The sequence below is a fragment of the Mycolicibacterium wolinskyi genome (assembly GCF_002101965.1).
GTDB classification, from domain to species: domain Bacteria; phylum Actinomycetota; class Actinomycetes; order Mycobacteriales; family Mycobacteriaceae; genus Mycobacterium; species Mycobacterium wolinskyi.
The window spans coordinates 632,284-687,390 of sequence record NZ_LQQA01000033.1 but is presented as its reverse complement, the minus strand read 5'-3'; the positions used below and the strand labels follow the sequence as shown (position 1 = coordinate 687,390).

The 55,107-nt window shown below is 67.5% G+C and carries 61 protein-coding genes (2 of these 61 cut by a window edge); 25 read left to right on the top strand and 36 right to left on the bottom strand.

Translation table 11 applies throughout. The features are described from left to right. The 4 genes in view from AWC31_RS33510 to AWC31_RS33495 are tightly spaced (at most 7 nt apart) and all read right to left on the bottom strand, a layout consistent with a single transcriptional unit that may run on beyond the window. A protein-coding gene (locus AWC31_RS33510) for a DUF58 domain-containing protein (protein ID WP_085149708.1) crosses the window boundary here: on the bottom strand, positions 1-416 show its beginning. It extends 838 nt beyond the left edge of the window; only the first 416 of its 1,254 coding nucleotides appear in the window; its start codon is at positions 414-416; the stop codon falls past the left edge of the window. Between the two features lie 7 nt (positions 417-423). Then, complete coding sequence (locus tag AWC31_RS33505; RefSeq protein WP_085149706.1) at positions 424-1,407, bottom strand: AAA family ATPase; 984 nt, start codon at positions 1,405-1,407, stop codon at positions 424-426. Beyond that, positions 1,404-1,895 (bottom strand): hypothetical protein, encoded by a 492-nt coding sequence (locus AWC31_RS33500; protein WP_067852842.1) that lies wholly within the window; start codon positions 1,893-1,895, stop codon positions 1,404-1,406. Before AWC31_RS33500 ends, AWC31_RS33505 begins: the two co-directional genes overlap by 4 nt. Next, positions 1,892-2,821: a DUF4129 domain-containing protein gene (locus AWC31_RS33495; protein ID WP_085149704.1), complete on the bottom strand. Its 930-nt coding sequence runs from the start codon at positions 2,819-2,821 to the stop codon at positions 1,892-1,894. The genes AWC31_RS33500 and AWC31_RS33495 overlap by 4 nt, the downstream gene beginning before the upstream one ends. A gap of 82 nt (positions 2,822-2,903) precedes the next feature. On the opposite strand from AWC31_RS33495, the gene AWC31_RS33490 reads away from it, so the two are divergent. The 6 genes from AWC31_RS33490 to AWC31_RS33465 all read left to right on the top strand — a co-directional run bounded on the left by AWC31_RS33490 (position 2,904) and on the right by AWC31_RS33465 (position 8,875). Then, positions 2,904-3,839 carry a TauD/TfdA dioxygenase family protein gene (locus tag AWC31_RS33490; protein WP_085149702.1) on the top strand — a complete coding sequence of 312 codons (936 nt, stop codon included), beginning with the start codon at positions 2,904-2,906 and terminating at the stop codon, positions 3,837-3,839. Between the two features lie 19 nt (positions 3,840-3,858). Then, entirely contained in the window at positions 3,859-4,977 is a 1,119-nt protein-coding gene (gene cobG / locus AWC31_RS33485) for a precorrin-3B synthase (protein WP_085149700.1), read from the top strand. A gap of 9 nt (positions 4,978-4,986) precedes the next feature. Next, positions 4,987-5,613: a precorrin-8X methylmutase gene (locus AWC31_RS33480; protein WP_085149698.1), complete on the top strand. Its 627-nt coding sequence runs from the start codon at positions 4,987-4,989 to the stop codon at positions 5,611-5,613. After that, positions 5,610-7,106, top strand: a complete 1,497-nt coding sequence (locus tag AWC31_RS33475; RefSeq protein WP_085149695.1) for a precorrin-2 C(20)-methyltransferase — start codon at positions 5,610-5,612, stop codon at positions 7,104-7,106. The genes AWC31_RS33480 and AWC31_RS33475 overlap by 4 nt, the downstream gene beginning before the upstream one ends. 75 nt (positions 7,107-7,181) lie before the next feature. Then, complete coding sequence (locus AWC31_RS33470; RefSeq protein WP_067852854.1) at positions 7,182-7,814, top strand: TetR/AcrR family transcriptional regulator; 633 nt, start codon at positions 7,182-7,184, stop codon at positions 7,812-7,814. Next, positions 7,811-8,875 (top strand): phosphotransferase family protein, encoded by a 1,065-nt coding sequence (locus AWC31_RS33465; protein WP_067852857.1) that lies wholly within the window; start codon positions 7,811-7,813, stop codon positions 8,873-8,875. Before AWC31_RS33470 ends, AWC31_RS33465 begins: the two co-directional genes overlap by 4 nt. Here AWC31_RS33465 and AWC31_RS33460 read toward each other — a convergent pair. From AWC31_RS33460 to AWC31_RS33445, 4 genes are read right to left on the bottom strand one after another with little or no spacing between them, the layout of a single operon-like run. Next, positions 8,859-9,584, bottom strand: coding sequence for a cobalt-precorrin-6A reductase (locus AWC31_RS33460; protein ID WP_085149692.1), 726 nt, complete (start codon positions 9,582-9,584; stop codon positions 8,859-8,861). The genes AWC31_RS33465 and AWC31_RS33460 overlap by 17 nt on opposite strands. Before the next feature lie 6 nt (positions 9,585-9,590). Further along, a complete protein-coding gene (gene cobM / locus AWC31_RS33455; protein ID WP_085149689.1) occupies positions 9,591-10,346 on the bottom strand; it encodes a precorrin-4 C(11)-methyltransferase in 756 nt (251 codons plus the stop codon). Further along, positions 10,343-11,521, bottom strand: a complete 1,179-nt coding sequence (gene cbiE, locus AWC31_RS33450) for a precorrin-6y C5,15-methyltransferase (decarboxylating) subunit CbiE (RefSeq protein ID WP_085149686.1) — start codon at positions 11,519-11,521, stop codon at positions 10,343-10,345. Before cbiE ends, cobM begins: the two co-directional genes overlap by 4 nt. Beyond that, the gene (locus AWC31_RS33445) at positions 11,518-12,276 is read right to left on the bottom strand and encodes a decaprenylphospho-beta-D-erythro-pentofuranosid-2-ulose 2-reductase (protein WP_085149683.1); all 759 of its coding nucleotides are present in this window, start codon (positions 12,274-12,276) and stop codon (positions 11,518-11,520) included. Before AWC31_RS33445 ends, cbiE begins: the two co-directional genes overlap by 4 nt. 35 nt (positions 12,277-12,311) lie before the next feature. On the opposite strand from AWC31_RS33445, the gene AWC31_RS33440 reads away from it, so the two are divergent. Next, the gene (locus AWC31_RS33440; protein ID WP_067852867.1) at positions 12,312-12,725 is read left to right on the top strand and encodes a F420-dependent biliverdin reductase; all 414 of its coding nucleotides are present in this window, start codon (positions 12,312-12,314) and stop codon (positions 12,723-12,725) included. Positions 12,726-13,101: 376 nt separating this feature from the next. On the opposite strand, the gene AWC31_RS33435 is transcribed toward AWC31_RS33440, so the two are convergent. Then, positions 13,102-14,229 (bottom strand): M24 family metallopeptidase, encoded by a 1,128-nt coding sequence (locus AWC31_RS33435; protein WP_085149680.1) that lies wholly within the window; start codon positions 14,227-14,229, stop codon positions 13,102-13,104. Positions 14,230-14,348: 119 nt separating this feature from the next. Here AWC31_RS33435 and AWC31_RS33430 point away from each other — a divergent pair, with 119 nt between their 5' ends. Continuing rightward, positions 14,349-15,305: a 5'-3' exonuclease gene (locus AWC31_RS33430; RefSeq protein ID WP_085149676.1), complete on the top strand. Its 957-nt coding sequence runs from the start codon at positions 14,349-14,351 to the stop codon at positions 15,303-15,305. A gap of 3 nt (positions 15,306-15,308) precedes the next feature. Here the strand turns inward: AWC31_RS33430 and AWC31_RS33425 are convergent, their stop codons facing one another. From AWC31_RS33425 to AWC31_RS33390, 8 genes are all read right to left on the bottom strand, one after another. Further along, entirely contained in the window at positions 15,309-16,118 is an 810-nt protein-coding gene (locus tag AWC31_RS33425) for a DUF4333 domain-containing protein (protein ID WP_085149673.1), read from the bottom strand. Positions 16,119-16,159: 41 nt separating this feature from the next. Further along, positions 16,160-18,910, bottom strand: coding sequence for a DEAD/DEAH box helicase (locus AWC31_RS33420; RefSeq protein WP_085149670.1), 2,751 nt, complete (start codon positions 18,908-18,910; stop codon positions 16,160-16,162). Next, positions 18,900-19,847 carry a twin-arginine translocase subunit TatC gene (tatC, locus tag AWC31_RS33415; protein WP_067852875.1) on the bottom strand — a complete coding sequence of 316 codons (948 nt, stop codon included), beginning with the start codon at positions 19,845-19,847 and terminating at the stop codon, positions 18,900-18,902. The genes AWC31_RS33420 and tatC overlap by 11 nt, the downstream gene beginning before the upstream one ends. Before the next feature lie 77 nt (positions 19,848-19,924). Continuing rightward, positions 19,925-20,170 carry a Sec-independent protein translocase subunit TatA gene (gene tatA, locus AWC31_RS33410; RefSeq protein WP_067852877.1) on the bottom strand — a complete coding sequence of 82 codons (246 nt, stop codon included), beginning with the start codon at positions 20,168-20,170 and terminating at the stop codon, positions 19,925-19,927. Between the two features lie 30 nt (positions 20,171-20,200). Further along, positions 20,201-21,157: a helix-turn-helix transcriptional regulator gene (locus tag AWC31_RS33405; protein ID WP_085149667.1), complete on the bottom strand. Its 957-nt coding sequence runs from the start codon at positions 21,155-21,157 to the stop codon at positions 20,201-20,203. 34 nt (positions 21,158-21,191) lie between these two features. Beyond that, the gene (locus AWC31_RS33400) at positions 21,192-22,184 is read right to left on the bottom strand and encodes a helix-turn-helix transcriptional regulator (RefSeq protein WP_067852881.1); all 993 of its coding nucleotides are present in this window, start codon (positions 22,182-22,184) and stop codon (positions 21,192-21,194) included. Positions 22,185-22,271: 87 nt separating this feature from the next. Then, positions 22,272-23,630: a Pup--protein ligase gene (pafA, locus tag AWC31_RS33395; protein WP_110775373.1), complete on the bottom strand. Its 1,359-nt coding sequence runs from the start codon at positions 23,628-23,630 to the stop codon at positions 22,272-22,274. Between the two features lie 70 nt (positions 23,631-23,700). Beyond that, positions 23,701-24,360 carry a TetR/AcrR family transcriptional regulator gene (locus AWC31_RS33390; RefSeq protein ID WP_133060239.1) on the bottom strand — a complete coding sequence of 220 codons (660 nt, stop codon included), beginning with the start codon at positions 24,358-24,360 and terminating at the stop codon, positions 23,701-23,703. An 80-nt stretch (positions 24,361-24,440) separates the two neighbouring features. Here AWC31_RS33390 and AWC31_RS33385 point away from each other — a divergent pair, with 80 nt between their 5' ends. From AWC31_RS33385 to AWC31_RS33375, 3 genes are all read left to right on the top strand, one after another. Then, positions 24,441-24,875, top strand: a complete 435-nt coding sequence (locus AWC31_RS33385) for a hypothetical protein (protein ID WP_085149661.1) — start codon at positions 24,441-24,443, stop codon at positions 24,873-24,875. Between the two features lie 47 nt (positions 24,876-24,922). Next, a complete protein-coding gene (locus AWC31_RS33380; RefSeq protein WP_085149658.1) occupies positions 24,923-25,801 on the top strand; it encodes an alpha/beta fold hydrolase in 879 nt (292 codons plus the stop codon). A gap of 62 nt (positions 25,802-25,863) precedes the next feature. Continuing rightward, positions 25,864-26,988 carry a baeRF11 domain-containing protein gene (locus tag AWC31_RS33375; RefSeq protein ID WP_085149655.1) on the top strand — a complete coding sequence of 375 codons (1,125 nt, stop codon included), beginning with the start codon at positions 25,864-25,866 and terminating at the stop codon, positions 26,986-26,988. Between the two features lie 17 nt (positions 26,989-27,005). On the opposite strand, the gene prcA is transcribed toward AWC31_RS33375, so the two are convergent. From prcA to ectA, 8 genes are all read right to left on the bottom strand, one after another. Then, entirely contained in the window at positions 27,006-27,749 is a 744-nt protein-coding gene (prcA, locus tag AWC31_RS33370; protein ID WP_085149652.1) for a proteasome subunit alpha, read from the bottom strand. Beyond that, on the bottom strand, positions 27,749-28,609 hold the full coding sequence (prcB, locus tag AWC31_RS33365) for a proteasome subunit beta (RefSeq protein ID WP_207626468.1): 861 nt from the start codon (positions 28,607-28,609) through the stop codon (positions 27,749-27,751). The genes prcA and prcB overlap by 1 nt, the downstream gene beginning before the upstream one ends. Beyond that, positions 28,606-28,800, bottom strand: a complete 195-nt coding sequence (locus AWC31_RS33360) for a ubiquitin-like protein Pup (RefSeq protein ID WP_003880265.1) — start codon at positions 28,798-28,800, stop codon at positions 28,606-28,608. The genes prcB and AWC31_RS33360 overlap by 4 nt, the downstream gene beginning before the upstream one ends. A 116-nt stretch (positions 28,801-28,916) precedes the next feature. Further along, positions 28,917-30,413: a pup deamidase/depupylase gene (dop, locus tag AWC31_RS33355; protein WP_085149649.1), complete on the bottom strand. Its 1,497-nt coding sequence runs from the start codon at positions 30,411-30,413 to the stop codon at positions 28,917-28,919. Between the two features lie 9 nt (positions 30,414-30,422). Then, a complete protein-coding gene (gene thpD / locus AWC31_RS33350) occupies positions 30,423-31,313 on the bottom strand; it encodes an ectoine hydroxylase (protein WP_085149646.1) in 891 nt (296 codons plus the stop codon). Next, positions 31,310-31,702 (bottom strand): ectoine synthase, encoded by a 393-nt coding sequence (locus AWC31_RS33345; RefSeq protein WP_085149643.1) that lies wholly within the window; start codon positions 31,700-31,702, stop codon positions 31,310-31,312. The genes thpD and AWC31_RS33345 overlap by 4 nt, the downstream gene beginning before the upstream one ends. 15 nt (positions 31,703-31,717) lie before the next feature. Continuing rightward, on the bottom strand, positions 31,718-32,980 hold the full coding sequence (gene ectB / locus AWC31_RS33340; RefSeq protein ID WP_207626467.1) for a diaminobutyrate--2-oxoglutarate transaminase: 1,263 nt from the start codon (positions 32,978-32,980) through the stop codon (positions 31,718-31,720). Positions 32,981-33,062: 82 nt separating this feature from the next. Beyond that, complete coding sequence (ectA, locus tag AWC31_RS33335; RefSeq protein ID WP_085149640.1) at positions 33,063-33,608, bottom strand: diaminobutyrate acetyltransferase; 546 nt, start codon at positions 33,606-33,608, stop codon at positions 33,063-33,065. Between the two features lie 540 nt (positions 33,609-34,148). On the opposite strand from ectA, the gene AWC31_RS33330 reads away from it, so the two are divergent. Further along, positions 34,149-34,796, top strand: a complete 648-nt coding sequence (locus tag AWC31_RS33330; RefSeq protein ID WP_085149637.1) for a porin MspA — start codon at positions 34,149-34,151, stop codon at positions 34,794-34,796. 129 nt (positions 34,797-34,925) lie between these two features. Beyond that, positions 34,926-35,624: a response regulator transcription factor gene (locus tag AWC31_RS33325; RefSeq protein ID WP_067852907.1), complete on the top strand. Its 699-nt coding sequence runs from the start codon at positions 34,926-34,928 to the stop codon at positions 35,622-35,624. Here AWC31_RS33325 and AWC31_RS33320 read toward each other — a convergent pair. Further along, positions 35,576-36,982 carry a sensor histidine kinase gene (locus tag AWC31_RS33320; protein WP_267312697.1) on the bottom strand — a complete coding sequence of 469 codons (1,407 nt, stop codon included), beginning with the start codon at positions 36,980-36,982 and terminating at the stop codon, positions 35,576-35,578. The two genes, AWC31_RS33325 and AWC31_RS33320, sit on opposite strands and share 49 nt — an antisense overlap. Positions 36,983-37,073: 91 nt before the next feature. Between AWC31_RS33320 and AWC31_RS33315 the strand changes: the two genes are divergently transcribed. Next, positions 37,074-38,231 carry a hypothetical protein gene (locus AWC31_RS33315; protein WP_085149631.1) on the top strand — a complete coding sequence of 386 codons (1,158 nt, stop codon included), beginning with the start codon at positions 37,074-37,076 and terminating at the stop codon, positions 38,229-38,231. Here the strand turns inward: AWC31_RS33315 and AWC31_RS33310 are convergent. Continuing rightward, positions 38,113-39,090, bottom strand: a complete 978-nt coding sequence (locus tag AWC31_RS33310) for a DMT family transporter (protein ID WP_110775372.1) — start codon at positions 39,088-39,090, stop codon at positions 38,113-38,115. The genes AWC31_RS33315 and AWC31_RS33310 overlap by 119 nt on opposite strands. Before the next feature lie 73 nt (positions 39,091-39,163). Here AWC31_RS33310 and AWC31_RS33305 point away from each other — a divergent pair, with 73 nt between their 5' ends. Next, positions 39,164-40,105 (top strand): LysR family transcriptional regulator, encoded by a 942-nt coding sequence (locus tag AWC31_RS33305; RefSeq protein WP_085149628.1) that lies wholly within the window; start codon positions 39,164-39,166, stop codon positions 40,103-40,105. On the opposite strand, the gene AWC31_RS33300 is transcribed toward AWC31_RS33305, so the two are convergent. Next, positions 40,047-40,604 carry a TetR/AcrR family transcriptional regulator gene (locus AWC31_RS33300; RefSeq protein ID WP_234817079.1) on the bottom strand — a complete coding sequence of 186 codons (558 nt, stop codon included), beginning with the start codon at positions 40,602-40,604 and terminating at the stop codon, positions 40,047-40,049. The genes AWC31_RS33305 and AWC31_RS33300 overlap by 59 nt on opposite strands. Before the next feature lie 48 nt (positions 40,605-40,652). Between AWC31_RS33300 and AWC31_RS33295 the strand changes: the two genes are divergently transcribed. Then, complete coding sequence (locus AWC31_RS33295; protein ID WP_085149625.1) at positions 40,653-41,852, top strand: DUF418 domain-containing protein; 1,200 nt, start codon at positions 40,653-40,655, stop codon at positions 41,850-41,852. Here AWC31_RS33295 and arc read toward each other — a convergent pair. After that, on the bottom strand, positions 41,785-43,614 hold the full coding sequence (gene arc, locus AWC31_RS33290) for a proteasome ATPase (protein ID WP_067852917.1): 1,830 nt from the start codon (positions 43,612-43,614) through the stop codon (positions 41,785-41,787). The two genes, AWC31_RS33295 and arc, sit on opposite strands and share 68 nt — an antisense overlap. A 145-nt stretch (positions 43,615-43,759) precedes the next feature. Here arc and AWC31_RS33285 point away from each other — a divergent pair, with 145 nt between their 5' ends. The 3 genes from AWC31_RS33285 to AWC31_RS33275 are packed head-to-tail and all read left to right on the top strand — an operon-like array spanning position 43,760 to position 45,107. Continuing rightward, positions 43,760-44,263 carry an MTB12 family secreted protein gene (locus tag AWC31_RS33285; RefSeq protein ID WP_085149622.1) on the top strand — a complete coding sequence of 168 codons (504 nt, stop codon included), beginning with the start codon at positions 43,760-43,762 and terminating at the stop codon, positions 44,261-44,263. A 9-nt stretch (positions 44,264-44,272) separates the two neighbouring features. Beyond that, positions 44,273-44,812 (top strand): lipoprotein LppK, encoded by a 540-nt coding sequence (gene lppK, locus AWC31_RS33280; RefSeq protein ID WP_085149619.1) that lies wholly within the window; start codon positions 44,273-44,275, stop codon positions 44,810-44,812. A 1-nt stretch (position 44,813) separates the two neighbouring features. Continuing rightward, positions 44,814-45,107: a DUF503 domain-containing protein gene (locus AWC31_RS33275; RefSeq protein WP_067852927.1), complete on the top strand. Its 294-nt coding sequence runs from the start codon at positions 44,814-44,816 to the stop codon at positions 45,105-45,107. 1 nt (position 45,108) lies between these two features. Here the strand turns inward: AWC31_RS33275 and AWC31_RS33270 are convergent, their stop codons facing one another. Beyond that, positions 45,109-45,948, bottom strand: a complete 840-nt coding sequence (locus AWC31_RS33270) for a tRNA (adenine-N1)-methyltransferase (RefSeq protein WP_110775371.1) — start codon at positions 45,946-45,948, stop codon at positions 45,109-45,111. A gap of 85 nt (positions 45,949-46,033) precedes the next feature. Here AWC31_RS33270 and AWC31_RS33265 point away from each other — a divergent pair, with 85 nt between their 5' ends. From AWC31_RS33265 to AWC31_RS33255, 3 genes are read left to right on the top strand one after another with little or no spacing between them, the layout of a single operon-like run. Then, positions 46,034-46,861: a RecB family exonuclease gene (locus AWC31_RS33265; protein ID WP_067852931.1), complete on the top strand. Its 828-nt coding sequence runs from the start codon at positions 46,034-46,036 to the stop codon at positions 46,859-46,861. Beyond that, entirely contained in the window at positions 46,858-47,655 is a 798-nt protein-coding gene (locus AWC31_RS33260; RefSeq protein WP_085149612.1) for a thioesterase family protein, read from the top strand. The genes AWC31_RS33265 and AWC31_RS33260 overlap by 4 nt, the downstream gene beginning before the upstream one ends. Continuing rightward, positions 47,652-48,158, top strand: coding sequence for a DinB family protein (locus tag AWC31_RS33255; protein WP_085149609.1), 507 nt, complete (start codon positions 47,652-47,654; stop codon positions 48,156-48,158). Before AWC31_RS33260 ends, AWC31_RS33255 begins: the two co-directional genes overlap by 4 nt. Positions 48,159-48,196: 38 nt before the next feature. Here AWC31_RS33255 and AWC31_RS33250 read toward each other — a convergent pair whose 3' ends face one another. Further along, positions 48,197-48,655 (bottom strand): DUF3237 domain-containing protein, encoded by a 459-nt coding sequence (locus AWC31_RS33250; RefSeq protein WP_085149585.1) that lies wholly within the window; start codon positions 48,653-48,655, stop codon positions 48,197-48,199. Next, entirely contained in the window at positions 48,652-49,134 is a 483-nt protein-coding gene (locus tag AWC31_RS33245) for a nuclear transport factor 2 family protein (RefSeq protein ID WP_085149606.1), read from the bottom strand. The genes AWC31_RS33250 and AWC31_RS33245 overlap by 4 nt, the downstream gene beginning before the upstream one ends. 202 nt (positions 49,135-49,336) lie before the next feature. Here AWC31_RS33245 and AWC31_RS33240 point away from each other — a divergent pair, with 202 nt between their 5' ends. Both AWC31_RS33240 and AWC31_RS33235 read left to right on the top strand, forming a co-directional pair. After that, positions 49,337-50,374 carry an NADP-dependent oxidoreductase gene (locus AWC31_RS33240; RefSeq protein WP_085149602.1) on the top strand — a complete coding sequence of 346 codons (1,038 nt, stop codon included), beginning with the start codon at positions 49,337-49,339 and terminating at the stop codon, positions 50,372-50,374. Between the two features lie 92 nt (positions 50,375-50,466). Further along, positions 50,467-50,652: a hypothetical protein gene (locus AWC31_RS33235; protein WP_085149600.1), complete on the top strand. Its 186-nt coding sequence runs from the start codon at positions 50,467-50,469 to the stop codon at positions 50,650-50,652. Between the two features lie 33 nt (positions 50,653-50,685). On the opposite strand, the gene AWC31_RS33230 is transcribed toward AWC31_RS33235, so the two are convergent. Further along, positions 50,686-52,185: a long-chain-fatty-acid--CoA ligase gene (locus tag AWC31_RS33230; RefSeq protein ID WP_085149597.1), complete on the bottom strand. Its 1,500-nt coding sequence runs from the start codon at positions 52,183-52,185 to the stop codon at positions 50,686-50,688. Between the two features lie 247 nt (positions 52,186-52,432). Between AWC31_RS33230 and AWC31_RS33225 the strand changes: the two genes are divergently transcribed. Continuing rightward, positions 52,433-53,146, top strand: coding sequence for a TetR/AcrR family transcriptional regulator (locus AWC31_RS33225; protein WP_234817078.1), 714 nt, complete (start codon positions 52,433-52,435; stop codon positions 53,144-53,146). A 50-nt stretch (positions 53,147-53,196) separates the two neighbouring features. Here AWC31_RS33225 and AWC31_RS33220 read toward each other — a convergent pair whose 3' ends face one another. The 3 genes from AWC31_RS33220 to AWC31_RS33210 form a co-directional block, all read right to left on the bottom strand. Continuing rightward, entirely contained in the window at positions 53,197-54,063 is an 867-nt protein-coding gene (locus AWC31_RS33220; RefSeq protein WP_207626466.1) for a mycofactocin-coupled SDR family oxidoreductase, read from the bottom strand. A gap of 81 nt (positions 54,064-54,144) precedes the next feature. Beyond that, complete coding sequence (locus AWC31_RS33215) at positions 54,145-54,570, bottom strand: VOC family protein (RefSeq protein WP_085149594.1); 426 nt, start codon at positions 54,568-54,570, stop codon at positions 54,145-54,147. Beyond that, positions 54,567-55,107, bottom strand: the end of a protein-coding gene (locus AWC31_RS33210; protein WP_085149591.1) for a CoA-acylating methylmalonate-semialdehyde dehydrogenase. The gene runs 965 nt beyond the window's last position; the window shows 541 of its 1,506 coding nt (coding positions 966-1,506); the start codon falls outside the window, past its right edge — the gene reads right to left on this strand; it ends in the stop codon at positions 54,567-54,569. Before AWC31_RS33210 ends, AWC31_RS33215 begins: the two co-directional genes overlap by 4 nt.

Sequence of the window (55,107 nt, the reverse complement as noted above, 5' to 3'; positions counted from 1 at the left end):
GGGATCACCTCGACACGTGCCCGCACCGGATATCGGCCCCACCGCGTCGCCCCGGCCGCAACCGTGGCTCGGTCACTCGTCGCCGCACCGACGTCGACAGTCATGCCCCGGCTCGGCTGGACCGTGAGCACACAACCGGTACCGGGAGCAGCCGCGACGCGCACCGACACCGGGACAGTCTCGTTCTCGAAACACCGCACTGCGGCAGGCTCGCCGCGCACCTCGACCCGGCCCGCCGGCCGCTGCCAGTGGACCGAACACAGCACGCCGAGCAGCGGAGCCGCGAAAACCACCAACTGCCAACGTGATCCGGCTACCGCGGCCACCAGCACCAACGCGGACGCGGTGGCGATGGCCTTGGTCAGCGGTGCCGCGCGCCAGTGCGGTTCGGCTTCCACGCGACGGATCTCGGGCATGGCCGGATCAGGCCGGCCCGGGATGGGTACGAGGCACCGGAAGCCTGCGCAGTAGTTCGTTCATCACGTCCGAGCCGTGGATGCTGCGCACCCACATCTCCGGGCGCAGGCTGATGCGGTGTGCGATCGCCGGGACCGCGAGCGTCTTGACGTCTTCGGGGATGACGTAGTCGCGGCCGAGCAGCAACGCGCGGGCCCGCGCCAACTGGACGAGGTCGAGTTCGGCACGCGGACTGGCACCGACCGCGACCTGCGGATGATGCCGGCTCGCCGCGGCCAGGGCCACGACGTAGTGCAGTACGTCGTCGTGCACGCTCACCTGTTCCACCGCTTCGCGCATCCCGAGGAACTGCGGCCCGTCGATCACCTGGTGCACGTCGACCTCGGCCGACCCGCGGTCAAGCCGGCGCCGCAGCATCGCGGTCTCGTCGGCGGTCGAGAGATATTTGAGCTCAAGGCGTATCGAGAACCGGTCGAGCTGGGCCTCCGGCAACGGATAGGTGCCTTCGTACTCGATCGGGTTGTCCGTGGCCAGCACGATGAAAGGGGCTGGCAGTCGGTGTGTTTGGCCGTCGATGCTGACCTGCCCCTCGGCCATCGCCTCCAGGAGCGCGGCCTGGGTCTTGGGCGGCGTCCGGTTGATCTCGTCGGCCATCAGCAGGTTGGTGAAGATCGGGCCCGGCCGGAATTCGAAACGGCCGGACTGCATGTCGTAGACCGTCGAGCCGAGCAGATCCGCGGGCAACAGATCCGGGGTGAACTGCACGCGCGTGAACTTGAGCCCGAGCGCGGCGGCGAACGACCTGGCGATGAGTGTCTTGCCCAGCCCGGGAAGATCTTCGATGAGCACGTGCCCGCGTGCCAGCAGCGCGGTGAGGATCAGCGTCAGTGCCTCGCGCTTGCCCACCACGACACGTTCGATTTCGTCGAGCACGGCATGTGCGGTCGCAGCCGCCGACTCCTGCGCGGATACGGGCACCGGGCCGGTCATAGCCGCTCCAATCGTTCGAGGATCTCGCCGAGAACCGCGCGCCCCGGACCGGGTTCGTCGGCGCGGCCTGCCGAGGTGGCGACGTTGTTCGGATCCACCCACTGCCACAACTGTTCTCCGAACAGCATCCGGCCGGTCGCGTGGAACGCCGCGGGATCGCCGGCCTGGCGGTGCCCGGTGGCCGCGGCGAACTCCCTGGCCAATCGCGGCCGCAGATGCCGGTCCCATTGCAGCCGCGTGGAATCGGCCCGCCGGATCAACGTCTCGGTCTCGGCCCGCCACTGCGCGAGCAACTCGGCGGCATCGTCGGAGGACGACCATCGATCGTCTGCCTCGTCGTCGGAGCGCAGCGACCAGCGCATCGCGAGCAACAGGATCGCCAGTGCCGCACCGGCCGCCCAGCCCACCAGGCTCCGATCGGGTAGCGCAACCGACCAGGCCTCGACCAGGATCACCAGCAGAAAGCCCGCCACCACAGTTCTTTTCACGCCAGGCTCCGTAAATCGGCGAGTACCCGGTGCAGCGCCGCCACCGCGGCGTCGCGGTGGGCCTCGGTCATCACGTGCGGGCTGAACCTGGCCTCGGTGAACAACTCGACGAGTTCGGTTGCGCTGTCGGCGGACAACGCGTGATGGCTGACCGCGCGCGCCAGCACCTCCGACGGGGTGTCGGAATCCTGCGGTACCGCACCCGGTGCCTGCGCCAACCCGTGCTCCATCGCGGCGTAGCACGCGATGATCGCGGTGCGCGGGTCGCGGCTGAGATCTGCGATCTCGGCCAGGCCGAGTTCGGCTGCGCGCGCGAGAGTTTCGGGTCCGCCAGGGCTCGGCGGTGACGCGATGTGCTCGCCGTCGTCGAACCAGGTCGCCGGGCGCGCACGCCGTCTGGCCTGCACGACGGTGCCGAACGCCACGATCAGCAACAGGATCACCGACGTCACAGCCAGATACCTCAGCGCGCTGTCCCCGCCGCCGACGGGGTCGGGCGGTTGCTGCGGGGGCGACCCCGGCGGCGCAGAAGCCGGCGGTGACGACGACGGCGCCGGCTCATCGGGTTCGGCCAGGCGGGTGATCAGTATGAGCACCAGCAGCCACCACAACAGCGCCGCCAACGCGACAAGCGCCCACCGCCAGCGCAGCCGGACCTGCAGCCCGCGCAATTCCAGGCGTCCGAAGCCCTCATCACCGACCGGGCGGTCGAGTTTGCGGGGTGCGGCGATCACGGCGAACGCGAACCCGGCGAGCGCGACCGCCAGCAGGGCGATCAACGCCACGAGCCCGGCCGGCGAATCGGTCCGGGCCTCGGCGGGCGCACGCTGCCCGCCCGGCACATAACCGCGCAACGCGATGGCAGCCACGACCACAAGCGCGAGCACTGTGGCCACGCGCCCTGCCGCCTTATCGATGCCGGGCATTGCCTGGACAATCGTCGCACGGTTTTCGATCGTGGCCAGCGAAATGCTTTACCCGGCCGCGCGCGGATGACGCAATGATCGAGTGAGTGAAACCCGCGCAACCAGCCTGACCATCACCAAACTCGGTGCGCACATCGGCGCCCGCGTCGAGGGTGTGCGCCTCGGCGGCGATCTGGACGCCTCTACCGTCGACGCCGTCAATGCCGCGCTGCTCGAGCACAAGGTGCTGTTCTTCCCCGATCAGCACCACCTCGACGACGACGGGCAGCTCGCGTTCGCGCACCTTCTCGGCACGCCCACCACCGCACATCCCACGCTGTCGCGCGGAGAGCAGGTGCTTCCGATCGACTCCCGCTACGACAAGGCCAACAGCTGGCACACCGACGTCACGTTCGTCGACCGGATCCCCAAGGCGTCCCTCCTGCGTGCGGTGGCGCTGCCGGACTACGGCGGCACCACGACGTGGGCCTCGACCGAGGCGGCCTACGATCAGCTGCCCGCACCGCTGCGGGCGCTGGTCGAGAATCTGTGGGCCACCCACACCAACCTGTACGACTACGCCGCCCAGTTCCCGTCGCCGCACGGCGACAATCCCAGTGAGACCGAGCGCGCATATCGCGACCAGTTCGTCTCCGACTATTACGAGACCGAGCATCCCGTGGTGCGCGTGCATCCGGAATCCGGCAGGCGTGTCCTGCTGCTCGGCCACTTCGTGAAGAAGTTCGTCGGGCTCGGTTCGACCGAGTCGGCGGCGCTGTTCCGCTTGTTGCAGGACCGGATCACCAAGCTGGAGAACACGGTTCGGTGGAGCTGGCGGCCGGGCGATCTCGCGATCTGGGACAACCGCGCGACCCAGCACTACGCGGTGGCCGACTACGACGACCAGTACCGCAGGCTCAACCGCGTCACGCTCGCCGGCGACGTGCCGGTCGACATCCACGGCGAGCGCAGCCGCGTCGTCAGCGGCGACGCGTCGGCGTACTCGAACGTGGTCGCCCCGGTCGCACTCGCCGGCTGATCCTTAGAATGGGTCCGGTATGGCTCGGACCCGTGACCACGACGCCTGCCCCGGCGCGCTGACCGTGCATCAGGCCGCCGATGGCGCCCTGGTGCGTATCCGGCTGGCCGGCGGCGCGATCACCTCGGCCCAACTCGCGACACTCGCCGAGGTGGCCACCGAGTACGGCTCCCCTGCAATGGAACTCACGTCGCGCGGCAACATCCAGCTTCGGGGCCTCACCGACACCGCCGCCGTCGCCGGCGCGCTGGCCGAGGCCGGGTTGTTGCCGTCACCGACCCATGAGCGGGTGCGCAACATCGTGGCCTCACCGCTGTCGGGCCGCTCCGGCGGCCTCGCCGACGTCAGGGGCCTGGCCGCCGGGCTCGACCTCGCCATCCAGGCCGAACCGGCGCTCGCCGAGCTGCCCGGCCGGTTCTGGTTCAGCCTCGACGACGGTCGCGGTGACGTGTCCGGATCGGGTGCCGATGTCGGCGCGCACGTGCTCGACGGCGACACCGCCGCCCTGTTGCTCGCCGGCACCGACACCGGGGTACGGCTGGCCGTCGCCGACGTCGTACCGACACTGGTCGACGTGGCCCGGCGCTTCGTCACGACGCGCGGGAAAGCCTGGCGGACAACCGAACTCGATGACACATCGGAGTTGCTCGCGGGCTTGACCGCCAGTGCGCCCGCCGGCACCCGGTGGCCGCCGACCGTCAAGCCGCCGGTCGGCTGGATCGAACAGCACGACGGCAGGATCGCACTGGGCGCCGGACTACCCCTCGGCGTGCTCGGCGCGCGCGAGGCGCAGTTCCTGGCGGCCATCGAGGCGCCCATGGCCATCACCCCGTGGCGTTCGGTTCTGGTGTTCGACCTGGACGAGGGCACCGCCGACGTCGCGTTGCGGGTGCTGGCCCCGATGGGGCTCGTGTTCGACGAGAACTCGCCGTGGCTGGACGTCAGCGCCTGCACCGGCAGCCCGGGTTGCGCGAAGTCGGCCGCCGACGTGCGGTCGGACGCGGCCAAGGCCGCGGCCACCCCTTCACCGACACACCGGCACTTCGTCGGCTGCGACCGGGCCTGCGGCAGCCCACCCGTCGGCGAGGTCCTCATCGCCACCGAGGACGGATACCGACTGCGTCAACCGCCCCCGTAGGGTTAGCGGGTGCTCGACTACATCCGCGATGCCGCCGAGATCTACCGGCAGTCGTTCGCGACGATCCGCGACGAGGCGGAGCTGTCGCGATTCCCCGCCGACGTGTCGCGCGTGGTGGTACGGCTGATCCACACCTGCGGCCAGGTCGACGTCACCGAGCACGTCGCCTATACCGACGACGTCGTGGTCAGGACGCATGCCGCGCTCGCCGCGGGCGCCCCGATCCTGTGCGATTCCTCGATGGTGGCGGCCGGTATCACCAGGTCGCGGCTGCCCGCCGACAACGAGGTGGTCTCGCTCGTGGCCGACAGCCGCGCACCCGAGCTCGCCGCGCGGCTCGGCAGCACCCGGTCGGCGGCCGCGGTCGATCTGTGGGCCGACCGGCTCGACGGCGCGGTGCTCGCGATCGGCAACGCTCCGACGGCCCTGTTCCGGCTGCTCGAACTGCTCGACGACGGCGCGCCGACGCCTGCGGCGGTGCTCGGCGGACCGGTCGGCTTCGTCGGGTCGGCGCAGTCCAAGCAGGAGCTGATCGACCGGCCCCGTGGGATGTCCTACCTGGTGGTCACCGGCAGGCGCGGTGGCAGCGCCATGGCCGCGGCCGCCGTCAATGCGATTGCGAGTGAGCGGGAATGACCTCAAGAGGAGTGCTGTACGGCGTCGGCCTGGGACCTGGCGATCCGGAACTGGTGACGGTCAAGGCCGCCCGGCTGATCGGCGAGGCCGATGTCGTGGCCTACCACAGTGCCCGCCACGGCCACAGCATCGCCAGGAGCATCGCCGAACGCTATCTGCGGCCCGGGCAGCTCGAGGAGCACCTCGTCTACCCCGTCACCACCGAGACCACCGACCATCCCGGCGGCTATGCCGGGGCCATGGAGGATTTCTACACCGAGGCCGCCGAACGGATCGCCGAACACCTCGAAGCCGGACGCGACGTCGCGTTGCTGGCCGAGGGCGACCCGCTGTTCTACAGCTCGTACATGCACATGCACACCCGGCTGACACAGCGATTCGACGCCGTGATCGTGCCCGGCGTGACATCGGTCAGCGCCGCGTCCGCCGCTACCGGCACGCCGCTCGTGCAAGGCGATGACGTGCTGACCATCCTGCCCGGCACCCTTCCGGAGGACGAGCTCACACGGCGGCTGGCCGACACCGACGCGGCCGTGGTGCTCAAGCTCGGCCGCTCCTATACCAAGGTGCGCGAAGCGCTTTCGACGACGGGCCGGCTCGACGAGGCCTACTACGTCGAGCGGGCCAGCACACCGCGCGAGCTGGTGGCACCCGCGGGCGAGGTCGACGCCGCGAAGGTGCCGTACTTCTCGCTCGCGATGATCCCGGGCGGTGAGCGCCGCCCCGCGAGCGAGGGCAGCGTGGTGGTCGTCGGGCTCGGACCCGGTGACTACGACTGGATGACGCCGCAGAGCCGGCGCGAGCTCGCGGCCGCGACGGACCTGATCGGCTACGGCCCCTACCTGGACCGGGTGGGCATCCGGCCGGGGCAGCGCCACCACCCCAGTGACAACACCGACGAGCCCGAGCGGGCGCGGCTCGCGTGCACGCTGGCTCAGCAGGGTCGCGCGGTCGCGGTCGTGTCGTCCGGCGATCCGGGTGTGTTCGCCATGGCCACCGCGGTGCTCGAGGAGGCCAAACAGTGGCCGGGCGTCGAGGTGCGCGTGATCCCGGCGATGACCGCGGCGCAAGCCGTGGCGAGCCGCGCCGGCGCGCCGCTGGGCCACGACTACGCGGTGATCTCGTTGTCCGACCGCCTCAAGCCGTGGGACGTGATCGTCGAGCGACTGACCGCCGCCGCCAAGGCCGACCTGGTGCTGGCCATCTACAACCCGGCGTCGAAGACGCGCACGTGGCAGGTCGGCGCGATGCGTGACCTGTTGCTGACCTATCGCGATCCGAGCACGCCCGTGATCATCGGTCGGAGCGTTTCGGGCGCGCGGCCCGGCCCCGGCGAGAGTGTCCGCGTGGTCCGGCTCGCCGAACTGGACCCGGCCGAGGTCGACATGCGCTGCCTGCTGATCATCGGGTCGTCGCAGACGCAGTGGTACAGCGACACGGCCGACGGCAAGACCGAAGAACGTGTCTTCACGCCGCGCAACTACCCGGACTGACTGTCGTCGATTTTTATTGACTGCTGTCAGAATCCCGATTAGTGTCCGGCGTCACACCTGTTCGATGGGAGACGCGTGGCACAGCAGGGCGCATCGGTACGTTCGCCGATCGATCGTCGACAACCCCAGCGCAGCGATCAGCGCCGCACCGCGATCCTCGAGGCGCTCGACGAGCACCTGATGCAGACCGGCTTCGACGCGCTCAACATCGCCGAAGTCGCGCGGCAGGCCGGAGTCGGCCGATCAGCCTTCTACTTCTATTTCGAGAACAAGGCGGCCGCGGTCGCCGCGCTGCTCGAGCCGATGCACGACGCGCTGCTCGCCGCGAACAACATCCTGGCCGACACCACCGCGCCGCCGCGCGCACGGATACACGACACGCTTGACGCGGTACTCCGGACGGCCGAAGACCACCGCTACCTGTTCCAGGCCATGCTGGAGGCCCGCGGGGTCAGCGCGGCGGTGCGAGACATGTGGGATCAGGCTCGCGAATCGTTCGTGCCGACGGTCGCCGCGGTGATCGCCGCCGAGCGCGCGAGCGGCCGCGCGCCGGACGGGGCGGACGCACACGTTCTCGCGAGTCTGCTGATGGAGTTCAACGACCGGCTGGTGGAGCGGCTCATCATCGGCGGGCCGCTGACCCGCCGTCAACTGCTGGAAGGTGCGGAGGCGATGTGGATGGGCACGATCTACGGAGTGGTGCGGTGACCGCGGCGGTGTCGATCCCCAGCAGGCCGGCCGAGGTCACCTCATCGTGGCTGTCGACGGTCCTCGGAGTCGAGGTCAGTTCGGTGGCGACGGCACCGATCGGCACCGGCCAGACCGGTGCGACGTACCGGGTGTCGGTCACCTACCCGGGCCCGACGGATCTGCCCGCGACGTTCGCGATCAAGCTCCCGTCGCAGGACGACACCGTGCGCGACCGCGTCGTCATCGGCTACCGCTCCGAGCACGCGTTCTACACCAATGTCGCCGACCACGTGCAGATTCCGGTGCCGCACTGCCATCACTGCGAGATCGCCGGTGAGGGAGCCGACTTCGTGCTGCTGCTGGCCGATATGGCGCCTGCGGTCCAGGGCGACCAGATCGCCGGCTGCACCCGCGACGAGGCCGCGCTTGCCGTTCGGGCGCTGGCCGACCTGCACGGGCCGACATGGTGCGATGCGCGATGGGCGAACTTCCCCGGTATCGCCATGCCCAAGCCCGAACCGGATTCGGCGAAGGGCTTCGGCGACGTCGCCAAGATGGCCGCCGACATCACCCTCGACAAACTCGGTGATCGCATGAGCGCCGAGAATCGCGAAACCTTGGGCGCGGCAATGTCCGTGGTGACCCCGTGGCTGCTGGCCGAACCCGACCGGTTCGCCGTGCTGCACGGCGATTACCGTCTCGACAACATGCTGTTCGACCCCGACCGCACCCGCATCTCGGTGGTGGACTGGCAGACGCTGGGCTCCGGGCTGCCGGCCCGCGACCTGGCGTATTTCACCGCGACCAGCTTGCTGCCCGAGACCCGGGCGGCGGCCGAAGCCGATCTGGTCGACGAGTACCACCGCACGCTGTGCCGCCACGGCGTCACCGGATACGACCGTGAGACCTGTTGGCGCGATTACCGATTGGGCATGCTGCAGGCACCGCTGATCACCGTGTTGGGGTGTGCGTTCGCGACGTCCACCGAACGCGGTGACGACATGATGGTCGTGATGGCCGAGCGTGGATGTCAGGCGATCCGCGAACTCGGCACGCTCGACCTCATCGCAGCGCTCTGACCCACGCCTGCGCTTCGTCGACCGTGGCGACGGATCGCACGCCCTCGGGCAGCGGAGGGCGGTCGACCATCACCACCGCGACCCCCGCCGTGGCCGCGGCCCGCAGCTTCGGCTGGGTCATGTCGCCGCCGCTATTCTTGGTCACCAGCGCGTCGATGTCGTGTTCGCGCAACAGCGCCAGCTCACCCTCGTAGTGATAGGGGCCGCGCGACAGCAGTAGCTCATGGCGGGCCGGCAGCGTTTCGGCGTCCGGCTCCGTGACGGCTCTGATCAGAAACCACGCGTCCACGTCGCGGAAGGCCGTGGTGCCCGACCGCCCGGTGGTCAGGAAAACCCGCGAAAACCGCTGTTGCGTGACCACTTTCGCCGCCTCGGTGTCCGATCCCACCAGGATCGCGTCGCCGGGCGGCCAGGCCGGCCGGGCCAGGACCAGATGCGGTAGCCGCAATTCGGCGCAGACCTGTGCGGCATGCGCGGTGATGGTCGCGGCGAATGGATGCGTCGCGTCGACCACACCGTCGACGGCGGAATCCACGAGCCAACGGCGCATCCCGTCGACCCCGCCGAACCCACCGATGCGCACCTCGCCAACCGGCAGCGCCGGGTCGGGCACGCGGCCGGCCAGTGAGCTGATCACCTCGACGTCGGGGTGCAGCGCCGCTGCCAGCGCGCGCGCCTCCCCAGTCCCACCGAGCAGCAGGATCTTCATCGTCGGTCAGTGCCTGCTGCCGCGGCGCCGGCCGGACGAATACAGATAGCTGTCGGTGAAGCCCTCGGCGGCGAGCACGTCACCGATCACGATCACTGCCGTGCGGGTCACCTGCGCGGCGTGCATCTTCTCGGCGATGTCGGCCAGGGTGCCCCGCAGGACGATTTCCTCGGGCCAGCTGGCGAAAGCCACCACGGCACAGGGCGTCTCGGGCCGGTACCCGCCATCGATGAGCTGCGGCACGATGGCGTCGATCTGTGCGGCGGCCAGATGCAACACCAGCGTCGCCCCTGGCCGCGACAGCGTGCGCAGGTCCTCACCCTCCGGCATCGCGGTCGACAACGTGGCGACCCGGCTCAGCGTGACGGTCTGCGCGACACCGGGAACCGTGAGCTCCCGTCCGAGCACCGCGGCGACGGCCGCGAAAGCCGGTACGCCCGGCACGATCTCGTACTCGATGCCCAGTGCGTCGAGCCTGCGGCATTGTTCGGCCAGCGCGCTGTAGATCGACGGATCTCCGGAGTGCAGGCGCGCGACATCGAGACCGGCCCGGTCTGCCGTGACCAGTTCGTCGACGATCTGGTCGAGGTTCAGCGGCCCGGTGTCCACCACCTTCGCGTCGGCCGGGCACAGGGCAAGCAGATCGGCGGGCATGATCGACCCCGCGTAGAGGCATACCGGGCAGCTGCTGAGCAACCGCTGGCCCCGCACGGTGATGAGATCGGCCGCACCCGGTCCGGCGCCGATGAAGTACACCGTCATCGCTTGACCACCGACCACTGCGTGACGGGCAGCGCCGGGCGCCACGCGGTGAATCCACCGACTGCGCCGCCCTGATAGTGCTGATACCGCCGCAACTCGCCACCTTCCTTCGAATACCACTGTGCGACAAGCGCTTCTGACTCGACCGTGACGGCGTTGACCACGAGCCTGCCCGCGGTGGGCAACCGCTCGTAACACGCGTCGACCAAGCCGGCCTGGGTGACGCCGCCGCCGATGAAGATCGCGGCAGGCTGGTCCGCGCCGTCGAAGGCCTCGGGTGCCCCGTCACGCACCTCGACCCTGGCCCCGAACGCGGCCGCGTTGCGGGTGATCCGGTCACGCCGCGCGTCGTCGCGTTCGAATGCGACCGCGCGACAGCCCGCTCCGCTTCGGCACCACTCGATCGCGATGCTGCCCGACCCCGCGCCGACGTCCCACAGCAGTTCGCCGGGCCGGGGGGCGAGCGCAGCCATGGTGACCGCACGCATGGCCTGTTTCGTGATCTGCCCGTCGTGGTCGAACTCGTCGTCCGGCAGGGTGGCCAGCATCCGGTCGTCGGGCAGATAGCGCACGGCCATGACGTTGAGCGCGTCGACGCCACGCGGCGGGCGCATCGCCCACTCCCGCGCGGCAGCCGAACGACGCAGTTCCCTTGGCCCGCCGAGCTGTTCGAGCACCGTCAGCTCGGAGTCGCCACGGCCGGACTCGGCCAACAACTTCGCGAGGGCGGCGGGCGTTGTGCTGTCACGCGACAACACCACGGCCTGCCCACCGCGCCGCACCGCGGTATGTGGTTGGGCGGTGACCAGACTGATGATCTCGGTGTCCTGCACCGACCACCCCATCCGCGCGCACGCCAGCGTCACGCTCGATACGTGCGGCAGCACGGCGACCGCGTCCGGACCGTACATCCGGATCAGCACGCTGCCGATCCCGTGCAACATGGGATCGCCGCTGGCCACCACGTGAACGTCTTGGTCGGCGCCGTCCAGAAGCGTGCGCAGCGCGGGCAGCATCGGCGACGGCCAGGCCCGGCGATCTGCCGTCACGGTGTCGTCGAGCAGGTCGAGCTGGCGTCGTGAGCCGTAGACCACCTTGGCCCTGGCCAACTCCGCGCGCGCGACCGCCGACAACCCCGTCATGCCGTCGGCCCCGATGCCCACCACGATGATCATCGCGGCATCCTCCGCCAGATCATCTGCGGCACAAACCGCGTCACGAAGATCATCGGCCGGATCGCCCACGGCACCCACACCGCACGTTTGCCCCGGGCGAGTGCCTTCGCGACCGCATCGGCGACCTGGGCCGGCGTGCTGGAGAACGGGGCCGGGTCCATGCCTTCGGTCATCCGCCCGATCACGAAACCGGGCCGCACGATGAGCAATTGCACGCCGGTTCCATGCAGCGCGTCCGACAGGCCACATGCGAAACCGTCGAGTCCGGCCTTCGCCGACCCGTAGACGTAGTTCGCGCGGCGCACCCGCGCACCGGCGATCGAGGAGAACACCACGAGCCGGCCGCGTCCCGCCGCGCGCATGCGCTGAGCGAGGACCGTCAGCAGACTCACCTGCGCGACGTAGTCGGTGTGGACGACGGCGACGGCGTGCGCGGCGTCGGTCTCGGCGCGGGCCTGATCCCCCAACACTCCGAACGCCAGAACCGCGGTGTCGATCCGGCCGTGCTCGGATTCGATCGCATCGACGAGCCCCGGGTGCGATGCGACGTCGTCGGCATCGAACTCGCAGGTGTGCACGGCCGCCGCACCCGCCGCGCGCACCGCGTCGACCTGCTCGGTGAGCCGGTCGGCGCCTCGGGCGGCCAGCACCACGGTGGCCCCCGAGGCCAGCCGAACTGCGAGCTCGGTGCCGATCTCACTGCGGCCACCGAAAACAACCACGACACGACGATCCGTGTCAGCCGTGTCTTTCATGGCAGCGATTATGTCCTGCGCTAGTTTGGACACCGATGGCGAAGGCAACCACCCGGCTCACGAACGACGCGCTGGCGTTTCTCACCGAACGCCATCTTGCGATGCTGACCACGCTGCGCTCGGACAATTCCCCGCACGTCGTGGCCGTCGGGTTCACCTTCGATCCCAAAACGCACATCGCCCGGGTCATCACCACGGGCGGGTCGCAGAAAGCCGTCAACGCCCACGAGCGTGGCGTCGCGGTGCTCAGCCAGGTCGACGGTGCCCGGTGGCTGTCGTTGGAGGGCAAGTCGACCGTGAGCACCGATGCCGACGCGGTCCGCGACGCCGAGCTGCGCTACGCCCAGCGCTACCGGACCCCACGAGTGAATCCGCGACGGGTCGTGATCGAGGTCCGCATCGAACGGGTGCTGGGCTCCTCCGAACTGCTCGACCGCGGACCGGCCTGAACCTGCCTGAATCCCGGCCTACCGGGGCCCTACCGGTCGGCCCGCCTACGAGCGACAATGTCGCTGACGACGTCCCACCGACACCGTGTGTCACTAGAGTCCCACACTGCAGGTAACTGCTGACACTTCTGCCTCAGCATTCTCACTGGTAACGCGATTTCGGCTGCCCGCATACGAGCGACATTGTCGCTCGCAGTGCGGGCACGCAACCATTGAGACCGATGTGGCAGGGCGGCCTTTCCGAGACAGATGTGACCACGCCAACTGTGACCTTTGATGCCGCTGAGACCGCTGAGGCGATTTGAGCGACATTGTCGCTACTAGGCGGGCGAACCGACCACACTGATCACCCGGCCGGATCGCCCAGCCGGGACACCTACCGCACGGGCACCACGACGAGATCGTGCGGCTGGTTGTTGACCGACAGCGCCCCGTCTTCGGTCACGACGACGATGTCCTCGATACGCGCACCCCACTGCCCCGGGAAGTACACGCCGGGCTCGACACTGAACGCCATGCCCGCCTCGAGCGGCAGGTCGTTGCCCGCCACGATGTAGGGCTCCTCGTGCACCGACAGGCCGATGCCGTGCCCGGTGCGGTGCACGAACGCATCGGCCAGACCTTCCGCGGCAAGCACGTCGCGCGCCGCGGCGTCGACCTGCTCGGCGGTGATCCCGGGCCGTACCGCGGAAACCGCGGCCGCCTGAGCGCGCTGCAGTACCGCGTAGCGTCGCGCCACCTCGGGGTCGGGCTCACCGATGCTGTAGGTGCGGGTGCAGTCGGAGTTGTAGCCGGGCTCGTAGGGGCCACCGATGTCGACGACGACGATGTCCCCCTTCTTGAGCTCGCGGTCCGAGCATTCGTGGTGCGGATCGGCGCCATGCGGACCGGACCCGACGATGATGAACGCGACCTCCGAATGTCCTTCGGCGACAATCGCTTCGGCGATGTCGGCGGCGACGTCGGCCTCGGTGCGGCCCGGCACCAGGAACTCGGGCACCCTGGCGTGTACCCGGTCGATCGCCGCGCCCGCCTTGCGCAGGGCGTCGATTTCGGCGGAGTCCTTGATCATGCGCAGCCGCCGTAGCACGTCGGTCGCGAGTACGGGTACGACGCCGAGCATCTCGGCCAGCGGTAGCAGGTGCAGCGCGGGCATGGAATCGGTCGCCGCGACGGCGACGGGCGCTCCTCCGAGCGCGTTGACCACGAGCCGGTACGGGTCCTCGCCGTCAACCCAATCAGCCACTGCAACACCGAGTTCGGTGACTGCCGATTCCTTGAGCGAGGCCAGCTCGAGGCGCGGCACCACGATGGTGGGGGCGCCGTCGGCGGGCAACACGAGAGCCGTCAGCCGTTCGAACGTCTGGGCGCGCGAGCCGACCAGGTAGCGCAGGTCATAGCCGGGCGTGATGACCAGGCCGGCCAGGCCGGCCTCCGCGGCTGCGGCCGCGGCCGCCCGCAGCCGCTGGGCATAGACGTCTGTACTGAATCGGCTGATCGTCATGGCATCGAGGCTAATCGCTGCCGACCCGCTACTGTCGCTGGAATGTTGCGTGATATCCGCGACCTCGCCGCCGACCCCGACGCCGTCACCGCGGCCTCCTACCTGTTCCGGAGGATCAATTGAGTTCTGTCCTGCTGCTCGACGGCGCCAGCATGTGGTTCCGCTCGTACTTCGGTGTGCCGTCGTCGATCAAGGCGCCCGACGGCCGGCCCGTGAACGCCGTCCGCGGCTTCCTGGACTCGATCGCCACCCTGGTCGGCCGGGAGCGGCCGTCGCGACTGGTGGTGTGCCGCGACGACGACTGGCGGCCGCAGTGGCGGGTCGAGCTGATCCCGTCCTACAAAGCTCACCGGGTGGCCGAGCCGGAGCCGGACGGTGTGCCCGACATCGAGGAAGTTCCCGACGAGCTCACGCCCCAGGTCGGCATGATCATGGAGTTGCTGGACGCGTTCGGTATCCCGACGGCCGGCGCGACGGGGTTCGAGGCCGACGACGTACTCGGCACGCTCGCCGGCCGCGAACAGCGTGATCCCGTCGTGGTGGTCAGCGGCGACCGCGACCTGCTGCAGCTCGTGCGTGACGAACCGAAGCCACCGGTCCGCGTGCTCTACATCGGTCGGGGCCTCGCCAAGGCCGTGAAGTTCGGCCCCGCGGAAGTGGCCGAGCAATACGGTGTACCGGTCGAGCGCGCCGGCGCGGCATATGCGGAGCTGGCCCTGCTGCGCGGCGATCCGTCCGACGGGCTGCCCGGCGTCGCAGGCATCGGCGAGAAGACCGCAGCCTCGCTGCTGGCCCGCTTCGGCTCACTGAGCGCCATCCAGGCGGCCGCCGACGACCCGAAATCCAGTCTGTCGAAAGCACATCGGACGAAATTGCTCGCCGCGGCGGATTACATCGCGGCGGCCGAGCGGGTGGTGCGGGTCGCCACTGATGCGCCGGTGAAAATGTCGACTCCGACCGACGCGTTACCGCTGGCCGCCGGCGACCCGGGGCGGGTCGCCGAGCTGGCCGCGGCGTACGGCGTGAGCTCCTCGATCAGTCGACTGCAGACGGCCCTTGACCAACTGCCCGGCTGACGGCTACTTCGGCCGGCCGACCTCGTAGGTGCCGTCGTCGTTCTGGAACGTCACCGTGACCTGACGCTTGGTGCCGTCGATGCTGACCTCGCACGTGAAGGTGTCGCCCTTCTTCACCGTGGGGTTCTCGCCGTCGTTGCACTTGACGTCCTTGACGTTCTTGGCGCCATACCCATTGGTCTCGTCGGTCAGGATCTGCTGAACACCGCTCTGGGCCTTGTTGATGTCGAGCTGAGTCGTCACCGCCCAGCCCGGTAGCCAGAACGCGGTGACCGCGACGGCGATGATCACCAATGCGACCAGACCGCCGACGATTCCGCCGATGACACCGAGCGACCGCTTGGAGCCGTCGGCGGCGCCGGGCGGGGTGTACTGGCCGAACTGACCGGGCTGGCCGAATTGTCCGGGCTGGCCGGGCTGTCCATATTGCGGTTGCTGCCCGTACTGGCCCGGTTGGCCGTACTGACCCGGCTGACCATACTGGCCGGGCTGTCCCGGCTGACCGGCTTGACCCGGCTGGCCGTACTGGCCGGGGTAACCCTGCTGCTGGCCGAACTGCTCGGTCGACGGGTACTGCGGCTGCTGCGGCTGCTGGCCGTACCCCGGCTGCGACGGCTGCTGGTACTGCGGGTACTGCTGCTGCGGTTGCTGGGTGTATGCGGGCGGCTGCCACGCGGGAGTGTGGGTGGTCGGGTCATCGGAACCCCCGGCCGGCGGTTGCCACGCCTCGCCGCCCGACGGCTGATCCCTGCCGGGCTCCGGTTGCTGACCGGGCCACGGCTGCGAGGGATCAGATCCCTGCGGTCCGCTCATGATTCTCCTTGATCTGAGTTCGCTATCACCGTTGCCACACACTACCCCGCATCAACAGCCACGACGCCGCGTCGAACATCGTTGATGGCGCGTTTCGCGGTATTGCGCAGCGCGGGTGTGGGCGCCGCGTTGCGCACCTGGTCGAGCAGATCGAGCACCTGACGACACCACCGCACGAAATCGCCTGCGGGCAACGGCGAGCCCGAACCCGCCACGTCCGAAGCGGCGAGTGCGGTTGCCAGATCACCCGTCGTGGCCCAGCGATAGACCGCCGCGACGAACCCCTCGTCGGGTTCGCGGCTCGGAGCGATCCGGTGGCGCTGCTCGTCGGCGCGTAGATCGGCCGACAGCCGCCGGGTCGCGACCAGCGCGCGGCGCAATCCCGCTGTCGGAGCGTCGACTCCCGGCGGCACCCCGGGCGAATCGCCGCGCGCCTCGAACAGCACGGCCGACAACACGCCTGCCAGTTCGGCCGGCTGCAATCCATCCCAGGCACCATTGCGCAGACACTCGGCCACCAGGAGGTCACTCTCGCTGTAGATGCGGGCGAGCAGCCGGCCCGCATCGGTCACGCGCTGCTCGCCGCCGTCGGCTTCGATGAAGCCGCGTTCGCTCAGCAGCGCCACGATCCGGTCGAACGTGCGGGCCAGTGAGTTCGTCGCTGCCGCGACTTTCTGTTGGATCTGGGCGTTGTCACGTTCGATCCGCAGATAGCGCTCGGCCACCCGCACGAGGTCCTCGCGGTCGGGCAAGTGGTGGGCCGGATGGCGGCGCAACTGTTCGCGAAGACCCGCAAGCTCCGGATCAACGTCGCGCTCTGGTGCGCCGCGGCGCGATTTGTTCGACGGCACGTCCAGCCCGGCGGCCGCCGACCGCAAGGCCGACGCCAGATCGCGGCGCACGCGGGGCTGACGGTGCTCGACGCGTTTGGGCAGTGTCATCGCGCCGAGCCGGGCCGAGGCACCCGAGTAATCGGCCGACGAGATACGCCCGGCCCAACGGTGTTCGGTCAGTACGAGCGGTCGCGGGTCGTCAGTGTCGCGGTCCGGTTCGAGGACGACGGCCAGCCCGCCGCGGCGGCCGTGCGTGATGGTGATGATGTCGCCGCGGCGCAGGTCGGCGAGCGCGTCGTTGGCGGCCTTACGCCGTTGCAGCCGTGAGGCTCTCGACTGGGCGCGTTCACGTTCGCCGATCTTGGCGCGCAACCTCGCGTAGTCGAGAATGGGCGCGTCTTCACCGCCGAGTTCGTCGGTGATCTCGTCGAGCATCCGTTCACCGCGGCTGATGCCCCGCACGAGACCGACCACGGATCGGTCGGCCTGGTACTGCGCGAACGACCGCTCGAGCAGTGCATGCGCCTGCTCCTGGCCCATCTGCTGCACCAGGTTGATCGTCATGTTGTAGCTCGGCGCGAACGAGCTGCGCAGCGGGAACGTGCGGGTCGAGGCCAAGCCGGCGACCTCGGCCGGTTCGGCGGTGCTGTCGTCGGGTCGCCACAGCACGACGGCGTGGCCCTCCACGTCGATGCCGCGACGGCCGGCCCGGCCGGTGAGCTGCGTGTACTCCCCCGGTGTCAACGGCACATGCTGTTCGCCGTTGAACTTCACCAGCCGCTCGAGCACAACCGTGCGGGCCGGCATGTTGATGCCCAATGCCAGTGTCTCCGTGGCGAACACGGCCTTCACCAGACCGGCGGTGAACAATTCCTCGACGGTGTGCCGGAAGACGGGCAGCATGCCGGCATGATGGGCGGCGAGCCCACGCAACAGCCCTTCGCGCCATTGGTGATAGTCCAGCACGATCAGATCGGATTCGGCGAGATCGGCGCAGCGGCGGTCGATCACCGCGGCGATCGCCGCCCTCTCTTCCTGGGTTGTCAGCCGCAGCGGCGAGCGCAGGCACTGTTTGACCGCGGCGTCGCATCCGGCGCGCGAGAACACGAACGTGATGGCGGGCAGCAGGCCCGCGGAGTCGAGGCTGGCGATCACATCCGGCCGGCCCGGCGGGCGATAGAGCTGCGGAGGCCGCGCGCGGCCGCGCCCACGCGGCTGCCAATCGGCGAGCCGGTCGGCTTCCCGGCGATGGCTGATGTGGCGCAACAGGTTCGGGTCGACGAGCATGCTGTCGCTGCCCTCGAACAGATCGAAAAGCCGCTTGCCGACCAGCATGTGCTGCGAGAGCGGCACCGGCCGGTGCTCGTCGACGACGACCGTGGTGTCGCCGCGCACGGTCTGGATCCAGCCACCGAATTCCTCGGCGTTGCTCACCGTGGCCGACAGGCTCACCAGCCGGACTTCCTCGGGCAGATGCAGGATGACCTCTTCCCACACCGCGCCCCGCATGCGGTCGGCGAGGAAGTGCACCTCGTCCATGACCACGTGGGAAAGCCCGTACAGCGCGGGTGAATTGGCGTACAGCATGTTGCGCAGCACTTCGGTGGTCATCACGACCACGTCGGCGTCGCCGTTGATGGACTGGTCACCGGTGAGCAGCCCGATCTTCTCCGCACCGTAACGGGCGACGAGATCATTGTGTTTCTGGTTGCTCAGCGCCTTGATCGGTGTGGTGTAGAAGCACTTGCGGCCGGCCGCCAGCGCCAGGTGCACGGCGAATTCGCCGACGACCGTCTTGCCCGCGCCGGTGGGCGCACACACCAGGACGCCGTGCCCGTTCTCCAGCGCCTGACAGGCCCGCAGCTGAAAACCGTCGAGTGCGAACGGAAGCTGCGCGGTGAACGCAGCCAGTTCCCGGCCCAGTTCGCCACGCGACCCGACATCCACGTCAGGTGGCATCGTCGTCGACCGTGAGCCGAGACGGTGCGGAGACCGGACTCGGCGCCTCGATCGGCTCGGCTTCGCCGATCGGCGCCGCCTCGTCCTCGGGTACTTCCAGGGCCTCGCGCCGAGCCTTGCGTTTGTCGTTGAACCGGGCCACCTGGATGGCGAACTCCAACAGCACGGTGAGCGCGCACGCCAACGCGAGCATCGTGAACGGGTCGGAGCCGGGCGTCGCGAACGCCGCGAACACGAACAGGCCGAAGATCAGACCGCGCCGCCACGCCTTGAGCCGCTCGTAGGTCAGCATGCCGACCAGGTTGAGCATGATGATCAGCAGCGGGAACTCGAAGCTGATGCCGAACACCAGCAGCAGGTTGATCAGGAACCCGAAGTACTTGTCGCCGGACAGTGCGGTGACCTGGACGTCGCTGCCGACCGTCAGCAGGAAGCCCAGCGCGGTGGCCAACACCACGTAGGCCAGCACGGCGCCTGCGATGAACAGCACGGCGCCGAAGCCGACGAACACCATGGCGAACCGGCGTTCTTTCTTGTACAGGCCGGGCGTGATGAATGCCCACAGTTGGTAGAGCCACACCGGGCAGGCCAACACCACCCCGGCCGCCATGGCCACCTTGAGGCGCAGCATGAACTGGTCGAACGGCGCGGTGGCCAGTAGGCGACACTCCCCGTCCGGCGTGATGCTGGCCCGGGCCGACGCGGGCAGTGCGCAGTACGGGCCGCGCAGCCATTCGCCGAGGCTGTGGAATCCGAAGATGCCGTGGGTGTACCAGAGGAACCCGAAGATCGTCGTGACGACGACCGCGGCAACCGCGATCAGCAGTCGATTGCGGAGTTCCTGGAGGTGGTCGACCAGCGACATGGTGCCGTCGGGATTGACCCGCGAACGCCGATGGCGGGGATCGAACTTCTTGAAGATACCGGGGGTCTGCACGTGCTTTGCTTCACCAGGCCTGTGGGAGACGCAGCCTCACGACGCGGCCGGTGACCGCGGTCAGGATGTCGGCCGAGTCAGGCCGTGTGGCGGTCCGGGGACTGCTGCTCGGGAGCAGGCGTCTCGACACGCTCGGAGGTGATCGGCTTGGCGGGTGCAGCCTCCTCCGCTTTGGACTCGGACTGCATCTCCTTGATCTCGGACTTGAAGATCCGCATCGACTTGCCGAGTGAGCGGGCCGCGTCCGGCAGCTTCTTGGCGCCGAAGAGCAGCACGAACACCGCGATGACAATGACCCAGTGCCAGGGTTGTAGACCACCCAATTTGGTTACCTCCAGACGTCTGAGGCGAGTCTACCCGTGTCCGACGTCGGCGTCGTACGCGCGCAGAGCCTCTGCGGCCGCCCGCTGGACGCGCTGCGCCAACGAGTCGGGGGCCAGCACCCGCACTGCCGAGCCGAACCCGAGGACGAATCGCGCCATCCATTCCTCGGACGCATACGTCATCGCCGCCTCGCAGGCACCGTCGGGCAATTCGGTGACCACGCGCAGCGGGTAGTAGTCGAACATCCATGCCGCCGAAGGCTCGATCAGCAGCGTCGCCGCCGGCAGCGCCGGATCGGCGTCGAACAACGACGTGTCGGGGCCGGCCTGCACCGCGGGCGGAGGCGGCGCGGCCGGGTCGTCGAGCAGGTGGGCGTCGACGATCCGGTCGAACCGGAACAGCCGCACCGCCTCAGCACTGCGACACCACGCCTCCAGGTAGCTGTTGTCACCGACGAGGACCACACGGATCGGATCGACCGTGCGGCTCGTGAGCGAATCCCGCGAGGCCGAGTAGTACTCCAGCGTCACGGCGCGACCGTCGCGCACCGCAGCCCGCACGGCCGCGGCCGCACCGGATTCCGCCGGAATGGACTCCTCGACCGCGGCCCGCTGGCTGCCCGCGGCGGATTCGATCTTGGCGATCGCGCTGCGGGCGGCTTCGGGATCGACCATGCCGGGCACGTCGACCAGCGCACGCAACGCGACCAGAACCCCGGTGGCTTCCGTCGACGTGAGCCGCAGCGGGTGATCGACACCCGCCGAGAACGTCACTTGGATCGTGTCGCCGACGAAGTCGAAGTCGATGAGATCGCCCGGGCTGTAGCCGGGCAGGCCGCACATCCAGAGCTGGTCCAGGTCGGCGTCGAGCTGTTTGTCCGACACGCCGAGCGCTGCCGCCGCTTCAGCCCGCGTCACCTTCGGATTCGCCTGAAAGTACGGAACCATGTTGAGCAGCCGTACCAGCCGTGTCGACACCTGACTCATGCGCGATCCGCCTCCGGCTCCTCGCTGCCCCTCATTACCGCCAGCCTCCCGCCTGCGCCCTCAACCGCGCCACCACTTCGTCGCGCAAGGATTGCGGTTCGAGCGCCACCGCATCCGCGCCGTAACTCGCGATCTCGCGGGCCAGCCGATCCGACATCCCGAGGTCGACGGTGATCTCCTCGCCCGCGCGCCCGCCCAGCGTCCGGGGCGCGGTCGCAACGGCCTGGCGGCGCAGTGCGGTCGCGCGCCCGCCGGCGATCCACACCTTGGCCTGTTCCCCGGTCGGCATCTCGGCCACCACGCGGCTGACGATCTCGCGAAGGTTCACCCCGTCGGGTTTGCTCACCACGCCGGACGGGCCGACGGGCCTGACCCCGGAGTCGATGCGGGACAGCCGGAAGGTGCGGGTGTCGTTGCGGTCACGGTCATGTCCGACGAGGTACCACCGGCCGCGGTGCGTGACGATGCCCCACGGTTCGACGTTGCGTGTCGTGTACTCGGCGCTGCGCATCGGGCGATGCTCGAACTGCACGGCGCGCCCGGAATCGATGGCGGACAACAGGATTCGCAGCACCTCCTCGGAGCCGCGCAGCCCGGGAAGCGTCGCGGTGGAGGCGATGGCGACCCCGGCGTCGTCGGCGTCCACGTCGACGCCCGCCGCACGCAGCTTGAGCAGTGCACCCTGGGTCGCGGTGACCAGTTCGGGTGACTGCCACAGCTGGGTCGCGACGGCCACCGCGGCGGCCTCGTCGGCCGTCAGCTGCACGGGCGGCAGCGCGTACGAGTCCCGGTTGATGCGGTAGCCCTCGGTCGGGTCGAACTTCGACACCCGTCCGGTCTCCAGCGGGATGCCGAGATCGCGCAGTTCGTTCTTGTCGCGCTCGAACATCCGGGAGAACGCCTCGTCGCTGGGGCTGTCGGCGTAGCCCGCGACACTGGTCCGGATCTTCTCGGCGGGCAGGAATGTCCGGGTGGACAGCAGTGCGATCACGAGGTTCATCAACCGCTCGACTTTGGAGACCGCCACTCGCAACAGCTTAGGGCGTCGGTTGTCGGCAACCGTAGATCGGCGGGCCGGAAGTGTCGCCGGACAAGGCCCAGCCCGCCGTCCGGGCTACATGCTGGCGATCAGCCGCTTCACGCGCTCGTCGACCGACCGGAACGGATCCTTGCAGAGCACGGTCCGCTGAGCCTGGTCGTTGAGCTTGAGATGCACCCAGTCGACGGTGAAGTCGCGGCCCGCTTCCTGTGCGGCGCTGATGAACTCGCCGCGCAGTTTGGCCCGCGTGGTCTGCGGCGGCGTGTTGACCGCGGCGTCGATGTCCTCGTCGGTGGTGATCCTGGCGGCCAGGCCCTTGCGCTGCAGCAGATCGAACACCCCGCGACCGCGCTTGATGTCGTGGTAGGCCAGGTCCAACTGGCTGATCTTCGGGTCGGACAGCTCCATGTTGTAGCGGTCCTGGTAGCGCTGGAACAGCTTGCGTTTGATCACCCAGTCGATCTCGGTGTCGACCTTCGCGAAATCCTGGCTCTCGACCGCATCGAGCTGGCGGCCCCACAGGTCGACGACCTGCTCGATCTGGGTGTTCGGCTCGCGGGTCTGCAGATACTCCACGGCGCGGGTGAAGTACTCGCGCTGGATGTCGAGCGCACTGGCCTGGCGGCCGCCGGCGAGCCGGACCGGACGCCTACCGGTGAGATCGTGGCTCACTTCGCGGATCGCGCGGATGGGATTGTCGAGCGAGAAGTCGCGGAACGGAACCCCGGCCTCGATCATCTCCAGCACGAGCGATGCGGTGCCCACCTTGAGCATGGTGGTCGCCTCGCACATGTTCGAGTCGCCGACGATGACGTGCAGGCGGCGGTACTTCTCGGCGTCGGCGTGCGGCTCGTCGCGCGTGTTGATGATCGGGCGGCTGCGCGTGGTCGCGCTGGAGACACCCTCCCAGATGTGCTCGGCGCGCTGGCTCAGGCAGAACGTGGCCGCCTTGGGCGTCTGCAGCACCTTGCCCGCGCCGCAGATGAGCTGACGCGTGACGAGGAACGGCAACAGGACGTCGGAAATCCGGGAGAACTCGCCGGCCCGCACGATCAGGTAATTCTCGTGGCAGCCGTAGGAGTTGCCCGCCGAGTCCGTGTTGTTCTTGAACAGGTAGATGTCGCCGCCGATGCCCTCGTCGGCCAGTCGCTGTTCGGCGTCGATCAGCAGATCCTCCAGGACGCGCTCACCAGCGCGGTCGTGGGTGACCAACTGGATCAGGTTGTCGCATTCGGCGGTCGCGTACTCGGGGTGGCTGCCCACATCGAGATACAACCGGGCGCCGTTGCGTAGGAAGACGTTGGAACTGCGGCCCCACGACACCACCCGCCGGAAGAGATAGCGGGCGACCTCGTCGGGACTGAGCCGGCGATGGCCATGGAACGTGCAGGTCACACCGAATTCCGTCTCGATGCCCATGATTCGTCGCTGCACGTTATCGAGCTTACGGGGTGGTTCACAGTAACGGTGGGCAAGGCGTGGTTTGCGCGTCGCCCGAGTCGGCTCAGCCCGATACAGTCAGCGAGCCCGGTGTCATGCCGAGAATCCGCTCGAACGCCTGTAGGTACGCACCGAGCACGCGTTGCGCGCGCGGTCCGCCGATGTCGATGCCGCTGCGCCCGTCCTGTTCGATCGCGACGGCGTAGGCGTCGGCCAGTACGCCGTCCAGACCCGCGATGAACATCGCGGCCTCGTGCGGAAACGCGGTGTCGAACACGCCTTCGTCGCAGCCCTGCCGGATGATCGCTTCGAGCATGGGCACCGAGGTGCGCATCGACTCCTGGGCAAGTTTCTGCCGGAACAGCGCGTTCTCGTCGCGCCACAGGTGGACCAGTGTCGCCACCGCCGTCGGGTTGTCGGCCTTCCAGGTGGCGGACGCGTTCATGTACGCGTTGAGCTTGTCGATCGCGCCGAGACCGGCGTCGTCGACAACCGCGCGCAGCGGCCGCGACGCGCTTTCGGCGAGCGCGTCCACGATGCCTTCCAGGAGCGCCTGTTTCGAGCCGAAGTAGTGGTAGAGCGCACCTTTGGACATCTGCAGCTTGGTCAGCACGTCGTCGATGGTCATCTTCTCGTAGCCCTTGTCATGCATGAGCTGCAGCGCGACGTCGAGGATCTCGCCCCGGCGCGCGGCGTACTCCTCGGGCTTCACGCGACGGGCCAACGCGACCTCCTGTTGACGGTGACTTCTCCGCGAGCCTACTCTAAAAATAGACCGTCCGTCGGTTTATTGATTGGAGTCTCATGCCGCAGGCAACCCTCGAAGCCCAACAGCGCACCCGGTCGTTCGCCCGCGTGCTCGGCCCGTTCGTCGCGCTCGCGACGCTGATCATCGCGATCCGGCTGCCCGACCTCACCGGCCTCCTCGGCGGCCTGTTCGACAACGCCGTCCTGCCGTGGATGCTCGGCGCGGCCATGCTCGTGATGGGCCTTGTCGTGATCGCGTTCCACCAGTACTGGTACAGCGTCACCGCGGTGCTGATCTCGCTGTTCGGCTGGTTCGTGGCGTTGCGCGGGCTGGCGATGATGGCGATTCCGTCGGCAATCGATTCCGGGGCGAACGCGACCGTCACCAGCCCGGGCCTGCTCGTGGCCGCGCGGGTCTTCTTCCTGCTACTGACGGCGATGGGGCTGTGGCTGACCTACGTCGGTTGGCGCCGCGAGCCCGCCGCGCAGTGATCGGCCAACCCGGCACATAACCCGGCGGCGGGGATGAGAATTGAACGATGTCGTCGAGGTCGTCGCGCAGTGCTCCGGTGGACGGATTCCGACTGGCCTTCGACCGGCACGGCATCTCGGGCGGCCCCGCGGTCATCCTGCTGCACGGCTGGCCGGGTAACCGGCGCGATCACCGGCACGTCGTCCCACTGCTGACCGATATCGCCGACGTCGTCGTACCGGATCTGCGCGGCTTCGGCGGCTCGGACAAGCACGCGGTGTCGGTGCAGCACTTCTACAGCGCGAGTGCCCAGGCCGCGAGCGTGGTGGGACTCATCAACGAGCTCGGCCTCGACGCTGTGGTGCTGGCCGGCTATGACGTCGGCAGCCGGGTCGCCCAGAGTGTGGCCCGCATGCATCCGCACCTGGTCAAGGCGCTCGTGCTGTCACCGCCCCTGCCCGGCGCCGGCGACCGCGTGCTGAGCCCGCACGCCATGCACGAGTTCTGGTACCAGGCGTTTCACCAGCTCCCGATCGCCGACCGCATGATCGACGGCAATCCCGACGCCGTGCGCGAGTACCTGCGCCACTTCTGGGACCACTGGTCGGGCCCGAGTTTCCAGGTCTCCGAAGACGACCTGGACCGCCTCGTCGCGGACTACGCGCTGCCCGGCGCGTTCACCGCGTCGCTGGGCTGGTACCGCGCCGGGGCGGGCACCGTCGCGCAGTCACTCACCGAGCTGCCGCCGGGACGCGCCGTCAAGATCCACGCCAGCACCGATGTGCTGTGGCCGCAACACGATCCGCTGTTCCCGCCGGACTGGGCCGACCGGCTCGAGCACTACTTCGTCGACGTCCGGCTCCACAAGGTCAATGGCGCAGGCCATTTCACGCCGGTCGAATGCCCCGAGGAATTCGCCGCGCTCATCCGCCGCGCGGTCAGCTGACGCGTCTCCGGGCCCGCCTGACGTGGCGGACTACAGTGTGATGTAGTCCACAAAGGAGCCCCATGACCCGGTTCGAGCTGCCAGACGTGTCCGACTTGGTCCGCCTCGGTGAACGCCACGAATACGCCATCACCGTCTACGCCGAAACCGCGCCGGGCCCCAATGAGCGCGACAAGAGCCAGTTAACCGCCAAGAGCGCCGTTGACAGAGCACTGCGCACAATACGCGAGGCCGGCGCGCGACATGCCGTCGAGGCGCAGCTGCGGTCCCGCTGGGCTGAGATCGCCGAGGCCGATCTCTGGCGCAGTCTGTCGCGGTCGGTGGCAATTTTCATCGCCGACGACTTCCATGAGGTCTACGTGCTCCCCAACGCCCTGGAATCCCAACTGCAGGTGGGCAATTACTTCGATATCGGCCAGCTGGTGCGGGCAGTCACGACGCCACAGGCGGCGTACGCGCTGACCCTTTCGGCCGACGGCTGGAATCTCTGGCGGGCCACCGCCACCACCCGTGCTCAGGAGTTCGAGCTCACCGGCGAGTACGCCCGAGATGTCGCAGAAGCCACCAACCGCGCCACCGTGCGTGACCGGGGCCACGTCCGCCGACTCGTCGGTGACGAGGGCAAGAAGGTCCTGCTCGAGACGTACGCCAAACGCGTCGCCGAAGCCGTGGACTCCGAGCTGGGGCAGGCGGACCCGTCGCAAACCAGGCCGCTGTTCCTGTTTGCTGCCGATCCGTTGCTCGACATGTATCAACGCATAGACCAGAAGCGGCGGATCGTGGCCGTGCCCGGCGCTGCCGACGAGTTGAGGCCCGATCAGATCGACACCGCGATCCGCAGGTCACTGGGCGGGTTGAACGCGGCGCGGGCCAACGCCTTGGTCGAAAACCTGGCAGACGGCCTGAACAAGGGGCTTGTGGTCACCAACCTCGGGGACATCGCAAGGGCCGCGACCGCGGGTGCGGTGGACACCTTGGTGTACGACTTCACCGTCGACATCCTCGGCAGTATGGATCCCAGCTCAGGCGCGCTCACGTTCGCCGACGACGGGTACGATCTGTTGTCGCGAGTTGCGGTGACAGTCCTCGAACACGGCGGTGACGCGGTCGCGGTGCGGTCCGACGAAATCAGTGCCGGCGTGTGGAACGGCACCGCAGTCGCCAAACTGCGATATGCACCGGGCTGATGGTCAGGGTCGGCGGGTCACTTGTCTGACGGCTTCTCGTCCGCCGCAGGCTGCGAATCAGCTTCGGGCAGCAGGGCTTCCAGCGCCGTACCGGTGATCCGGCGGAACGCGCGACGGGGCCGCTTGGCATCGAGCACCGCCACCTCGAGGGTCGACGGGCCGAGCGTGCGCGCTTCGGCTCCGTTGCCGCTCGCGCTCAACGCCGCGACGGCGATCTTCACGGCGGCAGCCAGGTCCGCGTTCTCGACGTAGGACTCCCCGAGCGCGGTCGAGATCGGCTCGGTGGTACCGCCCATCACGACGAAGTGCGGCTCGTCCGCGATCGACCCGTCGTAGGTGATGCGGTAGAGCTCGGGTGCCTTCGTCTCGCCGTAGTGCGCGACCTCGGCCACGCACAACTCGACCTCGAACGGCTTGGCCTGTTCGGTGAAGATCGTGCCGAGTGCCTGTGCGTAGACGTTGGCGAGCTGACGGCCGGTCACGTCGCGACGGTCATAGGCGTATCCGCGGGTGTCCGCGTACTGGATGCCGGCCACCCGCAGCTTGTCGAACTCGTTGAACCGTCCGACCGCGGCGAAGCCGACGCGGTCGTACAGTTCGCTGACCTTCTGCAGCGACCGCGAGGGATTCTCGGCGACGAACAGAACACCGCTGTCGTAGGCGAGCGCGACGACGCTGCGGCCGCGGGCGATGCCCTTGCGCGCGAGCTCGGAACGCTCGCGCATCGCCTGCTCGGGCGAGATGAAGTACGGAAAGCTCATCAGCCTTCACCGCCCGTCCGCGTACGGCGCGCGATGACCTCGCGGGCGAGTTCGGCGATGCGTTCCTCGGAGATCTCCTCAGCCCCTTCTGCACCGATGGTGACCGCGGTCGGATAGATGCCACGCACCAGATCCGGTCCGCCGGTCGCCGAGTCGTCGTCGGCGGCGTCGTAGAGCGCCTCGATGGCCACCTTCAACGCCGAATCCGCGTCGACCGCTTGCGGATACAGCTTCTTGATCGAGGATTTGGCGAAGATCGAGCCGGAGCCAACGGACTGGTAGCCCTCCTCCTCGAGGTTCCAGCCGCCCGCGGCGTCGAACGACACGATGCGCCCGGCGTTCTGCGGATCGGGGTCGTCGACGTCGTAGCCGACCAGCAGGGGCAGCGCCACGAAACCCTGCAGGGCTGCACCGAGATTGCCGCGCACCATGATGGCCAGCCGGTTGACCTTGCCGCGGAACGTCAGCGGCACACCTTCGACCTTCTCGTAGTGCTCCAACTCGACGGCGTACAACCGCGCGAACTCCACGGCGATGGCCGCCGTGCCGGCGATGCCCGTCGCGGTGTAGTCATCGGTGATGTAGACCTTCTGGACGTCACGACCGGCGATCATGTTGCCCTGCGTGGAGCGACGATCGCCGGCGATGACGACACCGCCGGGGTATTTGAGCGCGACGATCGTGGTGCCGTGCGGCACCGCGTTGGTCGGGTTCACCCCGTCGGCGACGCGGTTGACGGGTAGCAGTTCGGGCGACTGCCGGCGCAGCAGATCAGAAAACGACGATAAATCCACAGGTACGGAGGGTGCTCCGAGAGTCGGTTGGGTGAAGGCCAGATGTTCGTGCTTCGGCCAGGTCACTGTCCGCCCTTTTGGACGTACGCGCGGACGAAGTCCTCGGCGTTCTCTTCGAGAACGTCGTCGATCTCGTCCAGCAGGTCGTCGGTCTCCTCGGCGAGCTTCTCGCGACGCTCCTGGCCGGCGGCCGAAGCACCGGGGAGGTCGTCGTCCTCGCCGCCGCCACCGCCACGCTTGGTCTGCTCTTGAGCCATCGCTGCCTCCTGCAATTGTCATCGGCGGGCTCACTCGGGCTCACTACGGCCCACCGGTTCTTCCACAGTACCGGTAGGCATCCGAATTGCTCGGGATAGCGCACCGGTGGGGACTTCTAGGTGGTCAGTTGTTCGACCAGCTCCACGGCGCTGTCGACGGAATCGAGCAGTGCGCCGACGTGTGCCTTGCTGCCGCGCAGCGGTTCGAGGGTTGGAATCCGGACGAGCGAATCGCCACCGAGGTCGAAGATCACCGAGTCCCAGCTCGCCGCGGCGATGTCGGCGCCGAAGCGCCGCAGGCACTCACCGCGGAAGTACGCGCGGGTGTCGGTGGGCGGATTGTCGACCGCGTCGAGCACCTGCTGTTCGGTGACGAGCCGCTTCATCGAACCGCGTGCCACCAGCCGGTTGTACAAGCCCTTGTCGAGCCGCACGTCGGAGTACTGCAGGTCGACGAGGTGCAGGCGCGGCGCGGACCAGCTCAGGTTCTCCCGGTTGCGGAAGCCTTCGAGCAGCCGCAGCTTGGCCGGCCAGTCCAGCAGGTCGGCGCATTCCATCGGATCGCGCTCGAGCAGGTCGAGGACGTTGGCCCAGGTTTCGACGACGTGGCTGGCGCGCGGGTCGGGATCGCGGCTGTCGACCAGCTTGGCCACGCGGTCCAGATAGATCCGTTGCAGTGCAAGCGCGGTCAGCTCGCGGCCGTCGGCGAGTGCCACGGTCGCCCGAAGGGACGGGTCGCGGCTGATGACGTGCACGGCGTGCACGGGGCGGGCCAGCGCCAGGTCGCTGAGGTCGATGCCTTCCTCGATGAGGTCGAGCACGAGCGAGGTCGTGCCGACTTTCAGGTAGGTCGACGTTTCGGCCAGGTTGGCATCGCCGATGATCACGTGCAGTCGCCGGTACTTGTCGGCGTCGGCGTGCGGCTCGTCACGCGTGTTGATGATGCCGCGCTTGAGGGTGGTCTCCAGACCCACCTCGACCTCGATGTAGTCGGCCCGTTGCGACAGCTGGAACCCGGGCTCGTCGCCCGAGGGCCCGATGCCGACGCGGCCCGATCCGGTGACCACCTGGCGCGACACCATGAACGGCGTCAAACCGGCGATCACGGCCGAGAACGGTGTCTGACGACTCATCAGGTAGTTCTCGTGCGACCCGTACGAGGCGCCCTTGCCGTCGACATTGTTCTTGTAGAGCTGCAGTTTGGCGGCCCCTGGCACGCTCGCGACATGGCGGGGGGCGGCCTCCATGACGCGTTCGCCCGCCTTGTCCCAGATCACCGCATCCATCGGATCGGTGCACTCGGGAGCCGAGTACTCGGGATGGGCGTGGTCGACATACAGCCGGGCGCCGTTGGTCAGGATCATGTTGGCGGCGCCGACCTCGTCGGCGTCGACGATCGGCGGTGGGCCCGAGGATCGGGACAGGTCGAATCCGCGAGCGTCACGCAGCGGCGACTCCACCTCGTAGTCCCACCGCGTGCGCTTGGCCCGCTGGATCCCGGCGGCGGCGGCATACGCCAGCACCGCCTGCGTCGACGTCAGGATCGGATTTGCGGTCGGATCGGACGGCGACGATATGCCGTACTCGACCTCAGTTCCGATAATCCGTTGCATGGCCTCAGCCTAGGTGACGCTGGTTGCGCACCGGGCTGCCAGGTATTCGGGCCGCCGCCGCGGCGCCGCGTACGGCTCCTCCAACTTGTTCTCGACCGAGTTGAACACCAGGAAGATGTTCGAACGCGGCAACGGCGTGATGTTCGAGCCCGACCCGTGCAGCAGGTTGGCGTCGAACCACAGCGCCGAGCCGGGCGGCCCGGTGAACTGGTCGATGCCGTGCTGATCGACTGCCTTAGTCAGCGTGGTCTCGTCGGGGACGCCGATGCTCTGCACCACGAGCGAGGTGTCGTGGTTGTCCTCCGGCGTTGCGCCCACGCACGGATAGAACGTCTGGTGCGAGCCGGGGATGACCATGAGCGAGCCGTTGTACGGGTAGTTGTGCGTCAGCGCGATCGAGCAGGACACGGCACGGATGGCCGGCATGCCGTCCTCGGCGTGCCAGGTCTCGAAATCCGAATGCCAGTAGAAACCCGTACCGGTGAAGCCCGGCATGAGGTTGATCCTGGCCTGGTGGATGTAGACGTCGCTGCCGAGCAGTTGGCGCGCGACGGGCAACACCGTGTCGAGGCGGACCACCTCGGCGACGAGCTCGCTCAACAGGTGCGGCTCGAAGATCGAGCGGATCGACCCACCCGGCTCCCGGATGACCCGGGGATCGCCGGGCTCGAGATCCGCTGCGATCCGGTCGAGTTCGTGCCGCACCGACGGCAGCCGGTCGTCGGCGACGGTGTCGGGCCGGATGAGATAGCCCTGTGCCGACATCCGGTCGAGATGGTCCTGATCGAGCGGGCCGTCGGTCGCACTCCCCCACACCGTGGGGTCCTGCCGCGGGATCGGCGCGATCGCGTGATCGAGGCGCGTCGGGTACGGGTCCTCGAGGGCGGGCGACGCGCTCATGCGACCGACTGCGGCGGCGGGTAGGCGCCGGTCTCGTCGTGGACTTCCTGTCCGGTCACCGGCGGGTTGAACACGCACAGCATCCGGAGCTGCTCGTCGCACGTGACGCGGTGGCGCTCATGGCCGTTGAGCAGATACATGGTGCCGGGCCCGAGCGGGTGGCGCTCACCGGTCTCCAGGTTGGTCAGCGTGCCCGTACCCTCCACGACCCAGACGGCCTCGACATGGTGCTCATAGCGGAACTCGTTGACCGAGCCGGACTCGATGGTCGTCTCGTGGAACGAGAAGCCGACGCCGTCGCCGGCGAGGATGATCCTCTTGGACCGCCATGTCCCGTCCGACACGTCGCGGTCGGTTCCGGTGATCTCTGCGGTGGTTCGCACAATCATGCGGGTTTCTCCCTCTCAGCTCAGGGTGACAGCGATCGATTCGGCCAGGATGTCGAGTCCGGCCTCCAGGTCGCCTGCCGAAGTCGTCAGCGGCGGAAGCAGTTTGACGACCTCGTCGGACGGCCCGCTCGTCTCCATCAACGCACCCCGGTCGAATGCCGCCCGGCACACCTCACCGGCCCGGACATCGTCTTCGAACTTGAGCCCTTGCGCCATCCCCCGGCCCCGCGCCGACACGCCGTCGTAGCGTGCGGCGATCTCTTCGAGCCGGGCCCTGATCAGCTCCCCCTTGAGGGTCACGTCGGAACTGAATTCGGATGTTGCCCAGTAGTTTTCGAGTGCCGCGGTGGCGGTGACGAAGGCCGGATTGTGTCCGCGGAACGTGCCGTTGTGTTCACCGGGCGCCCACACGTCGAGATCCCGCCGGAACAACGTCAACGCCATCGGCAATCCGTAACCGCTCACCGACTTCGACAACGTGACGATATCGGGCACGATGCCCGCTGCCTCGAAGCTGAAGAACGGCCCGGTGCGGCCACAGCCCATCTGGACGTCGTCGACGATGAGGAGGATGTCGCGGGTGCGGCACAGATCCGCCAGGGCCTGCAGCCATTCGATGCGCGCGACGTTGAGACCGCCTTCGCCCTGCACGGTTTCGACGATCACCGCTGCGGGCCGGTTGAGCCCGCTCCCGGAGTCGTCGAGCACCCGCTCGAACCATTGGAAGTCCTCGGTCACGCCACCGAAGTAGTTGTCGTAGGGCATCGGCGTGGCGTGCACGAGCGGGATGCCGGCACCGGCCCGCTTCATCGAGTTACCCGTGACCGACAGTGCACCGAGGGTCATCCCGTGAAAGGCGTTGGTAAAACTGATGACCGACTCGCGGCCGGTGACCTTCCTGGCGAGCTTGAGCGCCGACTCGACGGAGTTGGCCCCGGTCGGCCCCGGGAACTGGACCTTGTAGTCGAGCCCGCGCGGCTTCAGGATCACCCGTTGGAACGCCTCCAGGAATCGCTGCTTGGCCTCGGTCGCCATGTCCAGCGAATGCACGATTCCGTCGGATGCCAGGTACTGCATCAGTGGCGCCTTGAGGGCCGGGTTGTTGTGTCCGTAGTTCAGCGCGCCCGCTCCGGCAAAGAAGTCGATGTAACGACGACCGTCGGTGTCGGTGACCCAGGAGTCCGTGGCGCTCTGCATGACCGTGGGCCAGCCGCGGCAGTAGCTGCGAACCTCGGATTCGACCGAGCTGAACACCTCGGGCAGGTCGGATTCGGTCATCGGTGCTGTCGTGGCGAGCGTCAAGAGTGATCCTCCGATCAAAGGAAATCGCTACGTATCAAACGGTTTCGAGCGTGCTGCCTCAGCGGGACAGCGGGGTCGCGATCGGGCCGATCCGCAGGATCGGCTCGTCCTCGTGGCCGCCTTCGGCGTCGAGGAGATCGCTCTCGAAATGGGGATTTTCGACGAGGGGAACGCCGTGGCGGCGCGCGAAGGCGCCGAAGAACGCGCGTGACGCCGTATTGCCCGGCGACACAGTGGCTTCCACGGTGATGGGATGTCCGCGCCGTTGCGTGCGCACGCGGTGCACGAGGCCGTCGAGCATCGCGCTCGCCAGCCCACTGCCCTGCGCCGACGGCGCCACGGCAACCTGCCAGACGAACAGCACGTCGGGCCGCGGTGGTGGGTGATATCCCGTGATGAACCCACGCAGTTCGCCGCCGGATTCGGCCACAATTGACGTCGCGGCAAAATCTGTCGCCAGCAGCAGGTAGGCGTAGGTGGAATTGAGATCGAGCACTCCGGTGGCCGCCGCGAGTTCGCGGATGCCGATCGCATCGGAGCCCTGCGGCAGGCGCAGGAATTCTTCCCGGGAATGGCGTCCCGGGGCGCTTTCTAAAACGCGCATATCGAGTTGAGAGTCACCACCGAACAGTCAGCAATCATCGTCAGTTCACGTCATCGGTGCCTGGGACCGTAAGCACACGCGGGGGTCATGATCAAGCCGCGACACCGCGATCGGCGCCGGATCGGGTTCGCGGCAACGGCCCTTGACGTGCGAAAACGCCGCGGCCGAAAGTTTTTGAAGAAACATCAGTGACGTTATCGAATCGTTACCTTGCGGTCCGGCGCCGCCTAGGTGAGCTCGCGACACACGCGCCACCGCCGCGTCTCGGGCCGGAATGAAATGTCGCCCGAGCCATTTCACCCGTCGGCAATTCGCTATTCCTCGGGAAGTCATTCCTTAACTGAACAAAAGGCGAATTGACGGCGAACATTGAGAACTCGGCGATTTCCCGCTCGCCTCCGGATCGGCCGTTGAGCAGGGGAATCCCCGTGATGACGCCTTCTCAGCGTCCTCACAGCGATTACTTGGCACTCTCATCCGGCCTCTAGGTCAACGGTGACCGCAGCGAGGTTTATCGGCGTTGACATAGCTAGGGAGAAAATGAAGGCAATCAGTCGGATGCTGATCGCGTTGACAACCGCGATGATTGCGGCCGTCGCGGGTCTGTTCGCAAGCACGGGTACCGCACATGCCGGTCTGGACAACGAGCTGAGCCTGGTCGACGGTCAGGACCGCACGCTCACGGTGCAGCAGTGGGACACCTTCCTCAACGGTGTGTTCCCTCTGGACCGCAACCGCCTGACCCGTGAGTGGTTCCACTCCGGTCGCGCCCGCTACATCGTCGCCGGCCCCGGCGCCGATGAGTTCGAAGGCACCTTGGAGCTGGGCTACCAGATCGGCTTCCCGTGGTCGCTGGGCGTTGGCATCAACTTCAGCTACACCACCCCCAACATCCTCATCGACCAGGGCAACATCACCCAGCCGCCGTTCGGTCTGGATTCCGTCATCACGCCCAATCTGTTTCCCGGCGTGTCGATCTCGGCTGACCTGGGCAACGGCCCCGGCATCCAGGAAGTCGCCACCTTCTCGGTCGACGTCTCCGGCGCAACAGGTGCGGTCGCAGTGTCTAACGCCCACGGCACCGTGACCGGTGCGGCCGGCGGCGTGCTGCTGCGTCCGTTCGCTCGCCTGATCGCCTCGACCGGTGACAGCGTCACCACCTACGGCGAACCGTGGAACATGAACTGATCGCGGCACAATAGAAGCCAGAACAGGGCCGGCGCCTCACGTTTCGCCATGTCATGCTCTCGTTGACAATTGACTGGTTGCCCGAAACGTGACGCGCCGGCCACCCGCACATGAAGGGATGTACCGCAGGTGAAGGTGCTGGTCGTCGAGGACGAGCCGCGGCTGGCATCGACGCTGACCGTGGGACTGCAAGCCGAGGGCTTCGTCGCGGTGACGGCCTCCGACGGCGTGGACGGCCTGTGGCAGGCCACCGAGCACGACTTCGACGTCGTGGTGCTCGACATCATGCTTCCTGGCATGAGCGGTTACGAGGTGTTGCGGCGGATGCGCGGGCAAGGCGTGTGGACGCCGGTGCTGATGCTGACCGCCAAGGACGGTGAGTACGACCAGACCGACGCGTTCGATCTGGGCGCCGACGACTACCTGACCAAGCCGTTCTCCTTCCGGGTTCTGGTCGCCCGGCTGCGCGCGTTGGTCCGCCGCGGTGCCCCGCAACGGCCGACGGTGCTCACCGCGGGCACGCTGTCGCTGAACCCGGCGCGCCGGACCGTCGAACGTTGCGGGACGTCGATCGCGTTGACGCCGCGCGAGTACGGGCTGTTGGAATACCTCATGCGCAACAAGGACACGGTCGTCACCAAGACCGAGATCCTCCACAACGTATGGGACGCCCACTACGAGGGGCCCGACAACGTCGTCGAGGTCTACGTCGGATACGTGCGGCGCAAGATCGATATCCCCTTCGGCACCAACACCATCGGCACGATCCGCGGGGTCGGCTACCGGCTCGATTCCGGTGCGTACGACGCACCGGCCAGGGGCAATTGAACGGTCACGCGCGTCCCGCCCGCCGGGCTGTCCTCGATTCGCACGCTACCGTGATGTGCGGCAACGACTTCCGCGACGATCGCCAAGCCGAGTCCCGACCCGCCGCCGCGGCGTGACCGGTCCGGATCGAGCCGGACGAAGCGATCGAACACGCGCAGCCGGTCCGGCTCGGGAATGCCTGGCCCGTCATCGCCGACACTCATGACAGCGCGATCGCCGTCGGTGTGCACCGAGATGTCGATCAACGAAACCGTATGTCGCGCCGCGTTGTCGACGAGATTGCGCAGGACTCGCGCGAGCGCGCCGGCGTCGCCCGTGACGCGCGTCGGGCTGATGTCGGCCCGAATCTGCAACGACGTTTCGCGCCGGAGCTTCTCGGCTTCCCGCGCCGCGAGATCATCGAGATCGACGTCGTCGTGCCCCATGGCGAGCCCGTGCTCATCGGCACGCGCGAGCAACAACAGGTCGTCGACCAGCAACCGCATGCGGTGCGCCTCGGGCATGAGGGTACTGACTGCCAGTTCCTGGTCGAGCAGCTCGGGGTGATCGGCCGCGACTTCCAGGGCCGAGATGATCGTCGCCAAGGGGCTGCGCAGTTCATGGGAGGCGTCGGCGACGAACCTCTTCTGCGCGGCGTGGCCGTCCTCGATGCGGGCCAGCATCTCGTTCATGGTCTGCGCCAGCGCGGCGATCTCGTCGCGGCTGTTCGGCACCGGCACCCGCTCGGCCAGATCGGACGTGCTGATCTCGGCGACCCGTGTCCGGATCCGGTCGACCGACCGCATCGACCGCCGGACGAGCACGAACGTGGCCGCCGCCGACACCCCCATGACAAGCGGTGTCCACACGGCGAGCGCGATGGCGACGGCCTGCACGGTCGACATCACCGCCTCGGTGCCCTCGCCCACCAACACGATGTACCGACCGCTGCGCGTATCGACTGTTCCTGAGCTGAACTGGATCTGGCCGAACGGCGAGGCGTGTTCCGGTATGCCGATCTGCAGTCCGGGACCGATCTCGTCGAGCGGGATCAGCGGCGTAGTCGGCGCCGATGGCGATCTCCGGACCACCGTCCCGTTCGGCGCCATCACTTGGACGGCGAGGACGCGTCGGTCGGTGGCCAGCAACGTGGCGTCGAGCTGGGCCGGTCCGCCGGATTCCAGGTCGGCGGAGATCTGACCCACCCGATGCACCGCCGCGCTCTCGACCCCGGACAGCAGGGTCCGGTACACGACGGCGGCGAGCACCACACCGGCCACCGTGAGTGCCACGAACACCACGCTGCCCGCGACCGCGGCCGAGCGCGCCGACACACCCCAGTATTTGGGCTGGAACAGCCGGGCCAAGCGGTCGGGCATGCGCGTCATATCCCGACCAGTCCACCACCAGAGCCCGGATCGCGCCATCTCGGCGTGCTGCACCGCCGCGCCGAGGGAAGTCGCGCACAATATGCCCGTGGCCGACATGCGCGGTGTGCACGATTGGTTTCTCCACCGCGGGCTGCCGTTGGTGCTGACCCGGCGAGTCCGGTCCCACCGGCTGATCGAACGTTCGGCGCCCATGGTGGGCGCACTCGGGGGCGTGATCGCGCTGATGCTGACGTTGGCCGAGCTCACCGAGCCCGACGTCGACGTCGGCGCGGTGATCAAACTGGGCGTGCTGACGGCGGTGTTGTTCGCCGCACCGTTCGCACTCGAATTGCTGCACCGTGCCAGGACCACCCGCGGTGACGCCGGAAGACGGTCCGCGGCACTGCTCGTGATGGCGCTGTTCGTGTTCGGCCTGCCGTTCGCCGACGGCGGCTTCTCCGGTTTCGCCGCCGCCGAGGCATTCGGCTTCGCGGTCGTCGCAGCACTGGCGGTATGGCTCACCTACCTCGGGTTCGGCTCGATCGCGTTGTGGGCCTTCCGGTTCGCCTGGGTGCAGCTCGGGGCACTGGGCACGTTGATGAGCCGGGCGCTGCCGTTGATGATGCTGACCGTGGTCGTGTACTTCACCGGCGAGCTGTGGCAGTTGTCGGCGCGCATGACCCGCCAGCGGCTGTGGGAGACGATCGCCTTCCTGTCCGCCATCGCGATCTTGTTCATGGTCGCCACGATTCGCGACGAGGTCCGGGCGCTGCGGGAGGACCGCGCGGCACTCGACGACCCCGCCACGCTGCTGGCCGGTACGCCGTTGGCGTTGGAAACCGGCCGGGAGGCGCCGCAACGGACACCGCTGTCGTTGGCCGAGCAGTTCAACGTGGTGGCCGTCATGGTGGTGTCCCAGGCGATTCAGGTGGTGTTCTTCACCATCGGACTGTTCGTGTTCTTCCTCGGGCTGGGGATGATCGCGATCCCCGACGACGTGCTGGTGCTCTGGTCGGCCGAGGAGGCCTGTCAGGTGGGCGAACCGCCTTGCGCCGGAACGTGGTTCGGCATTCACATCCCGCTCCCCCAGACCGTGGTGCACATGTCGTTGTTCGTCGCGGTGTTGTCCGGGCTCTATTTCACGGTGAGCACAAGCGTCGATCCGTTGTACCGGCAGCGGTTCTTCGATCCGCTGATCGCCGACGTCGCGGTGAGCCTGGCCGGCCGCGACGCGTATCTGGAGCTTGAGCGTCGGTGACCGGCGTCAAGATGGCCCGCCCCCAGCCGGTGCCCGTCAACACGAGCACCGCGCCGGCGAACCCCGCGACCGTCACCGCGTCTCCGGCCAGTGTCACGCCGATGACGGCGGCCCACAGCGGCTCGGTTCCCAGCAGCAGGCTCACGCGCGCCGGACTCGCCGTCGCAAGCGCACGCAGCTGGATCAGGAATGCGAACACCGTGCACGCCAAGGCCAGATAACAGGTGAGCACCCACTGCGCCGGGTTCAGCGTCGTCATCAAGACGCCGACCGACTGCCCCGAGGCGCCGGTGAGCACCATCGACACCGCGGCCACGGTGACCAGCTGAACGAGAGTCGTTCGGGCCGGGTCGATCTCACGCGCAACAGACAATCGCGCCATCGTCACCACGTGGACGGCGCGCAACAGTGCCGCGGCGGCGACGACCATGTCACCGGTGCCGGGCACGGCCCAGCCGCCCGCCTGCGTCAGCAGCCCACAGCCGGCCATCGCGAGCGCGCCGGCAACGTAGAACCGCGGCGCGACGGCCGACCGCTGCAGTATCGGCGTCGCCACGACGGTCAGTGCCATGATCAGCCCGGCGTTGGATGCCGAAGTCTGTGTCACGCCATAGGTTTCGCATGCGCAGACGGCCGCGAGAAGGATTCCGCCCACCGCGCCCGAAGCCACCTCTGCCTTCGTCAGTGCCCGCAGCCGGCGGCTCAGCACGATCGTTAGAACCGCTGCGGCGATGGCGAACCGCACAGTCAGCACGGCGAAGACGGTGTCGGGGCCGGCGATCGCCTTCATGGCCAGGTAGCTGGATCCCCACACCGCGGCCACGCACAGCACAGCGAGATCGGTACGGCGGTTGGGCATGACGACCAGCCTGCGAGCCGAACCTTAGTTCAGTCAAGCTAATGTTTCTTCAGTTTATCTGTAGAATTTCTACATGGATGTGGGTCGTCTGCGGATGCTGCGCGAACTCGCCGATCACGGCACGGTGGCCGCGGTCGCCCAGGTGCTGTCCATGACACCGTCGGCCGTGTCGCAGCAGCTGAAAATCCTGGCGAAAGAGGCCGGCGTGCCGCTGGTCGAACCCGACGGCAGACGGCTGCGGCTCACCGATGCCGGCCGGGTTCTCGTGGGTCACGCCGACGCCGTGCTGGCGGCGCTCGATCGGGCGAAAGCGGAGATGGATGCCTACGGCACAACGCCGCGCGGCACCGTCAAGGTGTCGTTCTTTCCGTCCGGCGCCGCGATGTTGTTGGCCCCGTTGATCAGTGGTGCGGTACGTCGCGGGGTCACGATCCTCGGCCGCGATATCGACCTCCCCGCAGCGCAGGCGCCTGCACAACTCGCCGACTTCGACGTGGTCGTCGTCCACCGCGACGACCGCGATATGTCGCCATGGGGACCGCGGTTCGAATCGACCGAGCTCCTGCGGGAGCCGCTCGACATTCTGCTGCCGCCCGGACACCGGCTCGCCGAACGCGACCACGCTCGGCTCGCCGAGCTGGCCGACGAGGAGTGGGTCGGTGTCGAAGGTGGACTCATGGTCGATGACGTACTCAACTCGCTCACGATCCTGTCCGGGATCGCACCCCGAATCGCGCAGCGTGTCAATGACTTCCGCGTCGCCGAGGAACTCGTCCACGCCGGCATCGGTATCGCGTTGATGCCCAGGCACGTGCGGTTGACCCGCGCCCTGGTGCGCTTGCCGATCAGCGACATCACCTTGGCCAGGCGCGTGGAGGCCATCACCCGCGCCGGGGCGAGCGCGCGGCCGGCGGTGGCGGCGACACTCGACGTGTTGCGCACCGTCGCCGCCGACATCACCTCAGCAACCGCCGAACATGTTCGCGGGCAATCCGTTCGGCCAGCTCGGCGCTGACCCGATCGGGCTCGACCGCGACTGAGCACGCGAGCCCGTCGAGCAGCGCCAGCAGTTCCACCGCCGCCACGTCGGCGTCGACGCCCGGTGCGGCGGCCGCGATCGACTCGGCCAGCCACTTCGCCACGCGCGCCCAGTCTTCGCGGTGACGCACCGCGGTCTGCTCGTCGACCGCGGCTCTCGCGAGCCGCAACAACCACGCCACGCTGATGTCGCGATCTCGTGGATCGGGACACACGAGCGCTACCGCGAGATCCTCCAAGCGCTGCGGTGCGGGCGCATCCGGCGACAGCCGCTCACCGAGGCGGGCCAGGAACCGCACACTGGCGCGGTCCATAGCGGCGGCGAGCATCGCGTCCTTGGTCGGGAAGTGATGCTGCACCGCGCCGATCGAAACCTTCGCCAGCGCAGCGACTTTGCGCACCGATACGCCTTCGAATCCGTCGGCCACCAGCACGCTCAGTACCGCATCGGCCATCCGCTCATACGGCGCGCTCACCGCTCAAGCATACTCCCACCAATACGTTCGTATGGTAGCGTGCGCGGCATGCCCTCGACACGGCTGCAGTCGCTCGACGTCCTGCGCGGAATCGCGATACTCGGCACGTTGGGCACCAACATCTGGATCTTCACCAACCCCGAGGGCCTGATCGGCTACCTCAACGGCCCCGCCGACTCCCCCTGGCGCGGCGTGGAAGTTGCGTTGCAACTGCTGGCGCAAGGCAAGTTCCTGGGATTGCTGACCGTCATGTTCGGAATCGGCCTTGCCTTACAACAACGTTCGGCCATCGCGGCCGGGCAAGGGTGGCCCGGCAGCTATCCGTGGCGCGCACTGCTGCTGCTGCTCGACGGCATCGTCCATTTCCTGCTCTTCACCGAATTCGACGTACTGATGGGCTACGCCATCACGGGTTGGATCGTCTCGTATCTGCTGGTGACGTCGCCGCGCACGCAGCGCCGGATCATCGCCACCGCGGCCGGCGTCCACATCGCGATGCTGGCACTGCTCACCTGGGCGCTGCTGGCGATGCCCGCACCCGATGGCCCGGCACCGAAGCTGGACCCGAATCCGTATGCGGACGGCTCATTCTGGGACCTGGTGCTCTTTCGCATCGATCATCTGGCGCTGTTCCGCCTGGAGACCGTGCTGATCTTCCCGATGTCGATAGCCCTGTTTCTCTTGGGCGCGCGCCTCTTTCACGCCGGGGTGCTGGAGGCGCGTGGAGCCGCACTACGGCGCAGGCTCATGTGGGCCGGTCTCGCGGTGGCGCTGCCGCTCGACATCGCCCTTGAGGTGGCCGGCGGGGACACCGGGCTGATTCTGGCCCGTTACGGCGTGGCACCGTTCGTGTCGCTGGCCATCCTTGCGGTGGTCGCCGAGCTCTACATCCGGCGGCCGGCTCCCGGCTGGCCCGGCCGGCGGCTTGCCGAAGTCGGCCGAATGGCGTTGTCCAGCTATGTGTTACAGAACGTCGTCGCCTCGTCGATCTGCTACGGCTGGGGCCTCGGGCTGGCCGCGACGATTCCGGAATCGCAGCGGGTTCCGGCCACCGTCGCGATCTACCTCGCGGTGGCCGCGGTCGTGATGGCGTTCGCGCACGTGTGGCTGCGCAGATTCCGCCGGGGCCCGGTGGAGTGGCTGTGGAACACCAGCTACCGGGCCCTGGCGGGCACCGCGACTACAGGTACTGACCCAGGTTCGACTCGGTGTCAATCGCCCGCGACGCACTCGAGCTCTTCCCGGTGACCAGCGTGCGGATGTAGACGATCCGCTCGCCCTTCTTGCCCGAGATACGGGCCCAGTCATCGGGATTCGTGGTGTTCGGCAGGTCCTCGTTCTCGGCGAACTCGTCGACGATCGAGTCGAGCAGGTGCTGGATACGCAGACCCGGCTGACCGGTCTCCAGCACCGACTTGATCGCGTTCTTCTTCGCCCGGTCGACCACGTTCTGGATCATCGCGCCGGAGTTGAAGTCCTTGAAGTACATGACTTCCTTGTCACCGTTGGCATAGGTGACCTCCAGGAACCGGTTGTCGTCGATCTCGGCGTACATCCGGTCGACGACCTTCTCGATCATCGCCTTGATGCACAGCGCGCGATCACTACCGAACTCAGCCAGATCGTCGGCGTGGATCGGCAGATCCTCGGTGAGGTACTTCGAGAAGATGTCCTGCGCCGACTCGGCGTCCGGCCGCTCGATCTTGATCTTGACGTCCAGGCGGCCGGGCCGCAGGATCGCCGGGTCGATCATGTCTTCACGGTTCGACGCGCCGATGACGATGACGTTCTCCAGGCCCTCGACACCGTCGATCTCCGAAAGCAGCTGCGGCACAACCGTCGTCTCGACGTCTGAGCTGACGCCGGTGCCGCGGGTGCGGAAGATCGAGTCCATCTCGTCGAAGAACACGATCACCGGGGTGCCTTCCGAGGCCTTCTCCCTGGCGCGCTGGAAGATCAGCCGGATGTGACGCTCGGTCTCACCGACGAACTTGTTCAGCAGCTCCGGGCCTTTGATGTTGAGGAAGTAGCTCTTCGCCTCACGCGCGTCATCACCACGGACCTCGGCCATCTTCTTGGCCAGCGAGTTCGCCACGGCCTTGGCGATCAGCGTCTTACCGCAACCGGGCGGGCCGTACAGCAGCACACCCTTCGGCGGACGCAGCGAGTACTCGCGGTAGAGCTCCTTGTGCAGGAACGGCAACTCGACGGCGTCGCGAATCTGCTCGATCTGGCGTCCAAGGCCACCGATGTCGTTGTAGCTGACATCGGGCACCTCTTCGAGCACCAGGTCCTCGACCTCGGCCTTGGGGATCCGCTCGAACGCGTAACCCGCCTTGGTGTCGACCAGCAACGAGTCACCGGGCCGCAACTTGCGCGGACGGCTGTCGTCGAGCACGGCCTCGGGATCCTCGGGCAGATCCTCCGCGGCGACCAGCGGTTCGGCCAGCCAGACGATGCGCTCCTCGTCGGCATGCCCGACCACGAGAGCGCGGTGGCCGTCAGCCAGGATCTCGCGCAGCGTGCTGATCTCACCGACCGCTTCGAAGGTGCCGGCCTCGACGACCGTGAGCGCTTCGTTGAGCCGGACCGTCTGGCCCTGCTTGAGGGTCGCGGTCTCGATGTTGGGTGAGCAGGTCAGCCGCATCTTGCGGCCCGAGGTGAACACGTCGACCGTGTCGTCCTCGTGAGTGGCCAGCAGTACGCCGTAACCGCTGGGCGGCTGGCCCAGCCGGTCGACCTCCTCGCGCAGGGCGAGCAGCTGCTGGCGGGCTTCCTTGAGGGTGTCCATCAGCTTGGCGTTGCGCGCTGCCAGCGAGTCGATCCGGGCCTCGAGTTGGTGAACGTCCCGCGCGCTGCGCAAGCCGCTCTGGGGCCCTACCGCGTTCTCCAGTTGCTCGCGCAGAATTGCGGCCTCCCGGCGCAACGCTTCAAGCTCAGCGGCATCTTCACTGGACATGTGCGCTGCAAAACCCTCGGGGAAACCTTCCGAACGCTCTGACTCACTCATATTGCGCTCCCTCCCGCACCGGAAGTTGGTGCAGTAACAACTTCAACGCTACCGGCGATTCAGCCTTTGTGTGCGGTCTAGGAACTCGACACACCAGCACCACTGTTAGCCTCTTAGTTCAGTTGGTCCGATCGAAAGGACAGTCGTGACCCCGAAAACCCTCGTTACCGGCTTCATCACCGCAGCTGCAGCGGCCGCTGTGGTTGGCGGCGCCGCGGCGGGTGTGACTTCCATTGCATCCAGCGGAATGTCGAGCGCCCCAGCCGTCCAGCCGGTCGTGTTCGGCGCCCCGCTGCCGCAGCTTCCCGCGCCCGACCTCGAAGCGCCGCTGGTCCAGACCCTGCAGGCGCTCGCCGGTGGCGGTTCGTTCAAGGGCAAGGCGCCCTATATCCAGGGCGGTATCGGACGGGTCGAGAGCATCGCCGCGGACCGCGCCTACAACCAGGCCGCCGCCGAGGGCAAGTTCCCCTTGACCTTCGTCGTCGCCAACATCAACCAGGAGGGCGGCGTCGCTTACGCCGACGTCACCGCGACTGCGGCGACCGGCGGCACGGCCACCCAGAACATCCAGTTCGTGGCAGGCCCGAGCCCCACCGGCTGGCAGATCTCGAAGGGATCGGCCCTGTCGCTGCTGTCGTCGGTCGGCTGACGCGGGTCGTTGATCCGTTCCCGAATCGCAGTCCTGAGTGCCGCCACGGTCACCGTGGCGGCACTCGGGCTATCGGGGTGCGGCAACGACGACCGGCCTGCGGCGACGCCTGCCACCTCACCCACGGCGTCGGAGCTCATGCCGCCGCCACCCCCGCCCGCTGACCCGCTACCCGCCCCGGATGCGCTCACCGGAGTCCTCTATCGACTCGCCGACGTCAACGTCCCCGGCGCCGAGAAGGTCAACCTCGTCGAGCAGTCGACCCCGGACGATGCCGCCGCCCTGGACAAGTTCGGGCGCGCGCTGGTCGACAACGGCTTCACGCCGCTGAGCTTCGAGGCCACCGATCTGGCGTGGTCGCAGACCGAACCCGGCAACGTGGTCGCCACGATCAACGTCAGCACCGCGGGCGACGAGCCGAGCCGCCGGTTCAGCTTTCCCATGGAGTTCACGCAGAGCGGCCCAGACTGGCAGCTGACCAGACACACCGCCGACCTACTGCTTGAGATGGGTGCCGCCGCGGCCCCATCGCCGACGCCGCCCCGCTGACATGTGGATCGGCTGGCTGGAATTCGATCTGCTGCTCGGCGACGTGCACTCGCTCAAACAGAAACGCTCGGTCATCCGGCCGGTGATCGCCGAACTGCAGCGCAAGCTGTCGGTGTCGGCCGCCGAGAGCGGCAACCAGGACCTGCACCGGCGTGCGGGCATCGGCATCGCCGTCGTGGCCGCAGACCGCGCGCACGTGGTCGACGTCCTCGACGCCGCCGAGCGCATGGTCGCCGGCCGCCCCGAGGTCGATCTGCTCTCCACGCGCCGCGGTCTGCACCGCAGCGACGACTGAACTAGATACCGCCGCCGAGTTGCCGTTTGCGCCGCAGCGGCATCGGCGCGACTGCGCCCGGCGCCAATTTGCGCACGCTGATCAGGAATGCCGTGTGGCCGCGCATGGTGTGCTGCGGGCGCACCGCGAGACCCACGACGTGCCAGCCGCGCTGCATGCTCTCCCACGCGCGCGGTTCGGTCCAGCACTGCTGCTCACGCAAAGCCTCCACCGCGCGCGACAGCTGGGTCACGGTCGCGACGTAGATCATCAACACCCCGCCCGCCACGAGCGCCTGCGAGATCGCGGGCAGCACTTCCCACGGGGCGAGCATGTCGAGGACGACGCGGTCCATCTCGGGCCCCGTGTACTCGGCGACGTCACCGATCACGAGGTCCCAGTTCTGTGGCCGCTCACCGAAGAACGTGATGACGTTCCGCTCGGCGTGCACGGCGTGGTCATCGCGGACCTCGTACGACGTCACCCGGCCTTCCGGTCCGACGGCGCGCAGCAGCGAACAGGTCAACGCGCCTGATCCGGCGCCCGCCTCCAGCACGCGCGCGCCGGGGAAGATGTCGCCTTCGTGCACGATCTGCGCGGCGTCCTTCGGGTAGATCACCTGCGCGCCGCGCGGCATCGACATCACGTAGTCGACCAGCAGCGGCCGCAGCACGAGGAACTGATCGCCGCTCGTGGATTTGACGACGCTGCCTTCCGGCAGCCCGATCACCTCGTCGAACGGGATGATGCCGCGGTGCGTGTGGAACTCGCCGCCCGGGTTGAGCACCATCGTGTAGTGCCTGCCCTTCGCGTCGGTGAGCTGCACGCGGTCACCGACGGCGAATGGTCCTGTTCTTGGCACAGTGGTCCAGCCTGCCAGTTGCGCCGACGGGCCGAGTGCGCGGGGTTCCGCAAATTTGTCACCGGCCGGTCATAGGCTGCTGAGTATGAGTGACGAGCCGGCCGCAGTGGTGCGTCGTCCAGCGTTGTCGCCGTCACGGGCCAGCGATTTCAAGCAGTGCCCGCTGCTGTATCGGTTCCGCGCGATCGACCGCCTGCCCGAGCCGCGCTCGACTGCGCAGCTTCGCGGATCGCTCGTGCACGCCGCACTGGAGCAGCTCTACGGGCTGCCCGCGGCCGAGCGGGGGCACGACACCGCGATGCGGCTCGTCGAGCCGGCCTGGGACCGCGTGGTGGCCGCTGAGCCCGAACTGGCCGACATCGAACAGCCCGCCGTGCTCCTCGACGAGGCTCGGGCACTGTTGTCGGGTTACTACCGGCTGGAGGATCCGACGCGATTCGATCCCGAATGCTGTGAGCAGCGGCTCGAAGTGGAGCTGGCCGACGGCACCCTGCTGCGCGGGTTCGTCGACCGCATCGATCTCGCCCCGACGGGTGAGTTGCGCGTCGTCGACTACAAGACCGGCAAGGCGCCGCCCGAGGCCAGGACCCTCGCCGAATTCAAGGCGATGTTCCAGATGAAGTTCTATGCCGTCGCGTTGCTGCGATCGCGCGGCGTGATGCCCGCCCGGTTGCGGCTCGTGTATCTGGCCGACGGCCAGGTGCTCGACTACGCCCCCGACCATGACGAACTCGTGCGTTTCGAGCGCACCCTGATGGCCATGTGGCGAGCCATCCAGGCCGCCGGAGCGACCGGTGATTTCCGGCCGAATCCGTCGCGGTTGTGTTCCTGGTGTGCGCATCAGACGTTGTGCCCGGCGTTCGGCGGGACGCCGCCGCCGTACCCGGGTTGGCCGGAGGAATTCGCTGCATGATCGGGTGCCACTACCGTCGGACCGGGTCCGACGGTGAGTTCCAGTTGTTCGAGTCCACCGCCGACACCCGGAGTAACTGGGATCCGGCGATTCAGCATGGGTCGCCGCCGCTGGCGCTGCTGACCAAGGCGATCGAAGAGCTCATGGCCCCATCCGGGTTGCGGATCGGGCGGTTGACGCTGGACATCCTCGGCGCGATTCCGGTTGCGCCGGTGCGCGTTCGGGCGAGGGTCGACCGTCCCGGCGCGCGGATCTCGATGGCCGTCGCGGAGATGGCCGCCGCCCGGCCCGACGGCACGTGGCGCGCCGTGGCGAAGGTGACGGCATGGTTGCTGGCGACCAGCGACACGAGCGACGTGGCCACCGACCGCCACCCGCCGCTCGTCGAGGGTGAGGCCGCCGAGGTCGCCCACAACTGGGAAGGCGCACCCGGATACCTCGACACCGTGTCGTGGCGTCGCCAGCGCACCGCGGAAGGCGAGGCCGCCGAGGTGTGGATGAGTCCGCTGACGCCGGTGGTCGACGACGAGGAGACGACGGCCATCCAGCGGCTCGCACTCGTCGTGGATTCCGCCAACGGCGTTGGCGCAGCGCTCGATCCGCAGCGGTTCGTGTTCATGAACACCGACACCTCGGTGCATCTGCACCGTCTCCCGGAGGGCTCGGACTTCGCGTTGCGGGCGCGCGGGTCGATCGGCCCGGACGGCATCGGTGCCACGACAGCCGAGATCTTCGACCGCAAAGGGTTCATCGGGACCTCCGCGCAAACCCTGCTGGTGATGCGGGCACCGTGATCGACGCGCTCCGCCGTCAGTTCGAGCTCGCCTGGGCGCTCGCCGATCTGCACCTGGCTTCGCTCACCGCCGACGACTTCCTCTGGGCGCCAGCGCCTCTGGTGTGGACCGTGCACCAGGACGCGTCGGGACGCTGGTATCCCGACTGGGCCGATACCGAGCCGGACCCGATCCCGGTACCCACCATCGGCTGGCTCACGTGGCACATGATCTTCTGGTGGTCGACGGCGCTCGCTCACTTCACCGACCGGGTGCCACCGCAGCGCACCGAGATCGACTGGCCCGGCCCCACGGCTTCGGTCGAACGCATCCGGACGTTGGCCACCCAGTGGCGTGATCTGTTGGATTCGTTGACGGCCGCGGATCTCGCAGCCACAGCGGACTTTCCGTGGGGTGAGGGGTCTGGCCGCACCGTCGCCGACACCGTCCTGTGGCTGCACGTCGAGCTCACGAAGAACGCTGCCGAGATCGGTCAGCTGCGCATGCTGCGCGCGGTGAGCTGACCGAGGTCTCGGCCTCGCCGGTCTACACCCAGGGCGTGCTATGCGGTGACTCGGAAGACTTGGAATTCGACGATGGGTCCGGGTTGGATGCGTCCTTGGCCGACGAAGATGGTTTGGTTGACCCATTTGTATTTGGGGTGGCCGGATTCCAGGCGTGGGGTGGTGACGAAGTAGTGGTCTCCGAAGTCGGTGCCGGTGGTGGCGCCGCCGAGGGCGTCTGCGGCTGCTTCGGTGACTTCGACCAGGCCTTGGTAGCTCATGTAGATGACGGCGCCGTCGTCGGTGTAGAACTGGGCGCGTACGTCGAGTCGGCCGTAGCCGTCCTCGCCGGCCAGTAGCCAGTCTCCGCCGCCGGGGGCGGCGGTTCCGCTGAATCGGTTGCCGGTGACTTTGCCGCCGGTGACGGCGAGGACTTGGCGTAGTCCGTAGGGTCCCGGGCCGACGATCTGGGGTTCGGCAAGCTCTGCGGTGTAGCTGAACTCCGGCTCCAACTTCATTGGGCCGCACCCACTCCCGCGGCAGCCATCACAGCTGACATGCCCTCGGCGATCACGTCGGGTCCGAAAGCCTCGACCACGACGTTGGGATTGAAATACTCGCGGATCAGCACAACCTTGCCGTCCCGGATCCGCATGTGGGTGCAGTAGGTGTTGGCGTAGATCTTTCCGGTCTGCGTGACCGTCGCCTTTCCGTGCAGTTCCAGAATGAAGAGTTCCGGGTCGGTCGTGTCGTGCACGGTCAGCGAATCGATCCGCAGGTCCGGCACGGAGTAGAAGAACCAGTCGATGAAATGACCGATCAGATGCCGGCCAGGGACGGTATCGGCGAGCGGCTCTGGAGCGAAGGGCATCTCCCAGACGGCATCCTCGGCAAAGATGTCCTTCCACGCCTCCAACGCCTCGCCGCGAGGTGGACCATCATCGAGGGCCGACCAGAATCGCTCAACCGTCGCGCGGTTGTCCGTTTGTACGCTCATGCGCCGCCTCCATCCTTTGGTCGGCTGCTGACTCAGCCGAGTGACCAAATCGACATTGCACGATATGTCGTTAATAGTCAACAGTGTGTCGACACCATTTTCGACGTTGCGTTGATTACTACCGACTACTCGTCTACTCTCGTGGATGGACTTGCCGCCGTTCCGCGGCACTCGCGTACCCCCCCACAAACGAGGAATCGCCATGAAAACGACCAACAATCGCCTCTTCCGCCTGCGGCGGCGGCCGCAAGGTCAGGTCACCGAGCGAGACCTCGAATGGGTTGAGGAGTCCATCGGTGCACTTGCCGAGGGGCAGGCGCTGGTCCGCACCCTGTACCTGTCGCTCGACCCGACAAACCGGGTCTGGATGAGCCAGTTGCGCTCATACATCCCGCCGGTCGAGTTGGGCGCGGTGATGCGCGGCCTCGGTGTCGGGCAGGTGGTCGAAAGCCGCCGAGACGATCTGCCTGTCGGCGCGTTCGTGCTCGGCTTCACCGGGTGGCAAGAGTATTGCGTCGCTGACGATTCCGTTCTGGAGTTCCCGTTCACCGTTCTGCCGGACCCGCTGCCTGCGCCGCTTCCCGCATTCCTCGGAGTACTCGGCCACACCGGCATTTCCGCGTTCATCGGCGTTGAGCTGGGCGATCCTCAGCCGGGTGAGACGGTTGTCGTCTCAGCCGCGGGAGGCGCCGTCGGTTCTATCGCCGGACAGCTCGCAAAGCAGCGTGGCGCCCGGGTGGTCGGCATCGCCGGCGGCGCTGAAAAGTGCCGACATCTGGTGGAAGAACTGGGATTTGACGCATGCGTCGACCGACACTCGGACAACTGGCGTGAGCAACTCGACGACGCGACCCCCGACGGCGTCGACGTCGACTTCGAGAACGTGGGCGGCCCCATCATGGACCATGTGCTGGGCCGGCTGAACATCGGCGCGCGCGTGGCGTTGTGCGGTCTGATCTCGGAGTACGACACTTACAGCGAGAACGGTGACCAACCGGGCCTGCGCAACGCCAACCAGTTGCTCATGCAGCGAGCGACCTTGCGGGGCTTCATCGTTACCGACCACATCGACCGCTACGCCGAGATCATCGGAAAGCTCGCTGCGGCACTGGGCGAAGGCTCGTTGACATACGACGAGACCATTGTCGAAGGCCTGGAGAACGCTCGGGAGACGCTCAATCAAGCGCTGTCCGGCGGCACCCGAGGGAAAGCGGTCGTCCAAGTCGCACCTCTCCCCTGAGCTCCGGGGCCATTCAGAGCACTGAACCAACACCGAGCCGAGTTTCACCGGATTTGCGGCTCACGTCATTTCACTGATGCACAACAGCTTTCTTGCGGTTCAACGTGACACCGGGCGAGCACTACGACCTCGGCGTCGGTCCCACGATTGTCGGTGCGACCGCTCCAGAGTTCAGCCTGTGCGACGGTAGCCGACTCGGAATCGTGGCCTGGGCGAGCGCAGGCGACCTCGATATGGCGGCATTCCGACAGACAGCCACCGCTGATTCGGCCGACTGAGCGGTCACGTTAGCGGGTGGAAGTTCCTGTGACTCAGCTGATCCCGTCCGGGTTTGGCGGCTGCACCTCGCGGCGGAGGATCTTGCCGGTCGGGCCTTTGGGCACGGCGTCGACGAACCAGATTTCGCGCGGGTACTTGTACGCTGCGATTCGGCCTCCGACGAAGGTTTTCAGTTCGTCGGCGTCGGCATGCGCGCCACGTTTGAGCGCCACGGCCGCGCCGACCTCCTCCCCGAGGTCTTCGTGTTTGATGCCAATCACGGCTGCTTCGGCGACCGCAGGATGTTCGTAGAGAACTTCCTCGACTTCGCGGGGATACACGTTGTATCCACCTCGGATGATCAGATCCTTCTTCCTATCGACGATGGTGTAGTACCCGTCGCTGTCGCGCGTGGCGATGTCCCCAGTTCGGAACCACCCATCGGGGATGGCTTCGGCTGTTGCGTCAGGCCGGTTCCAGTATCCCTTCATCAGATTCTCGCCCTGAATGGCGATCTCGCCGGGTACGCCGTCGGGAACGTCTGCGCCGTCGTCGTTGACGATCCGCAGCGCGCAGCCCCGTACGGGTATCCCGATGGTGCCGGGTCTGCGTTCGTGCCCGGGTTGGTTGAAACAGGCAATTGGTGCCGTCTCCGAGAGCCCGTACCCTTCGTAGATCTCGCAGTCGAACTTCTTCTCGAACGCTCTGAGAATTTCGACGGGCATGGGTGCGCCGCCGGTGATACACGTGCGGAGCGAGGACATGTCGGTGTCGTCTGCGTCGGGAGAATGCACCATCGCGGCATACATGGTGGGCACGCCCTCAAGAACCGTCACTCGATCGCGTGCCACCACCTCCAGGGCCTTCGTCGCGTCGAAGCGTGGAACGAGTGTCAGCAGGGCAGCGGCTTTGACCGCTGCATTGAGTCCGCAGGTGAGGCCGAAGACATGAAACAACGGCAGGCAACCGAGGATCACGTCTTCGGGGCCCACGTTGATCAAGGTGTCCACTGTCGTCGCAGCGTTGGTCGACATGTTCCGGTGGGTGAGTTCTGCACCCTTGGGCCTTCCTGTGGTCCCGGAGGTGTAGAGGATGACAGCGGTGTCGTCGTCGGTTCGATCGGCTGCCTCATAGATCTCGTTGCCGGACAAGTTGATTGGGCCCGTAGGAGGTACCAATACCGAACGAATCCCAACCCTCTCCGCCGCGGCCGACACGACGGCTTCGCTCCCATCCATCCCGTACACCAGCTTCATACCCGAGTCGGTGAGGTAGTACTCGACCTCGCGCGCGCTGAGCAACGGATTCATCGGCACTGCAACCGCTCCCGCCAGGAGGGCACCGTAGAACAGCACGGGGTACGCGGGGACGTTTGGAAGCATCAGACCCACGCGGTCGCCGGGGAGCACGCCCCGGGCTCGCAGATCTCCGGCCACAGCCGCGGCGCGCTGATGTAGCTGCCCGTAGGACAGGACGTACTCTTCGAGCTTCACGGCTGGCCGGTCGCCGTATTTGTGGGCGGTCGCGACGAGATTGCCGGCGAGGTTGGACACGGTTGACTCCTGCTTTGAAATAGAGCTCGCATTTCATTCCGCGGCCGGCGTGCGAATCCCGTTTGAGCGCAAGCAGAACAGCGGCCAAATCTGAGCAGACGGTCGGCGCCGGCACGAACGTCAAGAGCCGGGCCGATGCAACACGCCCAGTATGCACTGCGCGTGCAGTATTATCAACACATCGTCGATTTAATTTCCCGGTGCGTCCTACTGCGCTACACGGGCTTCGCAGTTGGTCTGACCTATCATGGTCGTCATGGCGTCCACTTCATCTTTCAGCCTTGGCGCAGCGGAAACACGGGTGGGCCGGCGAAACATCAAAGGCGACAGGCGCGAGCAGGCAATCCTGGAAGGTGCTTACGACCTGTTGCGCACGGCGCCCCTGCGCAACATATCCATCGACGATCTCACCAAGCGCGCGGGGCTGTCGCGCTCATCGTTCTACTTCTACTTCGAGTCCAAGTGGCAGGTACTGTCCGCGCTGCTCTCGCGGGTCACCGCCGATGTGTTCCAAGCGTCGCAGCTGATTTTTGAGCGTCCGGCCGGGATGCCGCCGGAGGCGGCCATCGAGCACGCGGTCAAAGAGGTCATCCACGTCTGGGAGCGCCACGGTCACGTTCTCCGTGAAGTCGGCGACGCCGCGGCGGCCGAGCCGGACCTGCAGACGCAGTGGGACACCATCCTCGGCCGGTTCATCGACGCATCGGCCGCCAGCATCGAGCGAGACAGAGCTGCCGGCGTGGCAATCGAGGGGCCACCGGCCAGGTCATTGGCCGCGGCGTTGATGTGGATGGGCGAACGCAACCTCTCGTTGATGAGTATGCGCAGCGAGAACGCAATTCCGTTGGAGAGCATGGCCGAAACGGTGACCACCATTTGGCTCCGGACGGTCTACGGCCTCGACTGGAAGCCTGCTGAAAAATCCACTAAGCGCCGCAAGCCCTCTGCGAAGAAGGCGTGATCGACGCCTTTCGCAGAGGGCTTACCTGACTTGCAGGGTGCGCTCGGAAACTATTGGTTGTCCAAGGCCATTTTCGTCATGTTCAGCCCCGGCATGAGCATGTGGCCGCCCTCGACCAACATCTCGAGGCCTGTCGTCCATCGTGATTCGTCGGAGGCAAGCCACAGCACCGCCTCACTCATGGCCTGCGGCGGCAGCAGGCCCACATCCCGGAGAACCGCCCAGTACTTCGCGCCCTGTAGATCCTCTTTGACGCCATTTCCGGGTCCCTTCCCCGCGCAAAGGTCATAACCACCTTGCCAATCCAGGGCGGGAGTATCAGTGGGCCCGGGAAGGAGCGAGTTGACGCGAATGCCGTACTGGCCGAACTCGAGTGCCGCGCTCTTCGCCAATCCGAGTACGCCGTGTTTCGACGCGACATAGTGCACGTAGTGGGGAGATCCCTCGACGCCGTTGCCGGACGAGGTAATGATCACCGAGCCACCCCCGCGCGCCTTCATGGCGGGGGTTACCGCCTTGAGGGTGCGCCAGGGCCCCATGATGTTGACGTTGAGCACATCGAGGAACTCGTCCTCGGGAATATCCGCGAACGGGTGCACCGTCCAGATGCCTGCGTTGGCCACTGCCACATCGAGCCCGCCGAAGGCCTCCACGCCCTCAGCGACCAACCGGTCCAGCGGGGCCTGCTCGCGGACGTCGCCTTGATGCGCGATGATTCGCCGACCCAGCGCCTCGACTTCCTTGACCGTGATCTCGAGATCGGCAGCCGTGGCAACCGGATACGGAACTCGGCCGTTCGCCGGGCAGTCGAAGGCGAGGATGTCTGCACCTTCCTGGGCGAGGCGGATGGCATGTGCCCGCCCCTGCCCTCGGGCCGCGCCGGTGATGAGCGCGACCTTTCCTTCCATGCGTCCCATATCTACTCCTCTTCTCAGTGATTCTTAACGGTCAGCCTGTCGATGAGACCGTTTGTGGTGCAACGGTTATAGATCGATACCTCACCTACTTGGCCTGATCAGCTGGAGCAGGACATCGATTCCGGGAGGCTCGGTCCAGACATGTGTCGCGTCTCCCATCACAATCGGTTCTGCGATCGGATCCGCGCGCCCAGGCCCCCGGATCGCGCAACCGACGAGTTCAGGGCCATCGGCGTCGTGTAGTTGTAGGGCCACGTGGTCAAGCTTGGCCGGTGCTCCGCCGAGGGCTGCATCAAGCGCATCCCCGTCGTGGACGGTGTACAACTCGACCTCCGCCCCGGAAAGGTTGAGAAACGCTGCGCTGATGCTCATGGCCGGAACATCAACCACGCGAGCAACTTCGACGCCAAACCGATCACACCACTGCGTACGGGCGAAGTCCAGGTCGCGCACGAGGATTCCGACGTGGTCGAGCCGAACCGGTCCGGCGGCTGGTGGCGAGGTCACTGCCGGCCCGCCGCGACGAAGTGTGGTGCAAGGCCCGGCGTCGGCTCAGTCCAGCGCTGCGTGATCACTTTGGACCTCGTGTAGAAGCGGTAGCCGTCATAGTTGAGGCCGTCATCTCCGAAGCGTGAGTCTCCCCATCCACCGAAGGCGAACCAGGAAATCGGCACGGGGATAGGCACATTGATCCCGACGCTGCCAGCCGTCACGCCCCGGCTGAACCGACGCGCCGCCGTGCCGCTGCCGGTGAAGATGACTGCGCCGTTCCCGTAGGGGTTGTCGTTGACGATCTGCAGGGCCCGCTCGAGATCGTCGGCGCGCACGACGCTGAGGACCGGTCCGAACACTTCATCGCGGTACAGGTCGCTCTCGACGCTGACGCGGTCGACCAGACTCGGGCCGATGAAGTAACCGTCCCCTGCCGCAGGCCGGTCACGGCCGTCGACGATCAGTTGGCCGCCCTGCTCAACCGAGCGTTCCAACGCCCCGCGGACCCGATCGAGCGCGCCCGCTGAGATCAGCGGCCCCATGTCGATACCC

What these genes read in the sequence shown, in the direction of transcription:
- AWC31_RS33505 (WP_085149706.1), bottom strand. Translation starts at nt 1,407, where the DNA reads ATGACCGGCCCGGTGCCCGTATCCGCGCAGGAGTCGGCGGCTGCGACC.
- AWC31_RS33495 (WP_085149704.1), bottom strand. Translation starts at nt 2,821, where the DNA reads ATGCCCGGCATCGATAAGGCGGCAGGGCGCGTGGCCACAGTGCTCGCG.
- cobG (WP_085149700.1), top strand. Translation starts at nt 3,859, where the DNA reads ATGGCTCGGACCCGTGACCACGACGCCTGCCCCGGCGCGCTGACCGTG.
- AWC31_RS33475 (WP_085149695.1), top strand. Translation starts at nt 5,610, where the DNA reads ATGACCTCAAGAGGAGTGCTGTACGGCGTCGGCCTGGGACCTGGCGAT.
- AWC31_RS33460 (WP_085149692.1), bottom strand. Translation starts at nt 9,584, where the DNA reads ATGAAGATCCTGCTGCTCGGTGGGACTGGGGAGGCGCGCGCGCTGGCA.
- cobM (WP_085149689.1), bottom strand. Translation starts at nt 10,346, where the DNA reads ATGACGGTGTACTTCATCGGCGCCGGACCGGGTGCGGCCGATCTCATC.
- cbiE (WP_085149686.1), bottom strand. Translation starts at nt 11,521, where the DNA reads ATGATCATCGTGGTGGGCATCGGGGCCGACGGCATGACGGGGTTGTCG.
- AWC31_RS33445 (WP_085149683.1), bottom strand. Translation starts at nt 12,276, where the DNA reads ATGAAAGACACGGCTGACACGGATCGTCGTGTCGTGGTTGTTTTCGGT.
- AWC31_RS33440 (WP_067852867.1), top strand. Translation starts at nt 12,312, where the DNA reads ATGGCGAAGGCAACCACCCGGCTCACGAACGACGCGCTGGCGTTTCTC.
- AWC31_RS33435 (WP_085149680.1), bottom strand. Translation starts at nt 14,229, where the DNA reads ATGACGATCAGCCGATTCAGTACAGACGTCTATGCCCAGCGGCTGCGG.
- AWC31_RS33425 (WP_085149673.1), bottom strand. Translation starts at nt 16,118, where the DNA reads ATGAGCGGACCGCAGGGATCTGATCCCTCGCAGCCGTGGCCCGGTCAG.
- AWC31_RS33420 (WP_085149670.1), bottom strand. Translation starts at nt 18,910, where the DNA reads ATGCCACCTGACGTGGATGTCGGGTCGCGTGGCGAACTGGGCCGGGAA.
- AWC31_RS33405 (WP_085149667.1), bottom strand. Translation starts at nt 21,157, where the DNA reads ATGAGTCAGGTGTCGACACGGCTGGTACGGCTGCTCAACATGGTTCCG.
- AWC31_RS33385 (WP_085149661.1), top strand. Translation starts at nt 24,441, where the DNA reads ATGCCGCAGGCAACCCTCGAAGCCCAACAGCGCACCCGGTCGTTCGCC.
- AWC31_RS33380 (WP_085149658.1), top strand. Translation starts at nt 24,923, where the DNA reads ATGTCGTCGAGGTCGTCGCGCAGTGCTCCGGTGGACGGATTCCGACTG.
- AWC31_RS33375 (WP_085149655.1), top strand. Translation starts at nt 25,864, where the DNA reads ATGACCCGGTTCGAGCTGCCAGACGTGTCCGACTTGGTCCGCCTCGGT.
- prcA (WP_085149652.1), bottom strand. Translation starts at nt 27,749, where the DNA reads ATGAGCTTTCCGTACTTCATCTCGCCCGAGCAGGCGATGCGCGAGCGT.
- AWC31_RS33360 (WP_003880265.1), bottom strand. Translation starts at nt 28,800, where the DNA reads ATGGCTCAAGAGCAGACCAAGCGTGGCGGTGGCGGCGGCGAGGACGAC.
- dop (WP_085149649.1), bottom strand. Translation starts at nt 30,413, where the DNA reads ATGCAACGGATTATCGGAACTGAGGTCGAGTACGGCATATCGTCGCCG.
- thpD (WP_085149646.1), bottom strand. Translation starts at nt 31,313, where the DNA reads ATGAGCGCGTCGCCCGCCCTCGAGGACCCGTACCCGACGCGCCTCGAT.
- AWC31_RS33345 (WP_085149643.1), bottom strand. Translation starts at nt 31,702, where the DNA reads ATGATTGTGCGAACCACCGCAGAGATCACCGGAACCGACCGCGACGTG.
- ectB (WP_207626467.1), bottom strand. Translation starts at nt 32,980, where the DNA reads ATGACCGAATCCGACCTGCCCGAGGTGTTCAGCTCGGTCGAATCCGAG.
- ectA (WP_085149640.1), bottom strand. Translation starts at nt 33,608, where the DNA reads ATGCGCGTTTTAGAAAGCGCCCCGGGACGCCATTCCCGGGAAGAATTC.
- AWC31_RS33330 (WP_085149637.1), top strand. Translation starts at nt 34,149, where the DNA reads ATGAAGGCAATCAGTCGGATGCTGATCGCGTTGACAACCGCGATGATT.
- AWC31_RS33320 (WP_267312697.1), bottom strand. Translation starts at nt 36,982, where the DNA reads ATGCCCGACCGCTTGGCCCGGCTGTTCCAGCCCAAATACTGGGGTGTG.
- AWC31_RS33315 (WP_085149631.1), top strand. Translation starts at nt 37,074, where the DNA reads ATGCCCGTGGCCGACATGCGCGGTGTGCACGATTGGTTTCTCCACCGC.
- AWC31_RS33310 (WP_110775372.1), bottom strand. Translation starts at nt 39,090, where the DNA reads ATGCCCAACCGCCGTACCGATCTCGCTGTGCTGTGCGTGGCCGCGGTG.
- AWC31_RS33305 (WP_085149628.1), top strand. Translation starts at nt 39,164, where the DNA reads ATGGATGTGGGTCGTCTGCGGATGCTGCGCGAACTCGCCGATCACGGC.
- AWC31_RS33295 (WP_085149625.1), top strand. Translation starts at nt 40,653, where the DNA reads ATGCCCTCGACACGGCTGCAGTCGCTCGACGTCCTGCGCGGAATCGCG.
- arc (WP_067852917.1), bottom strand. Translation starts at nt 43,614, where the DNA reads ATGAGTGAGTCAGAGCGTTCGGAAGGTTTCCCCGAGGGTTTTGCAGCG.
- AWC31_RS33275 (WP_067852927.1), top strand. Translation starts at nt 44,814, where the DNA reads ATGTGGATCGGCTGGCTGGAATTCGATCTGCTGCTCGGCGACGTGCAC.
- AWC31_RS33265 (WP_067852931.1), top strand. Translation starts at nt 46,034, where the DNA reads ATGAGTGACGAGCCGGCCGCAGTGGTGCGTCGTCCAGCGTTGTCGCCG.
- AWC31_RS33260 (WP_085149612.1), top strand. Translation starts at nt 46,858, where the DNA reads ATGATCGGGTGCCACTACCGTCGGACCGGGTCCGACGGTGAGTTCCAG.
- AWC31_RS33250 (WP_085149585.1), bottom strand. Translation starts at nt 48,655, where the DNA reads ATGAAGTTGGAGCCGGAGTTCAGCTACACCGCAGAGCTTGCCGAACCC.
- AWC31_RS33245 (WP_085149606.1), bottom strand. Translation starts at nt 49,134, where the DNA reads ATGAGCGTACAAACGGACAACCGCGCGACGGTTGAGCGATTCTGGTCG.
- AWC31_RS33240 (WP_085149602.1), top strand. Translation starts at nt 49,337, where the DNA reads ATGAAAACGACCAACAATCGCCTCTTCCGCCTGCGGCGGCGGCCGCAA.
- AWC31_RS33225 (WP_234817078.1), top strand. Translation starts at nt 52,433, where the DNA reads ATGGTCGTCATGGCGTCCACTTCATCTTTCAGCCTTGGCGCAGCGGAA.
- AWC31_RS33220 (WP_207626466.1), bottom strand. Translation starts at nt 54,063, where the DNA reads ATGGGACGCATGGAAGGAAAGGTCGCGCTCATCACCGGCGCGGCCCGA.